Origin of the sequence: Taylorella asinigenitalis ATCC 700933 (assembly GCF_000687755.1) — a bacterium.
Lineage (GTDB): Bacteria > Pseudomonadota > Gammaproteobacteria > Burkholderiales > Burkholderiaceae_B > Taylorella > Taylorella asinigenitalis.
The window spans coordinates 230,687-288,357 of sequence record NZ_JHXN01000001.1 but is presented as its reverse complement, the minus strand read 5'-3'; the positions used below and the strand labels follow the sequence as shown (position 1 = coordinate 288,357).

Sequence of the window (57,671 nt, the reverse complement as noted above, 5' to 3'; positions counted from 1 at the left end):
TTAGTGAGTAATTTTGTAAAAACTTCATTTGAATTGTGGCTTAATTCAAATGTTGATGAGGGCAAAAAATTATCTGAATTCACAATCAAGCAAGCTCAAGCACGTTCGAAATCGGCTCAGAAAATCGAGAAGAGAAAAAGTTCTGGTGTTGCGGTATTGCCAGGTAAGCTTACAGATTGCGAGTCCAACGACGCAACTAGGACTGAAGTATTTTTAGTTGAGGGTGATTCTGCAGGAGGTTCTGCTAAAAAAGGTCGAGATAAGGAATATCAAGCAGTACTGCCACTTCGCGGTAAGGTTTTAAATTCTTGGGAGGTAGATCGTGATCAACTTTTTTCAAATAAAGAAATTCATGATATCTCTGTAGCGATAGGTGTAGATCCACACGGTCCTAATGATAGGCCAGATTTATCCAATATTCGATACCGTAGAATTTGCATTCTTTCTGATGCTGACGTAGATGGTTCACATATTCAAGTGTTGCTTTTGACTTTATTTTTTAAGCATTTTCCAAGTTTGGTTGAAAATGGTTTTGTTTTTATATCTCAACCTCCTCTATTTAGAATTGATGTTCCAGCTCAAGGTAAGAGACCAGCTAGGAAGTTTTATTGTCTCGATTCTGAAGAACTACAAAGCATTAAAGATAAGTTAATAAATAAAGAAAATATTAAGGAATCTTCTTTAACTATAAGTCGCTTTAAAGGTTTAGGTGAGATGAGTGCAGAGCAGCTTTGGGAAACAACGATGAATCCAGACACTCGCCGACTAATGCAAGTGACTTATGGATCTAGTTCCATAGAAGAAATCAATAAAATTTTCGATACCCTAATGGGTAAAAGTGAATCATCAGCCCGGAGAGCATTAATTGAAGATAAGGGTAATCTAGCAGAATTGGATGTGTGATGGAAGATACAGAATTAGAATTAGATTTCGGAAATAACGATCAGGAACGAGTTGACTTAGGCTCATATGCAAGTAAAGCATATCTTGATTATGCATTTTCAGTAGTGAAGGGAAGGGCATTGCCAGATGTAGGTGATGGTCAAAAACCAGTGCAAAGACGCATTTTATATGCTATGGACCGGATGGGTCTTAGAGCTGGGGTTAAGCCAGTTAAGTCCGCACGTGTGGTGGGTGATGTTTTAGGTAAATATCACCCTCATGGCGATCAAGCAGCCTATGAAGCTATGGTTCGGATGGCTCAGGAGTTTTCTTTACGCTATCCTCTTATAGACGGACAAGGAAATTTTGGTTCTCGCGACGGAGATGGAGCAGCTGCCATGCGCTACACGGAGGCTAGACTTGCTCCAATTGCTGAGTTGTTACTTGACGAACTAGGCGAAAAAACTGTTGATTTTATTCCTAACTATGATGGTCAGGAATTAGAGCCTGCAATGCTCCCTGCTAGATTGCCTTTTATTTTATTAAATGGTGCTTCGGGTATTGCGGTCGGTATGGCTACAGAGATACCGTCGCATAATTTGATAGAGGTTGCAAACGCATGCATTGCCACCATAAAAAATCCAAAAATAACTACAGATGAATTGTTCGAAATTATTCCAGGACCTGACTATCATTCTGGCGCTCAAATAATCACTCACCAAGATCAATTAAAGCAAATATATGAGACTGGAAAAGGCTCAGTTAAAGTAAGGGCTAGATGGGAATTTGAGGAACTTGCTCGTGGTCAATGGCAGCTAGTCGTAACAGAGCTTCCACCAAATACCTCATGCCAAAAGGTTCTTGAAGAAATCGAAGAGCTTACAAATCCAAAAGTTAAGCAAGGCAAAAAATCTTTAAACGCTGAGCAGCAGAATACAAAATCGCTAATGCTTGGATTGCTTGATACTGTAAGAGATGAATCAGGTCGTGAGGATTCCGTAAGATTAGTGTTTGAGCCTAAGACTTCTCGGATTGACAGAGATGAATTTGTAAACGCTTTGTTATCGCATACCAGTATGGAGAGCAATTCATCCATAAATTTGGTGTGTATTGGTATTGACGGAAAACCTCGTCAACGCAATTTAAAAGAGGTATTAAGTGAGTGGGTTGAGTTTAGAACCCAAACTGTTTTATCACGCACTAAATATAGACTAGATCGCGTGATTGATAGAATTCATGTACTTGAAGGGCGAGAGCTTGTACTGCTTAATATTGATGAGGTTATAAGCACAATTCGAAATTCGGATGAACCAAAACCTGCACTAATGCAAAAATTTGAACTCAGTGAGCGTCAAGCGGAAGATATATTGGAGATGAAGCTTCGCCAATTAGCTAAGCTTGAAGCCATAAAAATCGAGCAGGAGTTGGCAGATAAAAGAGCCGAACAGAAAAAACTTGAATCACTTTTAAACAGTAATAGTTCTCTTAAAAAACAAATAATAAAAGAGATTGAAGCGGATGCTAAAAAATACGGAGACGAAAGAAGAACTCTAATTAAAGAGGCTGAAAAAGCGGCGATTGAAATTAAGGTAGTTGATGAACCAGTAACTATCATAGTTTCAAACAAAGGTTGGGTGAGAGCCCGCCAAGGGCATGGTGTAGAGGCGTCATCCCTTAACTTTAAGTCAGGGGACTCTTTATATGCCACTTATGAGGCACGTACTGTCGATAATCTTGTGGGCATTGGCTCTAATGGAAGAGTATATACGGTGCCAGTGTCGTCATTGCCATCTGCAAGAAGAGATGGTCAGCCATTTACTGCGATGATTGACCTTGAATCTAAAACGCAAATTACTCACTATATAAATGGAAAAGATGATTCTGAATGGCTGCTTCTTCAAAATAACGGAGTCGGCTTTATAACGCATTTCAAAGATATGATTTCGCGAATTAAAGCTGGTAAATCCTTTGTTAGTATGGATGAGGGAAGCGAACTTCTTAGACCAATTCCGATAACTAATAACACAAAATTTATCGGCTTTTTGTCTAAAAATGATAGATTTTTAATCATATCTTTAGATGAAATTAAAAAGCTATCATCTGGTGGACGCGGTACTATTTTGATGGGTCTTGATCCTAAAGACTCTATATCTCAGGTCGTTGCTGTTTCGGAGTCAGGTATTCAAGCAACTGGAATATATCGTAATAAAGAAGTTGAACAATTAATTGCTTTGGGGGACTTACATGAATATATCGGTAAAAGAGCCCGCAAAGGCAAAACTTTAAAATTAAAATTGAAGCAAGCAACATTATTGCCACTGGATTGAGGAGCGTATGGCACACAAAGTCGTAATTGAATCTACTGGAGATGAATTTTTAGTTAATGAGGGTAATAATATTATCGATGCTGCTCTCGAAAATAAGATAGTTATGCCCTATAGCTGTAGAACTGGGTCATGTGGTACTTGTAAGGGTCGAGTGGTATCAGGAAACTATAAACTTGCTGACTCTGCTGAGGATTTAATTACTGACGAAGAAGCGACACAAGGCTATGCTTTACTATGTTCCGTTATACCATTATCTGACATGGTCATTCACCCAACAGACGTTAAAAAAGCAGGTGATATCGAAATAAAAAATGTACCAGTACGTGTAGCTGAATTAAACAAGCTAGCAGATGATGTTATGCAAATTAAATTGCAGACACCTGCTACGGAACCATTTCGATACTTGCCTGGTCAATATATAGATATTCTTTTGAAAAATAATGTGAGACGCTCTTATTCATTGGCATCAAAAGAACCTATGGATTCAAAAATAGAACTTCATATACGTCATATGAGTGGAGGGCTTTTTACAGATCATGTTTTTGCTGAAGACGGAACTGGAATGAAGGTTCGAGAAATCCTTAGAATAGAGGGACCCCTCGGAACTTTCTATTTACGCAAGGATTCAAATAAACCCATAGTCTTTATTGCAACGGGTACTGGCTTTGCACCAATCAAGGCTATTATTGAAGATATGATTGAATCAGGAATTCAAAGAGAGGCAACCCTATATTGGGGCGGAAGAAGGCCACATGATATTTATATGATGGACTTTTGCAATGATATTGCCTCTAAGCATGAGTGGCTAAAATTTATTCCTGTAGTATCTCAACCTGAAAGTTCCGACGGTTGGACTGGAAGAACAGGAAATGTTAGTGATGCAGTTTTAGAAGATTTTTCGGACCTAAGTGGATTTGAGGTATATGCTTGTGGTTCGCCATTTGTTCTAGAAATTACACGAGATGCACTTGTAGAGAAAACTAATCTTCCCGAAAGCAAATTCTTTGCTGATTTATTTATTTCTCAAGCTGATACTGAAGATAAGGATGGATAAAAATATCCGTAAGTCTCTTTACGGATTTTAAAATACAGTTAAATTTCGCATTATATAGACTCTTTTATTTGAGCTATATAGTTATGAAATTGATTCCGAGTTTTTTTGTTTGTGCCTTAACTTTATCATTAGCAGCGTGTGGTAGCCAACCTAGTTGGCTTATGAAGAAAAGGTTTTTCCCAGGTTGGCAGCATTCACCTAGATTTGTGAATTCATATGATTTTGATTGGCATATGAAAGGCACTCAACATATTCTTCCTAAACAAGTTTTTAGTACAGAGAATGAAGTTTGGTTTGAATTTCCAGATTTGAACGTAATTGATGGGCTACCTATGATTTTTTCTCTAGACCCATATAGAGGTAAAGAGAAAATTATGAAAATTTATCAAAATCCTCCATATTTAGTCATCAAGGGTAGGCATTCACAAATAAGAATTAGACATAAAAATGCTGATGCAGTTGTTTGGAGAGAGTTAAAGTAAGCTAAAATAAAAAGTTTTAATTCCTTAGCATTTGTTTACATGAAAGCTTCTGAAATTCGCCATAAATTTCTTAAATTTTTTGAATCTAAAAATCATACGATTGTCACTTCATCGCCTTTAATACCAGCTAACGATCCAACACTTTTATTTACAAATGCTGGTATGGTTCAGTTTAAGGATGTTTTTTTAGGTAAAGAGAAAAGAGCCTATAAACGAGCTACGACTTCTCAAAAGTGTGTACGTGCGGGTGGTAAACATAATGATCTAGAAAATGTTGGATACACAGCAAGACATCACACTTTTTTTGAGATGCTTGGAAACTTTAGTTTTGGTGATTATTTCAAAGAAGATGCTATTACTTTTGCTTGGGAACTTTTGACTACAGTATTTAATTTGCCTAAAGAAAAACTAATAGTCACTGTTTATGCTGAGGATGATGAGGCATTTTCAATTTGGAAGGACAAGGTTGGAGTTCCAGAGGAAAAAATTATTCGCATAGGGGATAACAAAGGCTCTCGTTATGCATCGGATAATTTCTGGCAGATGGGTGACACAGGTCCTTGTGGTCCATGTACAGAAATATTTTATGACCATGGTCCAGAAATTTGGGGTGGACCTCCTGGTTCTCCTGAAGAAGATGGTGATAGATTTATTGAGATTTGGAATCTAGTATTTATGCAGTTTGACAGGGATAGCGACGGAGTTTTGCATCCATTGCCAAAACCCTGCGTAGATACAGGTATGGGCTTAGAGCGTATAGCTGCAGTTCTTCAAGGCGTTCATTCAAATTATGAGATAGATTTATTTCAAAATTTAATCAAAGCAGCTGCTGAAGCTACAAACACAAAAGACTTAAATAATAATTCACTTAAAGTTATTGCTGATCATATTAGGGCCTGTAGTTTTCTAATTACTGACGGAGTTATCCCTGGTAATGAAGGTCGTGGTTATGTATTACGTAGAATCATAAGAAGAGCTCTTAGACATGGACATAAGCTTGGTCAGGACAAAGCATTTTTCTATACATTGGTTCCAGCTTTAGCAAAAGAGATGGGTGAAGCATTTCCTGAATTAATTGAGTGGAATGACAGAATAAGCTCTATTCTTAGGCAGGAAGAGGAACGATTCCAAGAAACATTAGATCATGGCATGAAAATTTTGGAGTCTAGTCTTTCGTCTCTTAAAGAAGGGGAGAACCTTGACGGTCAAACTCTCTTTACACTTTATGATACTTATGGTTTTCCAGTTGATTTAACTGCTGATATTGCTAGGGAAAAAGGTGTAACTGTTGATCTTGATGGCTTTAATAAAGCTATGGACAAACAGAAAGAAACAGCTCGTGCCAGCGGAAAATTTAAGGTTCTCGAGAATATTTCCTATTCGGGTGGGGACACTCAATTCACAGGATACGATTTAAGTAGAGAGATAGATTCTGAAGTTCAAGCTATTTATGTTGAAGGAACATCGGTCGATCAGGCTGTTGCTGGAGAGGAAGTGTGTATAGTTTTAGATAAAACACCTTTTTATGCAGAATCTGGTGGACAGGTCGGGGATATTGGTGTTTTGTTAAATGCAAATACTAATCTAAATATCAATATTACTGACACTAGAAAAATAACTCCAACCGTATATGGTCATTATGGCTTAGTAGAGAAAGGTATTATTAAAGTTGGGGAAAAAGTAGAAGCTTTTGTTAATCCTGAACATAGAGTTCTTGTGACGGCTCATCATTCAGTGACTCATTTACTTCATATGGCCTTGCGTGAAGTACTTGGAGATCATGTTCAGCAAAAAGGGTCATTAGTAGATTCTGAAAAAACTAGATTCGATTTTTCTCATACTGGTCCTATGACAGCTGAGGAAATCAAAAAGGTTGAGTTGATTGTAAATTCACAGATTTTGAGTGGTAGAAAAACTCAATCAGAAATTATGAATTATGAGGATGCCCTTAAATCTGGTGCAATTGGGCTTTTCGGTGAAAAATACGGTGATGTAGTTAGAGTTATGCAAATCGGTGATTCTAGAGAGTTATGTGGCGGTACGCACGTAGACAACACTGGTGAGATCGGATTATTTAAGATAGTTAGTGAAACGGGTGTTGCTTCTGGAATTAGAAGGATAGAGGCCATTGCGGGTTATAGATCTGTAGAGTGGGCACAAAATTCTTCAAGTAATCTTGCAGAAATTGCCTTTTTACTTAAAACTAATCCTTTTGATTTGGCTCAGAAAGTAAAAGCTCAGCTTGATCAGATGAGCCTATTAGAAAAAGAAATTTCTCATCTAAAACAAAAACTAGTGTCATTATCTAGTGGAGACCTCTTAAGTCATATGCAGGAGATTTCTGGTGTAAAAGTTTTGGCTTGTGAAGTGCATGATGTAGAAAGTAAAGCCTTAAGAGATTTAGTCGACCAATTAAAAGGAAAAATTGGATCTGGTGTTGTTGCAATTTTCTTAAAAAATGAAGAAAAGGTGTCCATTGCCACAGGAGTGAGTAAGGATTTAACAGATAGATTTAAGGCTGGTGAACTAGTTTCACACTTATCTCAGATTTTAGGAGGAAAAGGTGGTGGCCGCCCTGATATGGCTATGGGTGGTGGTACAGACGTATCCTCCTTAGCTAAAGCCTTAGAAGAAGTTAAGACATGGGTTGAATCTAAAGTTTAAATATGGAATACGATAGTTTTTTGGATGCTTCAGGTTTGTTATGTCCATTGCCTTTACTTAAAACCAAAAAAGGACTTGCTGAACTTAATTCTGGTCAAATTCTATGTATAAAAACAACCGATCCGCATGCATCACAGGATTTTGAATTGTTTTGTAAACAGACTGGAAATCATCTGCTTAAGCAAGAAGTTGGACAAGAGTTCACTTTGCATTGGATTTCCAGAAAGTAGTATTCTATTTTTGCTACATAATAGATTCAAAGGCTTGATAAATATTAAGATTCTTACTATAATAATTAGCTTTACTAAATTTAATTTAATAATAGAGAGGATAATTTCCTATGGTCGTGATTAGACTATCACGTGGTGGCTCTAAAAAGCGCCCTTTTTATAATATTGTTGCAGCTGATTCACGCAATCGTCGTGATGGTCGCTTTATTGAGCGTTTAGGTTTTTATAATCCAGTAGGTAACCCTGAAGTTGAAAATCTTCGCATCAACTACGATCGTATTGACTATTGGGTTTCAGTTGGTGCTCAGGTTTCTGATGCTGTAAAACGTATCATTAAGGATAGCAAAAGCGATAAAGCTGAAGCTTCAAATGAAGACATTAAAGCTAAAGAGGCTTCTAAAGCTACAAAAGCAAAAAAATCTGATGAAGCTCCTAAAGAAGAACCTAGGACTGAAGATGCTCCTAAGGTTGAAGAACCAAAAACAGAGGAAGCACCTAAAGTAGAAGAGCCTAAAACGGAAGAGTAATTTTAAGGAATTTCCTCTATCAAACCGCCTAATTGAGTGGCGGTTTTTGCATTTTATGAATATTAAAAATACTAAGTTCGATTCAAATGAAAAACTGATACCACAAGATTTGGTTATCGTTGGACGTATTTCCGATGCAAATGGTGTTAGAGGAAAAGTAAAAATATTTCCGCATTCTAAAGAGAATACTCAGCTTGTAAAAATCAAAAACTGGTATCTTCAGAAATTTGACGAAGATGAACATCCTATAACGCCAATTAAGCCTATCAATGTTTTGCAAAAAACTTTAATAGGCAGCCATATTGTGGCTAGTTTTGAAGGAATTACCGATAGGGATCAGGCATTGCTATTAAAAGGATATTCAATTCTTGCATCTAGATCTGAATTTCCTTTGCCTGACTCAGATGAGTTTTATTGGATTGATTTGATTGGATGCTTTGTTTATTCAAATAATTCAAGTGAACCAAGTCTTATCGGCATTGTGAAGAATCTTTCAGAAAGTGGGGCACACACACTTTTACATATTTATCAGATTCATTCTGAAGACGATTTATCGCCTAGACTCAATTCTAAGGGTAGACCAATCGAAATCTTAATTCCATTTGTAAAAGATATAGTGCCAGTGGTTGACATAAAAAATAAAAAAATCTTAGCTAATTGGTCTATGGAGTAGACATTGCGTATTGACGTAATCACTCTGTTTCCTGAGATTATTGAATTTGTCTCTAAGCTTGGTGTGACAGGTCGAGCTTTAAATAAGGACATATGGCAAATAAAAACTTGGAACCCCAGAGATTACACTAACGATATTCACCATACAGTTGATGATCGCCCATATGGTGGAGGTCCAGGTATGGTCATGATGGCTGAACCCTTAAAATTGGCTTTAGAGGCAGTTAGAGAAGATAGAGCGAAAGATACTGAATGTGAAGTTCCTAAAGTAGTTTATCTTTCTCCATCTGGAGTTAAATTTAATCAATCTTTAGCTAATTCGTATGCAAGTTCGTCTGGCTTTATATTAATTTGTGGACGTTATGAAGGAGTTGATCAAAGATTTATTGATAAGTATGTAGATCAACAAATTTCAATTGGTGATTATGTGATGTCAGGTGGAGAGCTACCAGCTTTAGTTATGATAGATTGTATAGTTAGGCTCATCCCTGGAGTTCTTAACTCATCTGAATCTCATTCTATGGATTCATTTCAAAAATCCCTTGATGGATTATTAGATCACCCTCATTACACAAGACCAGAAGTTTTCGAAGGAATGGAAGTTCCTAAGATTTTATTGTCGGGTAATCACAAGGAAATTGAGTCCTGGCGTCTAAAAGAATCTAAAAGAATTACAGCTTTGTATAGGCCTGACTTAATTTCCGACGAATAATACTTGATTTATAAAGGAATTTCATTCAAACTTACGGTTATGAAAACGAGTGTACTTTTTGTCTGTATGGGAAATATATGCCGCTCACCTAGTGCTGAGGGCATTTTACGCAATCTTGTTAAAGAGGCTGGCTTACAAGATAGCATATCAATTGATTCTGTTGCGACCCATGATTATCATATTGGTGAGCCCCCTGATGGTAGGGCTCAGTACGTATGTAGAAAACGAGGAATTGATATTTCTAATATTAGAGCTAGGAAAGTTACCCTAGATGATATTAGAAATAACGATTTGGTTTTAGCCATGGATTGGGAGTGCCTCACATTCCTTCAACAACTATCACCTAAAAGTCAACACTATAAACTAATGCTTCTTATGCGTTACGCTAACGACTATGAGGAAGCAACTGTTCCTGATCCATTTTACGGTGGTATCGACTCTTTTAATAAAATGATGGATTACTTAGACGATGCCTGTTTAGGTGTCTTTGAGGTAGTGAGTAAAAGAGTAGGTCTCTATCAGTCCTCTGAATTCTAATTCGTATTAATATCCTAGTAATTTAGTAGGATATTTAGTATAATTACATATATACATAAATTACGGATTGGATATGAGATTAACTACCAAGGGGCGATTTGCAGTTACAGCCATGATTGATCTTGGATTAAGAAGTCACTCTGGCCCAGTAACTCTTTCAGCTATTAGTGCACGTCAAAATATTTCCCTCTCTTATTTAGAACAATTATTTAGCAAATTGCGTCGTCATGAGCTCGTTGAGAGTGTTAGAGGTCCGGGAGGAGGGTATATGCTTGCTCGTAATCCCCGAGAAATCACAGTAGCTGATATAGTATTTGCGGTTGATGAGCCCTTAGACGCAACTGGTTGCGGAAATAAAGTACCCTGTACTACAGGTCGGGACGGTCGTGATCATGGTACCTGTATGACTCATGACCTTTGGAGTAGCCTGAATGCTCATATGGTTGACTATTTAGATTCTGTTTCCCTTCAAGATCTAGTGGATCATCAGCGATTGGGTCCTAGCGAAAAATCTAAATTGGAAGAAAGAAATATTCAATTTAGATCCAAGTTTGACTCTAACAGAAATTTAGATACACCATTAATTTTTAAAGGGTTTGGCGGTTAGTATGTCATCACCAAATTTAAAATTCCCAATTTATTTAGATAATTCTTCAACTACCCCAGTAGATCCAAGGGTTGTGGATGCTATGGTTCCTTGGCTCTATGAAAAGTTTGGAAATCCTGCTTCTCGTACTCATGCTTTAGGGTGGGAGGCAGAAGAAGCAGTAGAAAATGCTCGCAAACAAGTAGCCGAATTAGTAGGAGCTGATCCAAGAGAAATTATATGGACCTCGGGAGCTACCGAATCAAACAATCTAGCGATTAAAGGTGCTGCTCATTTTTATAAAGACAAGGGTAAGCATTTAATTACAGTTAAAACTGAGCATAAAGCTGTTCTTGACACTATGCGAGAACTCGAAAGACAAGGTTATGAAGTAACTTATTTAGACGTTCAGGAAAATGGGCTTATTGATCTTGAACAATTAAAGAGTTCTATACGTCCAGATACTATTCTTATCTCTGTTATGTTCGTAAATAATGAAATAGGAGTTATTCAGCCTATAGAACAGATAGGTGAGATTACGAGAGAGAAAGGAATTATTTTCCATGTTGATTCAGCCCAAGCAGCTGGAAAAGTAGATATAGATCTACAGAAACTTAAAGTTGATTTGATGTCTTTCTCCGCTCATAAATGTTATGGACCTAAAGGAGTGGGGGCTCTTTACATACGACGTAAGCCCAGAGTTCGTATTGAAGCTCAGATGCATGGTGGAGGTCATGAAAGAGGATTTAGATCGGGAACATTGCCAACTCATCAAATTGTAGGTATGGGGGAAGCATTTGCGATTATGAAAGCTGAAATGCATGAAGAAATTCCACGAATCAGAGCCATGCGAGATAGGCTTCTTGAAGGTCTAAGTGAGATTCCTGATGTGTATATAAATGGAGATATGCAGTCTAGAATCGCTCATAATTTGAATATTAGTTTTAATTATGTTGAGGGTGAATCTCTAATTATGGCTATAAGAGATGTGGCGGTTTCAAGCGGATCGGCTTGTACATCTGCTAGTTTAGAGCCTTCATATGTACTTCGGGCTCTTGGGCGGGATGATGAATTGGCTCATAGTTCTATTAGGTTTACTTTGGGACGATTTAATACCATTGAAGAGATTGAATATACGATTCAATTAGTGAAATCTAAAATCGATAAATTCCGAGAAATGTCTCCACTTTGGGAGATGGTACAAGAGGGTATTGATCTCTCTACTGTGCAATGGACGGAACATTAATTTAAGGAAATTTAAATGGCTTATAGCGAAAAAGTTTTAGATCATTATGAGAACCCTAGAAACGTGGGGTCTTTTGATAAATCAGATGAATCTGTAGGTACTGGTATGGTAGGTGCTCCAGCTTGTGGTGATGTCATGAAACTTCAAATTAAAGTTAATGATGCAGGTATTATTGAAGATGCTAGATTTAAAACATATGGCTGTGGATCCGCTATTGCTTCTAGCTCCTTAGTGACTGAATGGGTTAAAGGGAAATCCTTAGACCAAGCAATGGATATAAAAAATACTGATATAGCAGAAGAGTTGGCATTGCCACCAGTAAAAATTCACTGCTCAATTTTAGCTGAAGATGCTATTAAAGCTGCTATCAATGACTATCGTCATAAAAAGGAAGGTAAATCTTAAGATGGCTGTTACGCTTACAGAGAGGGCCGCTCAGCATGTCAAAAGCTTTATTGAAAAGCGAGGCAAAGGTTTAGGTTTGAGGGTTGGTGTTAAGACTTCGGGTTGTTCAGGTATGGCCTACAAACTCGAATATGCAGACTCTCAAGATGTTGCCGATAGTGTGTTTGAAAGTTTCGGTGTCCGTGTATTTGTTGACTCTAAAAGTCTTCCATTTATTGATGGAACTGAATTAGATTTTGTAAAAGAGGGGCTTAATGAGGGGTTTAAATTTAAAAACCCAAATGAAAAAGCTTCTTGTGGATGTGGTGAGTCCTTTACGGTATGAATTACTTCGAGCTTTTGAAAGTTCCGCAAAAATTTGAAATCGATGAAGTTGAACTTGAAAATGCATGGAGGGAAGCCACATCAAAAGTTCACCCTGATAGATTTGCAACTGCCTCTGCTTCAGAAAAAAAAGTTGCCCTAAGCTGGGCTTCATTAATAAATGAAGCTTATAGCAAGCTTAAAAATGATGCTACTAGGGGCTTTTACTTGTGCGAACTCAACGATATAAATCTTAATACTCCAGTAAGTGGAGAGTTTCTTGCAACTCAGATGCTTTGGCATGAACAGCTTGAGGAATGCTCAAACGATAAACCTAAGCTAAGAACTCTTGCAAATGAAATAAACGAAAAAAAATCCGATCTTATTGCCTGCATTACAGAGCTTATTGATCATAAAGCTGATTACGAAAAAGCATTTTCTAAACTTCAGCAACTACAATATATTCAAAAGATATTAAGCTTAATTGAATCTAGATTATGACCTTATTTCAGATTTCAGATCCCGATGAAAAACCAATAAAACATGCGGTGGGGATTGACCTAGGCACTACACACTCATTGATTGCAACTGTACTAGATGGCGAAATTTCTGTTATTCCTTCATCGGATGGAAAAAAATTATTTCCATCTGCTGTCCGTTATTTGAAGGATGGTACTGTACACACTGGAAGTGAAGCAGTTAAGGCTAAAAATCGAGATCCTTTTAACACACTTTTATCTACAAAAAGATTACTTGGCCGCTCTTATGATGAGGCGATGGCGGAAGCATTGCCATATAGGCTATCTCAAAATGAAGGCACGGTAAGTGTTATTACTAACCAAGGAGATATTTCTCCTATACAAGTTTCAGCAGAGATTCTAAAAGCTTTGCGCAGTCAAGCTAAGGACTTTCTTGGTCATGATGTGCAGGATGCAGTTATTACTGTTCCAGCTTATTTTGATGATGCTCAAAGGCAAGCCACTCGCGACGCAGCTAGAATTGCGGGATTTAATGTGCTGCGTCTATTAAATGAACCTACAGCAGCAGCTATTGCATATGGTCTGGAGAAAGCCGTTGAGGGCGTTTATGCCGTTTATGATCTAGGCGGTGGGACATTTGACTTTTCCATTTTGCGATTGCAAAAGGGGATATTCGAGGTTATTGCCACAGGTGGTGATACGCAGTTAGGAGGCGATGATTTCGATAAGCTTATTGTTAAGGATGTACTCACTCACCATGATACTGACCAACTTACTGCTCAAGATCATAGACAGCTTCTATCTATAGCTAAAACTGTTCGCGAGCGCCTTACAAAACAGCAGAGGGCTTATTTTCAGGTTAAGCTTTCAGATGGGTTGCATATCGATTTGAATTATCCACGATCGCATTTCGAGAACATTGCCTATGGGCTTGTGAATCGCACGTTGGATAAAGTTAATTTTGTGCTTAAGGATGCGGGGCTAGAGCCTGATGAAATTAGTGGTGTTGTAATGGTAGGTGGGGCTACACGTATGCCTATTGTTCAAAAAATGGTGGGTGATTATTTTCAAATGGAGCCGTTGACGAATATCGATCCCGATCAAGTTGTGGCAATGGGTGCGTCACTTCAAGCTGATAAGCTTGTGGGTAGTCGATCTGGGGATGATTGGTTGTTGCTGGATGTAATTCCTTTGTCTTTGGGGATTGAGACGATGGGTGGTTTAACAGAACGCATTATTCCTAGAAACAGTACGATACCTGTCGCTCGTTCGCAAGAATTTACCACATTTAAAGATGGTCAAACAGCTATGAAAATCCATGTGGTGCAAGGTGAACGCGAGTTAGTTGACGATAATCGCTCCTTGGCTCATTTTGAATTGCGTGGCATTCCTCCTATGGTAGCTGGGGCTGCACGTATTCGCGTTGATTTTCAAGTGGATGCTGATGGACTATTGAGTGTGACAGCCAGAGAAATGAGCTCAGGTGTAGAGCAAAGTATTATCGTGAAGCCAAGTTATGGGTTAAGCGACGAGGTCATTGCCACCATGCTTCAAGATAGTATTCAAAGCTCAACAATCGATGCAAATATAAGGGTAGAGCGTGAAGAGGTTTTGGGAGCTTCTCAACTATTCGAGGCCACTAACTCTGCATTGCAAGCAGACTCCGATCTTCTAAGCGAGGAGGAGAGCATGAAGCTTCAGTCTCTTTTAGCAAAGCTTAAAGGTGGCATAGACTCTTCAAATTTAGAGGCTATTCGTAAGATACAATCCGAAATTGCCCCTCTTTCCGATGATTTCGCTGCTAGACGTATGGATAGGTCGATACGGAAAGCGTTGGCAGGGAAATCTATTGATTCTGTAAGTTAAGTGAAATCTAGTATGGCTAAAATAACAGTTTTACCGCATGAGACTTTATTGCCAGAAGGGCTTGTAATCGAAAATGCTCAAAAGGGTGTTTCGCTATGCAAAAATCTTCTTAATAACGGCGTTGATATCGAACATGCCTGTGAGATGGTCTGTGCATGCACCACTTGTCATGTTTATGTAGTAGAAGGGTTCGATAATTTAAACGAATCAACCGACGACGAGGAAGACATGCTCGATAAAGCATGGGGGCTTAAGCCTAACTCGCGACTATCGTGTCAGGTGGTTGTGGGTGATGAAGATCTAGTGGTAGAGATTCCTAAATACACCATTAATCACGCGAGAGAATAAAATGAGACTTTTATCCGCAATTCTAACTTTAACTTTAGGTACTTTTATGATTTGCGGATCTGTCTCCGCTCAAGCTCAAACATCTGCAGCTGAATCAAATGAGCATGTTAAAAAAATCACCCCAGATTTTAGAAAAGGGCTTGATTTGTTTCTTGGTTACAATGGGCCACAAGATTTTGTGAAAGCACGTGAAATTATGGAGCCCTTCACTCCTAAGCATAATACTACCGCTCAATTATTTGTTGCAGATATTTATTTAGCTGGACTGGGCGTAAATAGAAATGTGAAAAAAGGTTTAGACCTTTTGCTTGCTTCCGCTACAAGATTTAATGATTTAGCATCATATAAATTTACGGAAACTCTCGTATATGGCGTTGGTGTTGAAACGCCTAAGGATTTCTCTCCTTTAGGAGTCATAAGAGATTATCGAAAAGAATTTATAAAATCTCAATTTCCTAAGGGGTATTACATTGGAAAGAAAACCAATGAAAAATTGCCACATACATTTTTAGCTGAAGGTCCTGCAGTTTTTAACTATATGAAAGAAGCTGCTGACTCAGGAAATGCATTTGCTCAAAATATTCTTGGAGATATGTATTATTTAGGTGCTGCTGTTAAAAAAGATTATGCAGCAGCATATAAACTCTACGATGCTTCAGCTGCCCAAGGAAATCCAAATGGCAAGATGAATAAAGCCCATATGCTTATGTGTGGTTATGGTGTAGAACAGAATCGCTCTCAAGCCGTAAAATTAATGTTAGATGTTGCTCAAAACCATACTGTTCCTTATGTCTACTATCAAGTTGGAAATCTATATTTGTATGGTGAAGGCGTAAAACAAAATTATGATGAGGCTAAAGCTTGGTTTAAGAAGGCTGCGGATTTAGGAGATGAGATTGCTGCTCGCGATGTTAGAATGATTGAGAAAATCAATACACCTCAAGTACAAACTGAATTAAAATTAGCTAAAAAATGGAGAGGGGATGATGGGGCTTGCAGACCTAAGTTTCCTCATATCATTAAATAATTTGTATCCAAGAGAGCATAACTTGAGGCATTGTTATCAATTTTTAAAATCAATATTTAGTTTGATCATTTTATGTCTTTTGGTTTTATCCAATACATCTGAAGCAAAACTAAAACCTACTGATCCAGAACTTAATTTAGAACAAATTCATCCTGATTTATTAAAAGGGATGAATTTATTTTTTGGGTTCAATGAAAATCAAGATTTTACTAAGGCTTGGGAATTGCTAATTCCTTACTCTACAGAAAATAATTCTTTTGCTCATATGCTTTTGGCTGATATGTTTCTTTCAGGATTAGGCGTACAAAAGGATTTAAAAAAGGGTGTAATGCTTCTCTATTTATCAAGTTATAGATTAAATAAACTTGCAACTAGCAAACTTCGTTATTTAAGCAGTTTGGTCAGGAGTGAAAATCGAAAATTTTACTTAGAAAATGAAAGGTTTTTTTCTGTAAATGATAGTATTATTGATGATAATCGAACTGCATACTATAAACAGAACAGACATATACCTCATATCTTTGAAGACGAAAAAATTTGGGTAATTGAATATCTAGCTAAGGCATCAAGTAAAGGAAATGCGATTGCCCAAAACATGCTAGGTGATATGTATTTCAATAAAATTATGGGTGTCGATTCATATAAAGAAATTGCTTACGAATTCTATGATTTAGCAGCATCCAAAGGAAACCCCAACGCGATTTTAAATAAAGCTCATATGCTTGTGTGTGGATATGGTGTAAAAAAAGACATTTCTTTAGCGATTAAGCTGACAAACGACATTGCTGAAAAGTACAAGATTCCATACCTATTTTTAGAAATTGCGGATTTGTACAAATATGGGGAAGAGGGTGTTGAGCAAAGCAATGAAGAAGCTTTAGTTTGGCTAAAAAAAGCTGCAGATATGGGCTCAGAGATGGGCCAATACACATATGATTTAGTAAAAAATGCAGATAATCCTCGTAATGCAGGTGAACTAGATCGATCTAAAATGTGGCGTGATCTTGCAAATTCATGTTTATTTATGAAGTATCCTTTGTTTCTTAATTGAGTTTGCATTGATTAAATGAATTTTTCTCTTATCTAAAAGGGAAATATTTTTCTAGAAAGCACAAAAAATATCCCCCCATCCTACAGCGATTTCTAAAATTATTTAAGATTTTTGAGACTTTCGCATGCCTGTTTAAACCCGATATCGCATGACTTTGAGAACATCTCCTTAGCTTTTCCTAAATCTTGCGGCATGCCTTCGCCTCTTTTATACATAATGCCTAAATTATAAAGAGACCCAGGATGGCCTTTAGAAGCAGATTTTTGCATCCATTCAGCTGCTTTCTTAATATCCTGAGGTTTGCCTTGGCCCATTAGATACATAGATCCTAAATCGTGTTGTGCTTTTACATTACCTTGGTTGGCAGATTTTTCGAATAAGTCTCCAGCTTTTTTAAGGTCTTGTTTAACTACATCACCTCTAAAATAAAAACTTGCTAAATTGTACTGAGCTTGATCATCACCCGCCTCTACAGCTTTCTCTGTATACTTCAAACCTTCTTGTATATTTTGATCAACTCCTAATCCTTTGATTAACATGATACCAACATTTGTCTGAGCAACAGTATGGTTTTGATCAGCTGCGGTTTTAAAATATTTAAAAGCCTCTGCATAATTTTTTTGTTCATAAAAAGAGCCACCTTTATCGAACATTTCATCAGGTGAAGGATTTTGAGCTAAAGCAACAGACCCAAATAGAGTAATAGAAGCTAAAAGTGTGGCAATGCTTTTGTTTTTCAGTTTCATATTTGTATCTCCTTAATATAAAACGTTAATTGTATCCATTAATATTCAAATAAATATGAATAGAATTAAATACTTATTTCAATTTAGTTCGTAACTCTAAGTATTGAGAACATCCAGTCTTATCGCCTTTTTCGCAAGATTTCTGTAGTAATTCCATGGCCTTATTAAAGTCTTGTGGTCCACCTTCACCTTTAATATACATAAGTGCTAAATTTGTCTGTGCCAATGCATTATTTTGTTCAGCTGATTTTTCGTACCATTCTCTAGCTTTAACTAAATCAATATGAACACCATGACCGTTGTAATACAAGGTGCCCAGGTTAAATTGAGCAATTGCCAGACCCTTCTTGGCAGCATTTTCATTCCAATATTTTGTTTTGGATAAGTCTTTATCTACACCATCACCAACAAAATATATGGAAGCCAAATACAACATTGCCTCTGTATTACCTTGATTTGCTGCTTTTTCAAACCAATATACGGCCTTATTCATATTTCTAGGGATATCTTTTCCATTGAAATAATTTTTTCCTAGTGCGAACTGTGCATTATCGAATCCTTGATTAGCTAATATCTCGAGATAACTAATTCCCTTTTGAGTATCCCTTGGTATATCTGTTCCTAGCATATAAGCATCGTAGAGAGTCTCCATAGCAGGATAAAAATTTTGTTCGGCTGATTTTGTTAACCATTTAATAGCTTCTTGAGGATTTTTTTCTATATGTTTAATGCCATGTAAATAAAAAATTCCGACAGCAAATTGACCTCTTGGATTGTTATATTTCTCAGCTAATAATTTATAAGCTCTAAAAATATCTTCTAAAGTTTGCTTTCTGCTTACAAATATCAGTAATTCTTTTTCTGATAATGAATTTATATGAGTATCGATATTCTCTGAATTTGTTTGAGCCCAAATAACAGAGCTAGTAAATATAAAAATATTTAGTAAAAGGGCGGTAATCAAGTTTTTCATAAGGCGAAGAAAAGATTAATGTTGTAAATTCAGAATCATCATAAAGAGATTAAATTTACTTCATGTGACAAAAAACAGCTTATGACATAAAAAAGGGTGGAACCTAAGTCCACCCTTATTAAACATTAATCTTCTTTTCTTAAATGAGGGAAAAGTAATACATCCCTGATTGAACTACTATCAGTTAAAAGCATTATTAATCTATCTATACCAATCCCGCATCCCCCAGCATATGGCATGCCATATTCCAAAGCACGAATATAATCTGAGTCGTAGTACATAGCTTCTTCATCGCCCGCATCCTTGGCCTTAACCTGCTCCATAAAGCGTGCCGATTGATCCTCAGGGTCATTTAATTCCGAAAATCCGTTTGCAATCTCGCGACCAGTTATAAATAGCTCAAAACGCTCAGTAATTTCACTATCAGTATCCGATGCACGTGCAAGAGGTGATACTTCTACAGGATAGTCGATAATAAATGTTGGATTCCATAGTTGGCTCTCTGTAGTCTCTTCAAATAAAGCCAATTGCAGGGCCCCTAATTTTAAGCCCTCAGCCGCTGGTGCTTTCAGAGCAATAAGTTCAGAGCGAATAAAATCAGGATCCTTTAATTGTTCTTCTGTATATTGGTGGCAATATTTAAGTATCGCTTCCACCATAGTTAATCTCTCAAAAGGCTCATCAAAATTCAACGGACGGCCTTGATGCATAATTTGAGCTGAACCCAAAGTTCTAACAGCAACTTCACGCAAGATTTTTTCAGTAAAATCCATCATCCATTCATAGTCTGTGTATGCTGCATAAAACTCCATCATTGTGAATTCAGGATTATGACGTGGACTAACTCCCTCGTTTCTGAAATTGCGATTAATCTCAAATACACGTTCGAATCCGCCAACAACCAATCGTTTTAAATAAAGCTCTGGTGCAACGCGTAAATACATATCCATATCTAAAGCATTATGGTGAGTTACGAATGGCTTAGCTGTAGCACCGCCTGGAATAGGGTGGAGCATAGGAGTTTCAACTTCCAAAAAGCCATTTTCAGTCATAATTTGTCTTAGGTGAGACATAGCCTTAGATCTAACAATAAAAGTCTCACGTGTAGATTCGTTCATTATTAAATCTACATATCGCTGTCTATAACGTAATTCTTGATCTGATAGGCCATGAAATTTATCAGGCAATGGGCGTAATGATTTACTAATAAGTTCAACAGATTGAGCATGAACAGAGAGTTCGCCCTTCATTGTTTTAAATACACGTCCTGAAACACCGATAATATCTCCAATATCCCATGATTTAAATTCATCATAAGCTTCGTCGCCTAGATGTTTTTTATCTAAATAAACTTGTATACGTCCGCTAGAATCCTGTAGAGTTGCAAAACTTGCTTTACCCATAACGCGTTTTAACATCATACGTCCAGCAACGATTGCTGGAGTCTCTAAAGGATCAAGCTCTTCTTTGGAGAGTTCATCAAACTTTTTATGTAAATCAGCAGCTTTATCGATTGGTTTAAATTTATTTGGAAATGACCACCCCTTAGTCTCACGTAAACCTTTTAATTTCTCTCGTCTTTCAGCGATTAAACGATTTTCATCTATCGCAACTTCGCTTGATTCATCTGCGTTTTTTACTTTATCTGACATTCCTTAAACTCCCTGTTTGAGGCTGGCTTCAATAAACATATCCAAATCCCCATCTAAAACTTTTTGCGTATTCGAAACTTCGACGTTGGTTCTTAAATCCTTAATTCGACTTTGATCTAATACATAAGAGCGAATTTGATGTCCCCAACCAACATCCGATTTTGATTCCTCTAACTTTTGTTGGTCTGCCATACGCTTTCGTAATTCAAGCTCATATAACTTAGATTTAAGCATAGACATAGCCTCAGCCTTATTTCTGTGCTGAGATCTATCGTTCTGACATTGAACAACAATACCTGTGGGTTCATGCGTTATGCGCACAGCTGAGTCAGTCTTATTAATATGCTGACCACCAGCTCCACTAGCTCGATAAGTATCAATCCTAAGGTCTGCAGGATTAATTTCTACCTCAATCGAATCATCAATTTCAGGATATACATATAAACTTGCAAACGAAGTATGTCTGCCATTAGCCGAATCAAAAGGGCTTTTACGAACAAGTCTATGTACACCGCTCTCAGTACGCAAAAAACCAAAAGCGTAGTCACCTTCAACCTTAAGAGTTGCAGATTTAATGCCCGCAACATCCCCTGCAGATTCTTCAAGCAACTCAGTTTTAAAACCCTTACGCTCGCAGTATCGCAGATACTGTCTCAAAAGCATGGAAGCCCAGTCTTGAGCTTCAGTACCCCCAGCTCCCGATTGAATATCAATAAAACAGTTCAAAGGGTCGGCAGGTTGAGAAAACATACGCCTAAATTCAAGACCTTCGATAGTCTCTAAATATCGCTTAGAATCTTCCTCTATGGCAATGAGTGTGGAATCATCGCTATCTTCCACTGCCAATTCATATAAATCCTTACTATCTCGAATAGATTGCTCTAACTCAGATAAAACAAGAACTACATCTTCAAGAGATTTTTTTTCTTTTGATAAAGATTGAGCCTTTTCTGGGTCATTCCAAATATTTGGATCTTCAAGTTCCAAATTGACTACTTGCAGGCGTTCTGCCTTAGTGTCAAAGTCAAAGATACCCCCTGAGGGATTCCACGCGTGATAAATAATCACTCAGATTATTTGCGATTTGATTACTACGTTCAGCTTCCATTTCTAATTATTCTTGGTGAGGTAAAGGGAATTTTACTATATAAGATGCTCTTGAACCATAAGTTGCAGGTTCTCTAGACCATTGAATTGATTTACATTTAAGGTAAAAATAAGCTCTACTTCCGGTGGCAATGCTTCCGTAAAATTAAAGTAAATTGCTTTAAATTCCACTCCATCTTTTTCTATACGTAGACGAGAATGTTTTTCTTTTAATATGGTTTGATCCAAAACTTTAAAGCTGTCATTAAATAGAGGTTTAGGAAACCCAGCTCCCCAAACTATATTATCGAGTTCTTTTGCTGTATCAAGTTGAGCCCATACAACATCTATCGGTCCATCGGTATCTACTACGCGATTAAATTCAGTGATACCTGAGATATCGACTACAGCTTGATTAAATGCCGGTTTAAACTCCGCAAGATATCGCTCATGCATAGTCAAACCTGCGGCCATTGCATGCCCTCCAAATTTAGTGATAAATTCGGGATATCGCTTTGAAACTAAATCAATCACATCACGTAAATGTACGCCTGGTATTGATCTACCTGAACCTTGAATTAAACCATCTCCAGCACTAGCAAAAACTATAGAGGGCACCCAAAATTTTTCTTTTAATCGAGAAGCAACAATCCCAATAACACCAGGATTCCAATCCTTGTTAAAAGCTACCAAAGACTGTTTCGATATGCTTGTTGAGTCACTTCCATTTAAGGCCTCTAACTTTATTTCATCTTCGATAGATTTTCTTTTTTTATTAAATTCGTCAAGTTCAGTTGCGTAGATATATGCTTCGTTAGGATCGTCAGTTAGCAGGCACTTGATACCTAATGACATATCTGCAAGTCTTCCAGCAGCATTGATTCTTGGACCGATTCTGAAACCTAAGTCAGTACTAATAGCACTTTGTAAAGGAGTAGACGCAACATTAAAGAGGGCCAATATTCCTGCTTTTGTTTTTCCGCTTCTAATTAGCGATAAACCTTTTTCTACAAGCAATCGGTTATTCGAATCTAGCTTTACAACATCTGCCACCGTTCCAACAGCAACTAAATCAACTAATGAAGCCACTAATGGCTCTTGAGATCTATCTGCCCATCTTCCACGTTTTCGAAACTCAGCTCTTAAAGCGATTAACAAATAAAACATCACCCCAACACCTGCCAATGCCTTCGAAGGAAATGAGCATCCTTTTTGATTAGGGTTGATAATGCTCAAGGCTTCTGGTTTTTCATCTCCTGGCAAATGATGGTCGGTAACGATTACATCAATACCAAGCGAATTTGCATAACTTACTCCATCGACGCTTGCTATTCCATTATCCACAGTGATGATCAACTCAGGCTTATGTCTTTGCTTAAGTAGTAAATCAATTAGTTCTGGCGATAGACCATATCCAGTTTCCGCTCTATTTGGCACAAAAAAATCTGCGTCATGTCCAAACATGCGAATACCCCTAATAGCAACAGCACATGCGGTTGCGCCATCGCAGTCATAGTCGGCCACAATCACAATATCTTTTTTCTGCTCAATAGCGTCAGCTAACAATGAAGCCGTCATCTCCATATTAAGCATTAATTTTGGATCGAGCATATGATGCCAGTCTGTAGACATTTGCTCAATATCAGTGACACCTCGTGCCGCCAGAATCCTTGCGATTAATGGGTTATAACCCTGTTCTTCGAGCTTTCTAGCAATGTTCTTATCGAATTCTCTGATTTTTATTTGACTTGCGTCCACACTTTCTTCCAGTTTGGTTTAAACCACTTATCTAAAAATTTCGCTTCTTTTAAATGTAAAATTTTGTCGGTAGAGGTTAAAAATATATTTTTATAATCTGCTATCGATTGATCAATTTCGAGAAGCTGATTAAACCATGATTCCCAATCGTTTTTGATATACGCTTCTCTTAATCCATCTACGAAAACTATATCCTTTTTCTGTGGCAATGCCCCCGCATCCTCCCCGTAAATCCATATCCCGTTTATATATTCATCCTCAGCAATTTGATGCATGGTCATCAATAAATGATTATAGATTTTACGAAAATATTTAGTTTCCTCTGTATCAGGCCACCACTGTGTAATTGATGTCTCTTCTATAAGAGAGGTACTTGGTAATCTACCCAAAGAAATTGGACTTAATAGAATAAATTTATTTTTTTCTATCTTTAAATCTATATCATATTCAGTCAATTCTTTTCGTATTGTTTGAAGAACATTTTTAAATTTATCGCTTAGAAGCAAGTTTTCTGAGGCTTTGTGAAAATTCACTTCATGATTGCTCACAGAGTTATGACCAAAATCTAAAACATAATGAAATTCTTTAATTTCGTTTAAATAACCCGCAGATTTCAAATCTTCGATATTATTATGCATTAAGTACTCATCAGCTGTACATAAATATTTTTCGCATTCGAAGTCATAAAAAGAGATTTTAGAATTTCGAATCAACTTATGAATATTGGGTAGCGATTTTTCAATATATTCCGCAAAATTATTAATTAAAGGTTTAGGCGGGATAAATGAACTAATAATTAAATCCATTATTACGTTATGGGCAGCTGTTAAAATTTCAATTTTAACTGGATATCAATAGTGACATTACCATATGAACTGTGGATCGGTACTCGATACGCAGGACTTACTAAATCCAAAGGCAGAGGATCAAAGAGAGATAAATTTGTCTCTTTTGTAGCTGCAAGTTCAATGGCTGGCATAGCTTTAGGCGTTGCGGCTCTAATTATTGTTTTATCTGTTATGAGTGGCTTTCAAGTGAAAGTGCGAGATCGCATGTTATCGGTGATACCTCATATCCAGGTCTATTCTACAAATGCAACAGCTGTCGAAGGTTTGAAAAATTGGAAGTTCATTCGAGATGAAGTACTCAAATACGATGATGTTACGGGTGCTTCACCATTTGTATCTGCAGGTGGAATGCTAGTTAGAGATCAAGTTCTTAAAGGGGCACAATTTCGAGGGATAATTCCGTCAGAAGAGGGAAATGTATCTAACCTTCCCTCACAAATTGTAGAAGGTTCTTTAGATAATCTAAAGGCTAAGGAGTTTGGTTTGGTTCTTGGTTTAAGAGCCGCTAATCAACTTGGTGTTGGAGTAGGTGACACTCTATTAGTTATGAGCCCTCAAGGCTCAATTAATCCATCAGGTTTCTCCCCAAGAATGCGGCAAGTCACAATTGTTGCTTTATTCGATTCTGGGCATGCAGAATATGACACAAACTTAGCTTTTATGCATGCAGAGGACGCAGCTGTACTCTTTAGAAATACTGCTATATCAGGGGTGCGTGTAAGAGTTAAGGATATGTTAGAGGCACCTGATATCGCTATCAATATGTCAAATACGCTCCCATATGGATATGTAGCTCATGATTGGACATACGATAATAGAACTTGGTTTGCAGCTGTTAAGGTCGAAAAAAGAATGATGTTTATGATTCTAACCTTAATTGTTGCGGTAGCTGCTTTTAATCTACTATCTTCTTTAGTTATGTCCGTAAAAGATAAACAGTCTGACATTGCCATATTAAGAACTTTAGGTGCCAGTCCTAGATCTATTGGTTTGATTTTTCTTATTCAAGGTGCACTGATAGGTATTATCGGAAGTATTCTAGGGGTTGTTTTTGGTTGCTTAATTGCCTATAACATTGAGACTATTATTCCATTTATAGAAAATCTTTTGGGATTGCAATTTATAAATCCAGAAGTTTATTTTATTTCTCAATTACCATCTCAAGTTAATTTAAATGAAGTATTCATAATCGCAGCTACATCAATTATTCTTTCTCTATTAGCAACTATATATCCAAGTTGGAGAGCCTCTAGACTTCAACCTGCGGAGGTTTTAAGGCATGAATAGCTACGCACTTGAAACCCGATCAGTTTTTAAATCATATTCAGACGGAACCTCAACACTTGAGATTCTAAAAGGGATAGATTTAGCGATTCCTAAAGGTGAAATGTTAGCCATAATTGGGGCTTCTGGGTCTGGTAAATCTACTTTATTGCATATTATGGGTTTGCTTGATAAACCAACTAGTGGTGAAATTTTTATTGATGGGGTGGATACTAGCAATCTTTCCGAAGTCCAAAAAAGCAAAGTAAGAAATGAAAAGCTTGGGTTTGTATATCAATTTCACCATTTACTCCCTGAATTTACGGCATTAGATAATGTTGCGATGCCTCTAATTTTAAGAAGACTTAGTTTTGATAGAGCAAGGGATGAAGCTCAAGAATTTATAAGAAAAGTTGGGCTTTCTAATCGAGAACTACATCGTCCAGGTCAGCTCTCAGGAGGAGAGCGTCAACGCGTAGCCTTGGCTAGAGCTTTAGTTACTAAGCCAGTTTTAGTCCTTGCAGATGAACCTACAGGCAATCTTGATACAGAGACTGCATCATCCATGTTTAGCTTACTTAAAGAGATGAACTCTGAACTTAAAACTGCTTTTGCAATCGTTACGCATGATAATAAACTAGCAGCACTAGCAGATAGAAAGCTTAGAATGGAGAAGGGTGTACTGAATCCTACTCAGACTTAGTAAGCATATTTGTAATAAATTTCTTAAATGGCGGTAAGTTATTACTAATTCTAAGAATAGCGGTACGAACTAATTTGGCTGGTTCGCTATCATTAGTGAATATACCAACTACGGTATTAGTTCCATGATATAAGAAGCGAGTTTTAAGCATATGTTTTTGTTCGTAAGCACCGAGCACCGCTTGAGAAGCAAAGTCTTGACCACGTCTTTCTGCTTTTAAAATTTCAGATCCGAGGATTACAGCCGATGAAAGCCCAAGGTTATAACCGTGGGCCGTAACTGGGTGCATACCTACTGCAGCATCTCCAATAACAGCACAAGAAGGACCTATAAATCTTTTCGCATGAACTCCGACAAGTGGGTATGAAACCATTTCACTATCTACAGATACATCGCCCAATTTTCCATCCAAAAGTTTATACACTTCAGCAGCACGTTCGGTTGGAGATTTTTCTAAAATTTCATGTGCACGATTTGAATCTATAGTAAATACCGCACTACTTAAGTGCTCTTCAAGAGGTAGGATAGCCAGAGTTTTTCCATAACGGAAACACTCCATGGCAGTGTGATTATTTGAATTTGTGTGTCTAACTCTAAAAGTTACTACAGTTCGGCCATAATCGTTAGAGTCGGCCCCTATACCCATTTTTCTACGGGTACTTGAGAATCTACTATCTGCAGCAACTAAAAGTCTAGCCGTAAGTTTTGTGCCATCTTCAAGAATAACGCTCGCTTTATCGTAGTCAACTTTAACGTCAGCTACACCTAAACCAAAACGCATCTCTACATTATCTTGCTCTAAGACGGCTTCATAAGAAGCTTTGCGAATATGATGATTAGAAATGAAAAATCCTAGACCTTCATCAGGATTTTTAGAATTATCTTCAGAGAAATGAAGATTATAGTCAGAGTCTCCGTTAAAAACTCTCGCATCGTAAAGAGGATATATATCTTCAGGTTTAACGCGACCCCAAATACCAAGTTTTTTCATTGAATTTCGTGAGGCATGCGTTAGTGCAATTTCACGTGCATCAAATTTTGGGTTGGCAATGTTCTCTTGTGTGTTCTTCTCGATGAGTAGTATTTTTAAGTTACTTGAATTGAGTGATCTACAGAAAGCGAGTCCAGCTGGGCCAGCTCCCACAACAATAATATCTGCATCCAATGGCATAACTTACTCCGCGAGATGAATAATGTTAAATTTAATAGGTTCATCACATTGTAACAAAAGAGCATTTATGTTGATAGACACGCATTGCCATCTTGATGCCCGTGAATTCAAAAAAGATTTGGATGAGGTTGTTGAGCGCGCAAGAAACTCAGACGTAACTAAAATAATTATTCCTGCCATTAACACTAGCAATTATGAGGCTGTCGAGGGAATTGCTAATCGTTTTGAGGGTGGATTTTTTTGTCTAGGGTTGCATCCAATGTATCTTGAAAGTGCTAGTATTGAAGACCTGCAAATACTTGAAAGCATATTGAAAGAGAAGAACAATCCTAAACTTATTGGTGTAGGAGAGATTGGACTAGATTTTTTTGTTGATTCTTTGCAAAGTCCAGAACAAATTGAAAAGCAGGAATATTTTTTTCTGGAACAGTTAAAACTAGCTAAAAAATATGATTTAGCAGTGGTTTTACATGTAAGAAAATCCGTGGATAGAGTCTATAAGTATTTAAATCAAGTCGGCGGTTTGCGTGGCATAGCACATGCATTTAACGGAAGTGAGCAACAAGCTCAAAAGTTTGTAGAGATGGGGTTTTGTCTTGGTTTTGGTGGAAATATTACTTATGACAGAGCCCTACAAATACGAAGATTAGCGAAAACATTGCCACTTCAAAATATTGTTCTTGAAACTGATTCTCCAGATATAGCACCATCATGGATTTATAAGCAAAGAAATGAACCGTACCATTTGAGGAAAATAGCTGAAGTACTTGCAGATATTCGTGATATAACTTTGGAAGAGCTTGCTGAAGCGACTTCCGCGAACGCTGCGAGAGTTTTCAATTGCCCTCAACTACGACACTATGTTCATTAGCTACGATATTTGCCTTTGCGATAGTGCAGCAATTAGGTGCATTGCCACCAAGTAAGTGGTATTTTGTATTAGCCCTAATTCTTATAATTTGGCCACTTAAGGGTAGATATCGCATCATATATTTATGCTTTTATTTAGGTGCTGTATATAGTTCTTATTTTGCGTATGAGAGGCTTAATATTCGCCTTCCAACTTTCTTTGAGAACAAGACCATTGTCACAAAAATTCTAGTAACTAGCATTGCTAGTGAAACAGAATCGACTATTCAGTTTGACGCAAAAATTTTACATGATGGATATTCGCAAATTCCTTCTAAGATTCGTGTATTTTGGAATATTACACGGGGGTTTAATCTTTATAAATATGGACCAAAAGTAGAGCCATTGCCAGATGTGGTTCCAGGGCAAGTATGGGCTGTAAATCTAAAGATTAAGTCGCCTTCTGGACTTATGAATCCTGGCGGATTTGATAGCGAAGCAAATATGTTTCGAAAAGGATATCGACTAATTGGGGCTATAAAGGGGCATCCTCGTTTAGAGAGTGAACATAATTTTGATTTCCCAATTAGAGTTGAATATATAAGGCATAAAGTTAGAGAGCGGCTAAAAGCGTATTTAGAAAATAAAAAATATGGCGGAATAATATTGGCATTGGTTATGGGTGATCAATCGTCCATACCGCAGGAATATTGGGAACTTTTTAATAAAACTGGAATCACGCATTTAGTTTCTATTAGTGGCTCCCATATAACAATGCTCTCTACGATGGCCACATTACTAGTTCTTATTCTTTCACGTCGACTTTTCCGTAAGGGAAAGCTGATGCTTGATTCCTTTAATGCCCATACACTATCGCTTTTTATAGGATTAATCGTTGCTTTTGCATACTGCCAGTTAGCGGGGTGGGGCGTCCCAGCTCAGAGAACATTTTTGATGCTACTGATGATATTTCTAATGAAGCTTCTTAAATTAAAAGCATCATTTCTACAAAACTATTTATTGGTGGCAATATTTATATTAATTCTTGATTCATGGGCAATTTTAAGCGTCGGATTTTATTTGTCCTTTGCTGCTGTAGCCATTCTTCAATATATTTTGCATTTTTATAAGACGCTTGAAGCAAGTGATGTTTCTCGATGGAAAAAGATTCGAATAATGGTTTTAGAATGGGCTAAGTTGCAGTTTGGAATTAGTTTTGCAATAAGCCCATTTTTAATATTATTTTTCAATCAAATCTCTATCGTTTCACCTCTTGTAAATGCATATGCGATCTTTCTAATAGGATCAATAATCACACCAGCATGCCTTTTGTTGGCAATGCTTGAGTTCATAAACCCATACGTTTTCATAAATCAATATTTTGCAGATACCATACATTTTTTATTGTTTAAGACAATGCAGCTTACAGAATATATAGCTCGTATGAGTTGGGCGAGTATTGATATTGCGCACACTAGTACCTTGTTTTTTGCTTTGTCCTTAATTGGGGTTGCAATCGTTATTGTGTTTAAACATAGGTTTATTAAATTACTTGGATTTTTGATTATCGTGCCATCAATGTATGGCACGAGGGCATTGCCACAATATGGGAATTGGGAGCTTATTGCTTTTGATGTTGGGCAAGGAGGAGGTGTTTTAATTAAAACTAAAAACAAGCGTCTTTTATTTGACACTGGCGTTAGAACCTCCCCAAAAAACGATGGATTTAGCAGTGTGTTAGCATCGAGTTTTCGATATTTAGGTGTAGATAAACTTGATTATTTAGTTGTGTCACACGCAGATATTGACCATACGGGTGGTATGGCTGAACTAATTCAAAATATTCATGTCGATATGTTGTATGCTTCATTTAAAGTAGATGAATTTATTGATTTTGAAGAAGAGGCTTCAGGGAAGCACTATAGAAGCAAAAATTCATTGCTTCTATATGATACGTGCAAAGCTGGAACCTCTTTTAGTGCCGACGGTGTCAAATTTACTTTTTTGCATCCAAAGAATAAAAGGGTATGGCCCGTGAAATCTAAAAATGATGAAAGTTGCGTGCTTTTGATAGAGGGCATGCGACATAAAGTCCTTTTAACGGGGGATATACTCAGTGAGCAGGAGGCGGTGATATTGCCACAAGTAAAAGATATTGATTTAGTTTTAGCGGCTCATCATGGATCGAAGTCTTCATCGCAACAAATGTTCGTAAATTCAACTAAGCCTAAAATTGTCATTGCTCAAGCGGGATATATGAATCGTTATGGTCATCCGCATGAAGCCGTGCGTCAGAGATGGACTCAAGCAGGAAGCGAATTTTTGGTGACTTCTGAATTAGGAGCTATATACGTAAGATCCGATATGTATGGATTAAAATGGGAATCATACAGAAAAGAAAAACGAAAGTATTGGCATCGATAATAATTATTAAATGGAGTGATTATGCTAAATGTCGACTTGCATTGCCACTCAACAGCTTCAGATGGTGCTCTAAGCCCCGAAGAGATGGCAACTATAGCGAAAACTAATAATGTAGATATTTGGAGTCTTACAGATCACGATGTGCTATCTGGGCAAGAGGCTGCGATGTCAAAGGCTAAGGAATACGGGATAAATTTTATAACTGGCGTAGAAATTTCTACGGTATGGGGTGGTAGGACTCTGCATATTGTTGGTTTGAATTTTGACCATAATAATGAATTAATTCTTAAAGGTTTAGAGGGCATACGAAAAGGTCGTGCTATAAGGGCAAGAGACATTGCCTCACGGTTTGATTCGATTGGTATCAGTGGAACATTTGAGGGTGCCATGAGATATGCGGATAAAGAAGAGAATCTATCTAGAACTCATTTTGCGAGACATTTAGTTGATACAGGTGTATGTTCGCAGATGCAAGAGGTTTTTGACCGATATTTAACTGTCGGGAAGCCCGCATATGTTGCTGGGAATTGGGCTACTTTGGAAGAAGCTGTTACTTGGATTACAGAATCAGGGGGAATTGCAGTTATTGCTCATCCTGGAAGATATAAATACACAACTGAGGAGTATGTAAATCTTTTTAATGAATTTAAGGATTTAGGTGGCCGAGCAATTGAGGTGGTTACAGGCTCTCATTTTCCTTCTCAATATGAAGAATATGCATTTATAGCTAAGAAATATGGTTTTCTTGCTTCATGTGGGTCTGACTATCATGGTCTTGAAAATAATTCTATGATATTAGGAGAGGTGCCACCATTGCCAAAAGGGCTTGACCCAGTATGGGAGCATTTTTAAATATGAGTAGAGCTTTCGTAAAAGAAGATTCAAACAAGGACGAAGAGCTTGAGCATGAGCCAGATATGCCTAAAGGCTTAAAAAATTACATGACTCTTACTGGCTATCAAACTCTTAGAAAGGAGCTTTCCGATTTAGTGACTGTTGAACGGCCTGAAGTAGTCCAAGTAGTGTCATGGGCGGCTTCAAATGGCGATCGTTCAGAAAATGGGGACTATATCTACGGAAAAAAACGTTTGCGTGAAATTGATCGTCGTATTCGTTTTCTCACAAAGCGATTAGAGATTGCTGAAGTTATAGACCCATCAACTCAGCCTAACAAGGATCAAGTATATTTTGGGGCTACTGTAACCTATCTAAATCCTGAAGATCAAGAAGTGACAGTAACTATCGTGGGAATAGATGAGGCGGACCCACTTAAGGGCAAAATTAGTTGGATTTCACCTGTAGCTAAAGCATTGATTAAAGCTGAAGAGGGACAAGTTGTTATTCTTAAGACTCCGACTGGAAAGCAAGAAATTGAGGTTCTTGAAATTAGATATCCCGATTAAAGATTAGCTGAGTGTTCAACTTTATATGAAGATTCACCCCTAATTCCTAGATGTTCCACTAAAGCGGGCATATTTTCTTTTAATGAATCAATTAGTGTATAAGGCGGATTAATTATAAACATACCACTCCCAAACAATCCATAGCCAGATTTGGGAGCTTTAGAGATAGTAAGTTCAACACTCAGCCACTTGATACTATCCTGAGCTTTTAAGTGCTTAATCATATTGCTCACCTCAAGTCTCTGAACTAAGGGATACCAAACAACATAACATCCAGTACTAAATCTTTTTAAAGATTCCTTAATACAAATAAGTACCGATTTGTAATCTGCTTTATCTTCATATGAGGGGTCGATAAGGACAATAGCACGCTTAGTTGATGGTGGAAGTAGCCCAATCAAACCCTTGAATCCGTCGGAAAAATTGATTTGGATCTGCTTGCTATAGGGCTGGTCCTCGAAGAACATATTTTTTCTGAGCACCTCTATTTCAGTTGGGTGCAATTCAAATAATTTTAATTTGTCGCACTCCCTCATAAATTCAAGGGCTATCCATGGAGACCCTGGGTAAGCTGCGATTGACTCTTCCTCGGAATTAGGCCCAATTTCGTTGAAATCCTTTATATATTGCACGTATTCACATAAATCTTGTGGCAATGTCTTCGTTAACAAAGCCTGTATTCCTCCAACATATTCAGATTTAGTATTCGCCCACTCTCCCATTAAATCATAGACGCCTGCACCTGCATGCGTATCTATAACCCAGTATGGAGCTTCCTTACGGTTGAAGTAATTAATAATATGGATAAGCACAAAATGTTTGAGCACATCTGCATGGTTTCCCGCATGAAATGCATGTCTGTAGCTAAACATTAAAGATCCCTCATGTATAAAATGACTATTATAAATCTGTTAAAATTTCCCCCTTATTTAATTTAAACGTTTAGAGTTGTAGTATGTTGGAGTTTTTACGCAAACATTCGAAGTGGGTATTATTTTTCATTATTCTGCTTATAGTGCCTTCATTCGTGTTTTTTGGGTTGTCTGATTACTCGGGTATGAATGTAAATGAAAAACCCTTAGTGCAAGTAAACGACGACAAAATTACTGAAAGTCAATTCAATCAGTCATGGACAGAACGTTTGAATTCCTTACGCAATCAATTAGGTTCAAATTTTAAAGTATCTGAAGTTGATACTCCTGAATATCGTAAATTATGGTTAGAAAACCTTGTGGATAATTTAGTTATTACGAATACTGCAAGGGATAATAAATTTTATGGTTCGGACTCTATGGTTAGATACTCTATTGCTCAGGACCCTAGATTTATGACTGACGGTAAGTTTTCTATGGAAAACTACAATGCTTTCTTAACTAGTGTCTCTACTAATTCCCAAGAATATGAGAACTTTCTAAGAGCTACTTTAGGAGTGAATGTTGTGGTAGACCCAGTTATCAACAGCACTATTGTGCCAGAATCCACCATAGAAGAGCTTAAAAAATATGTCACTAAAACTCGTCAAGTTCAAACAAAAGTATTTGCAAACGAAGATTTTGTGAAATCAGTGAATATTGATATGAAAGAGCTTGAAGAGTGGTTTCATAAAAATGCCGAATCAAAATTTCGTATTCCTGAATATTTAAATGCTGAGTACATTATTCTGAATGAAAAAACAGCTGTCGAACAAGTTCCTGAGCCTAATGAGGATGCACTTAGGAGTTATTTCGAAAACAATAAAAATAGATTCTCAACTGAGGAAAGAAGATTTGTTCGTCATATCCAAGTTGAAACTGAAGAAAAAGCCAATAATTTACTTGAGCAACTTAAAGCTGACCCTTCAAAGTTTGAAGAACTAGTTTTGAGCGAATCTAAAGACTTAGGTACCAAAAATAATAAAGGTGAACTTGGTTATCTTAAAAAACAAGATATACCAGGTCTGGAAAATACTGTATTTGCACTTGAAAATCCTGGATTGACAGGTCCAGTTAAGTTAGGTGAAAACTTCCATATATTTGATGTAGTTAATATTGAAAAATCTCAATCTAAATCTTTTGAAGAGTTAAAGCCTACATTAGTTAATGAAGTGAAATTACAAATTGCTTCTGAAAAATTTGCAGAATTAGCTACTAATTTGACTAACTTAACTCATGAGAGAAGGGATGATTTAAAAACTATAGCTGATGATTTAATGCTTCCTGTTGGTCAAGTTCACGGTATTACCAAATCTGGAATAATAAGTGATATTCCAGACAAAGTTATTCTTAACGAGGATATTAAAGCTATATTTAATACACCTCGTGTTATAGATATTGCTTTTAACAATGAAGTTTACAAACAGGGACAAAATTCTGGTGTAGTTGAAATTTCGCCTTCTGAATTTTTAGTTTTTAAATTAACAGATAAAAAAGAGTCAGCAGTGCCTTCATTTAAATCAGTTAAAACTAAAGCTGCACGTGAGTTTCAATTAGAAAAAGCTTCTGAATTAGCTCAAAAGGCAGGAGAAGACTTTATTCATACCCATAGTGCTTCTGCTTCTGTTGAACCTAAATCAGAAGATGGATCATCTCTATTGAGAGAAGGGGTAGATGTTAGCTTATTTGCGGGTAATCTTCCTGATGCTCTAATGGCTGATGTTATGGCTATCCCTAGCGATAAGCTTCCTGCATATGTTGGAAGCAAGACAAATGATGGTTATGTTGTTGCAAGAGTAGTAAAAGATTCAGTTCCTGATGAACGCATGGTTAGAGTCTTTGAGCAACAATTTCCTTTGATTGTAAAAAACGGGACATCTGCACAAATCGGCGATTCTTATAAATTTAGTCTACGCGATTTTCATAAAGTCCAATATACAGATGTTGTTCAAAAGACTATAGAAAATAAAGAAAATTAAAAAAAAGTGTAGACTTTTTAATAACTTATTTATAAAATATACGTTTTTTAAAAATAAAACTTTCAATAAAAAATAATACAGATTAAGGGTTTTATAGAAGACACTAATTTTAGTGGCACCCGTATCTATAAAGGTAAAAATATGCCAAAAATGAAAACCAAAAAAAGTGCATCTAAGCGCTTTAAAGTCCGCGGTAGCGGCTCTATTAAGCGTGGTCAAGCTTTCAAGCGCCACATTCTAACTAAAAAAACAACCAAAAATAAACGTCAACTTCGCGGTTCTACTCAAGTTCATGAGTCTGATGTTGCATCAGTTCGCGCGATGATGCCATTTGCTTAATAGGAGAAATATATGCCACGCGTTAAACGCGGTGTAACCGCACGTGCTCGTCACAAAAAAATAATTAAATTAGCTAAAGGTTATCGTGGTCGTCGCGGAAATGTATTCCGTGTAGCTAAGCAAGCTGTAATGCGTGCTGGCCAATATGCATACCGTGACCGTCGTAATAAAAAACGTACCTTCCGCTCTCTTTGGATTGCTAGAATTAATGCGGCGGTTCGTGAGCAAGGTATGACTTATAGTGCCTTTATTGCTGGTTTGAAAAAAGCTGCTATTTCTCTAGATAGGAAAGTTCTTGCGGACATGGCAGTTAACGACAAACCAGGGTTTGCAGTCATCGTAAATCAAGCTAAAGTTGCACTAGGCTCTTAGACTTAGTCTTAGTTACTAATTGCTTTAATTCATACGGGGCTCGCATATCGGGCTCCGTTTGTATTTAAACTTCTCGAAAAATCTCATGTCTATAAATTTAGAAGAACTTATTCAAAAAGCTTCTCAAGACTTTAGAGAAGCTAAAACTCCAGCTGCTCTTGAAGATGAAAAAGCGAAATATATCGGAAAGAACGGCACTATAACTCAACTTATGAAGGGGTTGGGAGCATTACCACCTGAACAAAAAAAGACTGAAGGGGCAAGATTTTCTAAAGCAAAAAACGAAGTTGAGAGGCTTCTAAATCTTAGAAGAGAGGAATTTGCTAATCAAGCATTACTAGAGAAGTTATCTGCAGAAAAAATTGATGTAACTCTTCCTGGAAGAGGTGGTCAAAGGGGTGGTCTCCATCCTGTTATAAAAACATGGAGAAGGGTTGAAGCCATATTTAAGTCTATTGGTTTTGATGTGGCAGATGGTCCTGAAATCGAGGATGATTGGACAAACTTTACTTCTCTAAATAACCCAGAAAATCATCCTGCTAGATCTATGCAGGATACCTTTTATATCGACAAAAAAGACTCTAATGGACTTCCATATTTACTAAGAACTCACACAAGTCCTATGCAAGTAAGATATGCTCGCTCGCATAAACCACCAATTAAAGTGATTGCTCCAGGAAGGACTTATAGAGTTGATTCAGATGCTACGCATTCTCCTATGTTTCATCAAGTTGAAGGTTTATGGATAGCGGAGAACATATCTTTTGCTCATTTAAAAGGTGTGTATACTAATTTTCTTCAAGAGTTTTTTGAAACTCATGATTTAACTGTAAGATTTCGTCCTTCATTTTTCCCATTTACTGAACCGTCGGCTGAGGTCGATATGATGTTTACTTCAGGACCTAACAAAGGTAAATGGTTAGAAATTAGTGGTTCAGGTCAAGTACATCCTACAGTAGTTAGAAATTTCGGACTTGACCCTGAAAAATATATTGGATTTGCATTCGGATCTGGTCTTGAAAGATTAACTATGCTTAGGTATGGAGTCGATGATTTGAGGCTCTTTTACGAAGGGGATCTTAGATTCCTTAAACAATTTCAAGTTTAAGAGGGTTGAATATGCTAGTTTTAGACTCATGGTTACGCGAATTCGTCAATCCTCCTGTAGAACCTAATGTTCTTGCTGAAGCTTTGACTATGGCAGGGCTGGAAGTTGAAGAAATCAAAAAAGTTTCTCCAGAGTTTACTGGAGTTGTGGTTGGAAAAATAGTAAGTATAAGCAAACACCCACAAGCTGATAAATTAAAAATTTGTACGGTTGATGCTGGATTAGAAGAAAATCTTCAAATTGTGTGTGGTGCTCCTAATGCAACTGAAGGGATTAAAGTGCCTCTTGCTACTGTTGGTGCTAGATTGCCGAATGGCTTAACAATCTCTGTAGGAAAACTAAGAGGAGTCGATTCTTTTGGTATGCTTTGTTCGGCTTCGGAATTAGGAATTAGTTCTGATACAAGCGGCTTACTTATCCTTGATGACAAGTTAGAGGTAGGCTCAAATTTATCAGATTTATTTTGTTCCGATGATGCAACTTATGAGATTAAGCTTACACCTAATCGTGCGGATTGTTTGTCGGTTTATGGAGTAGCACGTGAAGTAGCAGCATTATTTAAATTGCCGCTAAAAGAAGGGCCGATAGTAGGAAGCATTGCCACAGAAGAAAATATTGTATCTCCAAAAGTAAATGTGTTGGCTCCAGATTTGTGCGGAAGATTTACCTCTAGAGTTATTAGAGGTGTGGATGCTTCTGTATCTACACCACAGTGGATAGTTGACCGACTAGAAAAATCTGGTCAGAGGAGTGTTTCTGTACTTGTAGATATCTCAAATTACGTGATGTTAGAATATGGTAGACCAACCCATGTTTTCGATTTAGATAAAGTCAAGGGCGATTTAACTATTGATTGGGGTAAATCGGGAGAGCAATTAAAACTTCTTAATGAGGAGCTTATTGAACTAAGTTCTGAGTATGGTGTAATTTCATCAGATGCTGGCCCAGAGTGCTTGGCTGGGATTATGGGTGGCTTCGAAACCTCTGTTACTAAAGAAACAAAAAATATTTTTATCGAGGCTGCATTTTGGTATCCAAGTGCAATTGCTGGCCGTGCACGAAAACTAAAACTTTCATCTGAAGCTAGTCATAGGTTTGAAAGAGGGGTCGATTTCAAAACTAATGTAGAACATATCGACTATATAACCAAACTTATCTTGGATATTTGCGGCGGCGAGGCTAGTGAGGTTTGTGATCAAATCATAAATTTACCTAGTCAGAATAAAGTTTCAATGCGTCTTAGTAGGTGTCAGAAGATTATAGGTATTCCTGTAAGTGCAACAGAAGTGGAACAGATATTTAATGGTCTTGGCTTTGAATATGAAATATCAAAGAGCACCGAAGATACTATTTTTGAAGTGATATCCCCGTCTTACAGATTTGACATTGAGATTGAAGAAGATTTGATTGAGGAAGTTGCACGAATTTACGGATTCGATAATATCCCAGCCATTCCTCCTATTACTGAGAACATTATGGATAATCTCAGTGAACTTAAACTCACTGCTCATGATATTCGTGACATTATGGTAGGTGAGGGGTATCAGGAGGTTATAAACTACAGTTTTGTTGACTCCAAATGGGAAGACTACATAGGAAATTCCAATTCAATTAAATTACTTAATCCTATTGCCTCTAATCTTTCTGTAATGCGGAGCAGTCTTGTATTAAGTTTGGTTAATAATATTTTCCAAAATTCAAAGAGAAAACAAGCTCATATTCAAATTTTTGAGATTGCAAGGGCATTTGAATACGACAATTCTGTACAAAATTCAGAACTTGAGGTGCATGGAGTTTCTCAAACTTCAAAATTAGCTGCCGCTGCATGGGGTACGGCTCACCCTCAACAGTGGGGTGAAAAATCACGTCTTACTGATTTTTATGACGTAAAAAAGGTTGTAGAAAACTTATTTTCCAATACTAACGAATTGTCATTCAAAGTATTTAATGAGAATACACAAAATCCATTGTTGCATCCTGGCAGAAGTGCTTTGATTCAGTTAAATAGTAAAGATATAGGTTTTATTGGTGAATTACATCCCAAAATTGCTCAGGATTTTTCACTAAATCAATCACCAATTGTGTTTGAAATTGATCTTGATGCTTTAATTAATAGATCTTTACCTGAATATAAAGCCATATCTAAAAAGCAATTCCTCGAGAGGGATTTAGCAATTTGGGTTTCTAAAGATTTGGAATATTCAGAAATCAAAAATGCAATTGAGAATATGATGATTTCAAATTCTCAAACAAGTTTGGTTAAAAGTTTTAACATTTTTGATGTTTGGTCTGATGCACAAAATGATAAAGAGAAGAGCATTGCCATCAAATTTACTCTTCAGGAAGATCAATTACCATTAGACGATAAAACTGTAGAGGCTATTATGAGCGAAATTTTAAATGAACTAAGTTCTAAATTTAAGGCTCGTTTACGGTAAGAGGACAAAAATGAATAATAATAACTTAGATTTACAAGATGCTGACCTTAAAAGCAAAACTCTAACTAAAGCAGAGTTAGCTGAGATGCTATTTGAATCTGTTGGATTAAATAAAAGAGAAGCAAAAGAGGTGGTTGACCAGTTTTTCAACCAAATTCGAGATGCACTTGCAAACGGAGAGCCTGTAAAACTCTCTGGATTTGGGAATTTTCAGGTTAGAGATAAAGCTGCACGACCAGGAAGAAACCCAAAAACAGGAGAGGTTATCCCTATTGATGCGAGAAGGGTTGTAACATTTCATGCTAGCCAAAAGCTTAAATCTGTGGTCAGTGAAGCACATAACTAAATTAGTGTAAAATTGCTTTTATTTGTCTTAAATTTGACATTGACACCTGTTAGCGGAACTCACGATGATACAGACAGAAATTTTACCTACAAGCTCATTGCCAGCTATACCAGCTAAGCGATATTTTGGTATAGGTGAAGTCTCTGAATTATGCAATGTTAAGCCCCACGTTATTCGCTATTGGGAAAAGGAATTTACACAGTTAAATCCCGTTAAACGAAGGGGAAATCGAAGATATTATCAGCACCACGAGGTTTTACTAATTCGTAGAATCCGTGAGCTGCTATATGACCAGGGGTTTACGATTAGCGGGGCACGTAATCGCCTAGCTGAAGGTAGAGATAATTCATTGATTCCTGGTTCCGATGCTGCAGTTCGCTTCAGTGCAAAGGAAATAGCGAATCTTAAATCTTCCTTAAAACAAATAATCAAAGATATTGATAAACTCCTGAAATAAGGTGCTGTATGGAAAATCTCAAAAAATTAGTTAAGCCTATCGCAGTTTTTGATGCGGGTATTGGAAGTTATGCATGGGCTAGGGCTATTAGAGAGAAGTTTCCTAAACAAGATATTATCTATTTCGCCGACAGAGCTAATTTTCCTTATGCTTGGAAAACTAAAGAAGAGTTAAAAGCTTGTATTAAAGGGGCGATTGAGCGTCTTGCTGAGATGGGAGCGTCTTTAGTTGTAGTTACATCAAATGCTCCTTCAATCACAGTAGTTAGTGAAATCAAGGATGAGTGTTCTGTACCTGTAGTCGGAAGTATCCCTCCTATAGCTTCAGGTGTAGCTGCTTCTAAATCAGGGGAAATCATAAATCTAGGCGTTAAGATTTTATCTTCACTTCCTGAATTTAGATTTTTCGTTGAATCTATTTCTGATGGTACTCAAATTCATCTCGTAAATGCAGAGGACTTAGTCACTACTGTGGAGAGTGGACAGTTCATTACAGAGCCAGAAAAAACAGCTGAGCAAGTTAAAAAGTTTATGGATGATGTGCGTTCCAAATATCCAAATGCGGACGTATGTACACTTTCCTCTACCCATTTAACATGGATTGTGGATATATTCCAAAAAGTAGCACCTGATATGCTTTTTATAAATCCAGTTGATCGTACACTTAAAAAAATAGAGCCCTACACATCTGAGGGCTCTGGTATGACTTTAAGCTATGCTACTGCAAGTGAAGAATATCCGCTTATTGGCCTTCAACTTATGTTCGATAAGCTTGGTATTCCAATTAAGCTTGTCGAAATTTCTGCCGTTTAAGCTAATTTCATATCTTCAGTGATATATAAAATATCGCTTGAAGCTTGCGATAAATCCGTAATACCGCAAAATCCCATAGTCACGCTTAGCTCTTTTTGCATGATATCGAGCGCTTTGCTTACTCCATCCTTACCGTATGCACCTAATCCGTAGATATATGGTCGACCAATCATAACTCCGTCGGCTCCCATGGCATATGCCCGCAAGATATCTTGACCAGATCTGAAACCGCCATCTATCCAAACTTCGGTTGTATTTCCTATGCGATCTACCGCTTCTAATATAGGTGGCAATGCTTTTATAGTCGATAATGCTCCGTCTAATTGACGGCCTCCGTGATTTGATACAACAAATGCATCGGCCCCAGAATTACATGCCTCGATTGCATCACCTGAATCCATTATTCCTTTGAGAATAATTTTTCCGCCCCATTGATTTGCAATCCAATCCAAATCCTTCCAATTTAATGTCGCATCAAATTGACGGGCAGTCCATTCAGATAAAGCCGTAACATTGTCCATGCCTTTTACATGACCAACCAAATTTCCATAAAACCGTCTTTTAGTATGTAGCATTCTCCAGCACCAATCTGGTTTAGTAGCTAAATTTAAAAGATTTGGTAGTGTTGGTTTCGGCGGCACAGTCATGCCATTTTTAACCTCATTATGTCTCTGTCCTAGTACTTGTAAATCAAGAGTCACCACAAGGGCAGAGCAAGCTTGTTTTGCTCTTTGAATCAAATCAGCCATAAACCCGCGATCTTTCATCATATAAAGCTGAAACCAAAATGGTTTTTTTGTATTCGCTGCCACATCCTCAATTGATGCACAACTTACTGTTGAGAGTGTAAAAGGAACACCAAATTCTTCCGCAGCCTGAGCACTTAAAATTTCCCCGTCAGCTCTTTGCATACCACATATACCTACAGGAGCAAGAGCTACTGGCATAGCATATTCCTCACCTAGTAATGAAGCTTTAGTAGATCGGTTGGCAATGTTCACGGCTACTTTCTGTCTGAACTTTATGCTACTTAAATCGCTTTCATTCGCTCGGTATGTTGATTCTGTGTAGGAGCCGTGGTCGGCATACTCAAAGAACATTTTTGGTACTTTTGTGGCTGCAATTTTCCGCAAATCTTCGATGCTAGTTATTTTTTTTAGATATTCCATTTCTAAATAATTTAATAATCGTAAGTTATAAATATATTATTGAAATTACAACTGTAAATGTTGTAGAGTTTTACATTAAACTTTTTATTTTTATACTGAGAGAACTTAATGTCAAGATATTTCGAAGATAATTCCCTTTCTATCGGGAATACACCGCTTATTAGGCTAAATCGTATTCTTAATGGTGCTCAAGCTGAAGTTTTAGTTAAAGTTGAAGGTCGAAATCCAGGCTATTCTGTTAAAGACAGAATTGCTTATTCTATGGTGAATGCAGCTATTAAAGATGGTTCATTAGGAAAAAAAGGGTTCTATAAGGAAATACTTGAACCTACAAGCGGTAATACAGGTATTGGTTTAGCGTTTGTAGCTGCATCTAAGGGCATAAAACTCACACTTGTTATGCCTGACACTATGAGTATAGAGCGTAGAAAACTTTTGGTAGCATATGGTGCAAAACTTGTACTGACCGAAGGCTCTAAAGGTATGAAAGGGGCGATTGCTAAAGCTCAAGAAATAGTTGACTCTAATCCAGATCAATATATTATGCTTCAGCAATTTGAAAACCCAGCAAATCCTGCTATTCATGAGCTAACTACAGGTCCTGAAATTTGGGATGCAACAAATGGAGAGATTGATATTTTTGTGGCTGGCGTAGGTACTGGTGGAACTATTACTGGTGTTAGTCGGTTTATAAAGAAATCTAAAGGAAAAGCAATTCTATCTGTAGCAGTTGAGCCATCATCAAGTCCTGTTATTACCCAAACTCTGACTGGTGCAGAAATTCAAACAGCTCCTCACAAAATTCAAGGTATTGGACCTGGCTTTATTCCTAAAAACTTAGACCTAAGCATTATTGATAGTGTTGCTCAAGTTTCAAATGAAGAGGCTATAGAATATGCTAGAAAATTAGCTAAAGAGGAAGGTATTCTTACTGGTATATCAGGTGGTGCAGCTGCAGCCGCTGCAGTAGCTTTAGCTTTTGACCCTAATAATAAAGGCAAAACAATCGTGGCTATACTTCCTGATTCAGGCGAAAGATATTTAAGCACAGTTTTATTTGAGGGATTATTCGATGAACAAGGATTGGCTATAGAAAAATAATTTTTATAGCAAAATATTTATTAATGAGAGAGCCTATACACTTTGTATAGGCCTTTTTGTTATTTAACTATAGTTGATGATGCTTCTGATATAGGTGCAGCTGACGAGGGTCTGTTAGTAGTAGGAATAGGGGTCATATGAGAGTTTGCACAAGTAAATGTCATAAAGTAGCCATCATCCGCTGAGCCATTTCCTATAGGGTTAAGTTGCTTAACATTAATGACTTGAGCTGGTGCACATATACGTTTAGCACTAACCATACATCCCTCCCAGTTTGGAGTCGATTTTGGTCCAGCAGAACATTTCAAACCGTAGTTGTCTTTATTGGTTAAATCAATCCCAGTACCAGTCTGGCATGCAGACAATAAACCAACAAATCCTAATATCCAAAAAATTCTCATAAGAATCCCCATATTGAAAGCCCAGTTACCCTATTATAAGTGACATATTTGTCCACCCCACTATAAAACCTTTCATTTTGTGTTCACAATTACCTTAAACGGAGTATTCGATGAACATAAAAGACCTTAAATCTAAACTTACAAAAAAACAGTATGAAGCGGCAAGTACTTCTTCGCAAAATATGCTTTTGTTAGCAGGTGCTGGCACTGGCAAAACAAGCACAATTATCGGTAGAGTTATATATTTATGCGAATATTTAAAAGTCCCAGCAAGTGAAATTTTAATGCTTGCATTCGGTAAAGATGCCGCTTTAGAAATGCAAGAACGCTTATCGCAAATCGAATCTTTGCAGGATATTGAAGTTCGTACATTTCATAGCCTAGGATTAGGCATAGTAAGTTCCGTTGAGGGTTCGATGCCTAAGTTGACATCCCTAAGTGAAGACAAAAATCTCGAGAACTTTATTTCAAATCAAGTATTTTGTGACAATGATCGCCTTATCGAATATTTCAATTTTTATGAGTATGATTTCAGTGAGTATGATTTTAAGAATGCAAAAAAAATTTGGCGTTCTTTAAATGATGACTTTTTCGATGACCCAGTCAGACTAATAGTCGCTAATATCCTTTATCTGAGGGGAATACGATATATTTCCAATTGCTTGTTTGAAAAAGATAAATATTTAAACAAAAAATACAATCCTTATGAAATTGCGTTTTTTCTTCCTGATTTAAATACATATTTGGGATATCAGGACAGTCCACAAGAAAAACAATTGCATAACATATATGGCACTCATTACATAGATTTAGATTTTTGTGGCAATGCTTCCTCCCCTTACCATTTAGCCTATGAAATCAAAAATCTTTGCAAAAATAATGGTTGGGGAGAAGAAGAAAAATTTCGAATTAACAGTATTGGTCGAGTTAAAACTTTGTCCAAATTACTTATCGATGTATTTTTATTTGTTAAGTCTAATCCTAATGAGAGCTTTGAAAACTGGGGAGCTAAGAAAAAATTTCTTGGACTTTGGGCTAAAGAAATATACAAAAAATATCTATATCTACTTGAAAGTTCCAATGAAATTGACTTTGACAAGATGATTGTAAAATCAAGCGAGTATGTAAAAAGCAAAAAGTATGTGCACAGTTGGAAGTACATTCTTGTCGATGAATTTCAAGATATATCAAAATCAAGATTTAATCTTTTAAAAGGCTTAATCGATCAAGATAAAGATATAAGTTTATTTTGCGTAGGTGATGATTGGCAAACTATATATCAGTTTGCTGGCAGTGAACTTAAATATATCCGAAATTTGGATCAATATTTGTCTAATTTAAATATTCTTGCCTTGGATAGAACTTTTCGTTTTCACACAGCATTAGCAAATTTAAGCTCTAAATTCGTTCAGCAAAATCCTAATCAATATAAAAAGAATATTGAGAGTCACAAATCATTTAACGGACATTGTGTAACATTGTTGGAATATGACATAGACCTTTGGATTTTATTGAATCATATTAATAGGAATGCAACTAGTTCTAAAACATGCTTAATACTAAGTAGATTTAATTATCAGTTACCATTGCCACCTAAAATTGAGTACTTAAATAATCAATTTGATAAGTTAATAATAAAGACGGCAACTATTCATAAATCGAAGGGAAGGGAAGCCGATTATGTGATTTTGCTTAATGTAGAAAGTGGAGAGATGGGTTTGCCATCGGAAAAGGAAAGTGAAATCGAATTATATTGTTCCGATGAGAAATACCCGCATGCACAGGAGCGTAGAGTATTCTATGTTGCCATAACGAGGGCTAAAGAACATGTGTTTATCTATTACTCAAATGAAAAAAAATCTCCATTTATAGAGGAGATTTTAAAAGAGGAGCAGTATGTGAAGTTATGGAATAAAATAGAAACGTCACAAAATTTTATTGCATCTGTAAATGATTAGGTGGAGGAAGATCTTTTGGAACAGCAGGTCTTTCGTCTTTCATAGCACATGCGGCAATTCCTAGTATTAAAACTAATAGACTAATTTTTTTAAGCATAAATCACCCTTGATTTAACTTATCTTTAATAATGCCTGAAACTTTAGACATGTCTGCACGACCAGCTAATTTAGGTTTAATTAAACCCATAGCTTTACCCATAGCAGGGTTACCTGTTACCCCTTCAGACTTTAATTGTTCTATAGCATCAGTAACTATTTGATTAATCTCTTCATCAGAAGCTTGCTCAGGCAAGAATTCCATCAGAACTTCAAGCTCAGCTTTTTCAGCAGCTGCCGAATCTGCACGCCCCGCCTGTTCAAAAGCAGCAATAGATTCTCGTCTTTGCTTAATTTGCTTCTCGATAATAGCGACAATTGCTTCATCTGAAAGCTCAACTCTCTCATCGACTTCTTTTTGTTTAATAGCAGCAGAAAGAAAGCGCAATGTAGATAGTCTTTCAGATTGTTTTGATAGCATAGCCTCCTTAATACTGCTGGAGATGCGTGATTTTAGGGACATGATTTTGACCTAATATGTGAGTAAAATAGTATTTTATCAAAAACAAAATTTCCGATGTTTCCTCACAAAAACCTCACTCAAAACCCTAATCAAGCTTCTGACTCATCTCAATTATTTATTCTTTGTTTTCCAAGTCTAGATAATCTAAGAATGCTTGATGTAGTATCAAAAGCATATCAGGACATATTTCCAATGGCGAATATCTATGGCATTGCCATAGAAAGTGAAGAGCAGATAGAGGAACCAGAAAAAATTGAGGAGTTTGTTGGAATAAATAAGATTAAGTTAATTGAAACGATTCGACATATCCAAAAGAATACATTTAGTAGTGCGGAATATACAGCTTTAGTAGGGAGTGGTCCGATTGGATCTGCGATACTTTCTCTCTTAGGTTTAAGTACGGCAATTGCAGGGCGTGTGATTACATTTAACTCATTTATACCGTTATTATCAATTGGAACGGAAGTAAGTTTAGATTACACTACGCACCTAATTTATACGCAAACAGAATGCGATTTTGCTGATACTAGAATACGAGACGATTTTGAGGCGATAAAAACTATAGGTGCAGATATAACATTAGATATCTTGGGGGCACATCAAGACCCTATAGATGTCTCTATAAATCGTTTAAAAACGTGTATTCCACTAAAGATAATTAAACAAATTCAGCAGTAACTAAAAGATTGACGGGAAGTCATTCTGAACAATATGCTTAATTCTTATAGCGTCTGAAAACCTAGTTACACCGCCATTTGCGTTCATAAGAACAACAGCCATATCTTTTCCGTTCATCTTAGTAATCATTACTATGCAACGGCCAGCTTCTTTAATATAGCCAGTTTTGGATACATGAATATCCCATTTGTCATTACGAATTAGACGATTAGAGTTTTTATAATTTTGAATTTTTCCGCCATTGGTAGTTACAGTATATCCATCACTTGTAGAAAATTGATGAATAAGCGGTTCTCTATATACGACAGCAAGAAGTTTAGCAAGGTCTTGAGCTGAAGCTACATTTTGAGGTGAAAGTCCCGTAGGCTCAACAAAACGAGTGCGAGTCATTCCAATTTGACGTGCAGTTGCATTCATCTGTTTTACAAATGCTTCTAAACCACCAGGATAATGTCTTCCAAGAGCATTAGCCGCTCTATTTTCTGAGGACATTAATGCAAGAAGAAGAGCTTCACGTCTAGTTAGTTGAGTACCATATGTAAGTCTAGATCCTGTTCCTTTCAAACGGTCCATATCCTCTTCTGATATGGTAATAATTTCATCTAAAGATTGACCACCTTTAATAACTACATAAGCCGTCATAAGCTTAGTAATAGAGGCTATAGGCTGCACAGTATCGATATTTTTTTGATAATGAATCTGCCTGTCATCTAATGACATAACAAAAGCGATTTCAGAATTAATTACATCGCCGTTATCCGCAAAACCTACAATATTCACGTCAGTAAATGAGTTTTTAATATCTTCGCTATCATTCGCTAATCCAGCAGAGGAAGAGATTAAATTTGATTTTGTTTTTACAATCGATGATTTAGATTTAAGTTTACGTGCAGTTTTAGGTTTTACTTTTTTACTGGCAATGACTTTGCTTTTTTTCTTATTTTTGGATGATTTTGCCTTGCTAGTAGTTTTTTTAGATTTAGATTTAGAGGAAATCTTAGTCTTAACCCTAGTCTTTGCTTTAGATGTAGTTTTAGAAGTTTTTTGTTTTGTAGCAGCATAAACCTCTTGATTAAAAGAGGTAGAGACAAAAAATATCAATGAAATACTAATTATTGCTGACTTTAATAACCTAAACACTATAACACCCGACTCGTTATTGTTTTAATAATTATACAAGAAAATTAATGAGTTACACGATTTTTGAATAAATAGCTTTAACTATTTCTTGGAGCATCTTTTAACATTACAAATTCTATAAATTATTTGAATTTAAAACTTGTAAAATATATGTTTTTAAGCCAAAACGTGGATTAAAGAAGTGTCAATTCATTACTACTTTCAAGGTGCATTAGCACTATCCCAGTTCCAATCAGAAAAAATTTTAGAAAAATTAAAAAAATCAAATGTACCAGTTTCTTCAGTCCAAGGACAGTATGAACATTTTGTTTACTGTCATTCTGAATTAAATCCCGAAGAAATTTTTAAACTTAAGTCATTGCTAAGCTATGGGAAAGAATTTCCTGAAAATATTGCTGACAGTGCGACATTAATATTGCATGTTGTCCCTAGGATTGGGACTATTTCTCCGTGGGCCTCAAAGAGTACGGACATTGCCACTAATTGTGGTCTATCGAAGATATTTAGGATAGAGAGGGGCATTAAGTATTATTTTGAGTCTGAACGTGGTTTGCTCGGATCAAAAAAATTAAATGAGCAGCAATTGGCCACCTTAGCTAGTGCTATTCATGATCGCATGACTGAAGAAGTTCTTCCAGATGAATTTGATCCCAAACTTTTAATTAATGAATTAAGCACTAAAGATCTCACTTATATTGATGTGTTAGGTAAAGGCGAGATGGCTTTATATGAAGCGAATCAAAACTTGGGCCTTGCATTAAGTAGTGTTGAAATTGATTATCTACTTAATTCATATAAAAAACTTGAGCGAAATCCCACTGATGTTGAGCTTATGATGTTCGCACAGGCTAATAGTGAACACTGCAGACATAAGATATTTAATGCTTTTTGGACTATTGACGGGGTACCACAAGAAAAATCCCTTTTTGGTATGATTAGGGACACATATAATGCTCATCCAGAAGGTTGCGTTGTTGCTTATTCGGATAATGCAGCTATTTTTTCAGGAAGGGAAATTTCTAGGTTTTATCCTTTGTCAGATTCTGAGTTTCAGTACAAATCAACTCAAAGGCTTACACATACATTAATAAAAGTTGAGACACATAATCATCCAACTGCGATTGCACCTTTTCAAGGGGCTTCCACTGGTGCAGGTGGAGAAATAAGAGATGAAGGGGCAACTGGTCGAGGAGGTAAGCCTAAGGCAGGTCTTACGGGATTTACAGTTTCTAATCTACATCTACCTGAGTTAACCGAAAAATGGGAAGAAAATGACTCACATATTATGCCCGAGCGCATTGCCACTCCAAGAGAAATAATGACTCAAGGGCCAATTGGGGCTGCAAATTTTAATAACGAGTTTGGTCGTCCAAATCTATCGGGATACTTTAGAGTCTATGAACAAACTGTCGACGGAGTTAGATGGGGCTATCACAAGCCAATTATGATTGCAGGTGGCTTGGGCTCAATTGACGATGCATTAACAGAAAAAAATGCCCTTAAGGATGGAACGCTTTTAATTCAACTGGGGGGGCCAGGCTTTAGAATCGGTATGGGCGGCGGAGCTGCTTCTAGTATGGCCGTGGGCTCTAATGCAGAAAGTCTTGATTTTGATTCTGTTCAACGAGGCAATCCAGAGATTCAAAGGCGTGCTCAAGAGGTTTTGGATACGTGCTGGAGAATGTTAGAGAAAAATCCAATTCTCTCTTTGCATGATGTAGGTGCAGGGGGTCTATCTAACGCATTTCCAGAGATGGTGCAAGATGCGGATATGGGGGCAGTGTTTGATTTAAATAAAGTTAATCTTGAAGAATCTGGTATGTCACCAGCTGAGATTTGGTGCAATGAATCTCAAGAGAGATATGTGCTTGCTATCGATCCTGAGAGTTTGCCTTTATTTGAGGAAATTTGTGCTCGAGAGAGATGTCCGTTTAGTGTCGTGGGCATTGCCAAAGAAGAGAAAATGCTGGTCGTTAAAAATGAGCCTAAAGAAGATGCAGTGAATCTGCCTATGGATGTTATTTTAGGATCATTGCCAAAGCTTAAAAAGGATATACAAACGCAAAATTTCTCGTCTGAGAAACTTGATTTTGTCGAAGCGGATTTAAGCGATATTGCTCTTAAAGTTATTCGTCATCCTACTGTGGCGAGCAAGTCTTTCCTAGTGACTATTGGTGATCGCAGTGTGGGGGCATTGACATCGCGTGATCAAATGGTAGGTCCATGGCAAGTGCCAGTTGCTGATTGTGCTGTTACGCTTGATGATTATGAGGGGTACACTGGTCAAGCCATGTCTATGGGAGAGCGTTCTCCTATTGCTATCGCAAATCCAGCTGCTGCTTCGAGAATGGCTATTGCAGAGGCTATAACGAATATTGCCAGTGCAGATATTGCGAGCATAAGAGATCTAAAATTATCGGCAAATTGGATGGCTTCTTCTGGCTCTGAGGGTCAAGACGGTGCACTATATGAGGCGGTTAAATCATGTAGTGAATTTTGTATAGACCTTGGTATCTCTATTCCTGTAGGTAAAGATTCTCTTTCAATGAAAACAAAAGCTCAGGAAGAAGATGAGGAGCAGACTATTATTTCACCTGTTTCCTTGATTGTAAGTGCATTTTCAAATGTTAAGGATATAAGAAAATCATTGACTCCGCAGCTTGTGCACGATACGGATGAGTCATCAGTTCTTATTTTGATTGACTTAGGTGAAGGCAAGCAAAGGCTTGCAGGCTCTGTGCTATCACATGTTTTAAATCAGTATGGCAGTAAAACTCCTGATATGGAGAATGCTGATCTTCTTAAATCCTTTTTTGGTGCGATTCGTTCTCTTTCAGATAAGGGTCAAATCCTTAGCTATCACGATAGATCGGACGGTGGATTATTTGCTACTGTTGCAGAAATGGCTTTTGCTGGGCATATTGGTGTTTCTATAAATGTTGACATGCTTGTTTTTGATGAACAAAATAGTGATTTTGGTGATTTCAAAATTAAGCCAGATCAGGTTGAAAACCTTAGAAATGAAAGCACTATCAGAGCTTTATTTAATGAGGAAGCTGGTGCGGTGATTCAGGTTCGTAGATCTGATAGAGATGCTGTACTGCACACTCTTAGTGAAGCAGGTTTGTCTAAAGTCTCTCATGTTATTGGGTCATTAAATAAAACAGACTCTATCGATATATTGCGAGACGCAAAAGTTGTAGCTTCATTTCCACGCTCAGAACTAGGAAAAGAGTGGACAAAGGTTAGCTATAACATTTCTAAAAACAGAGATAATCCAAAAACATCTCTCGCAGAATTTAAACGTTGGGACGATATTTCTGACCCTGGCATGCAGGCAAAAGTTCATTTCAATCCACAAGAAAATTTAATTGCTCCATTTATTGGAAAAGGCTCCAAACCTCGCATAGCAATTTTGCGTGAGCAAGGATGTAATAGTCAATTAGAGATGGCTTGGGCTTTTGATAAAGCGGGTTTCCAAGCGTACGATGTGCATATGACAGACTTGCTTTCTGGTCGCAAGAAATTATTGGACTTTCAAGCCCTTGTAGCAGTTGGGGGCTTTAGTTATGGTGACGTTTTAGGTGCAGGTCAGGGATGGGCTAAGACCATTTTGTTTAATGAAATTTTAAGCACGCAATTTACTGAATTCTTTGATCGAGAAGATACTCTCGCGCTAGGTGTTTGTAATGGGTGTCAAATGATGGCTCATTTGGCTGGATCTGGAATGATTAAAGGGGCACAGGATTGGCCCGCATTTACATCAAACGTTTCTTCAAAATATGAAGCTCGATTATGCATGGTAGAAATTATGGATTCACCTTCTATTTTCTTCAAAGGCATGCAGGGGATGCAAGCTCCAATAGTCGTGTCACATGGTGAAGGGTACGCAAACTTTAGTGTTCAGGGCAACAAAGGCCAAGTACACAGGGCTTTACGTTATGTAAATAATGTCGGTCAGCCTACTGAATCCTATCCATTTAATCCGAATGGTAGCTTAGATGGTATTACGGGAGTTACAAGTACTGATGGGAGGTATATGATTATGATGCCGCATCCAGAACGTGTTACTAGAAATGCCATGCTCTCATGGTCTCCTAAACTTTGGGGGCAGAATGATAGTGGGGGAGATTTTTCACCTTGGATGCGTATGTTTATGAACGCACGTGTATTTTTTAATTAAAAATTTTATAATCTATCTTTGTGTAGGAGTAATTCATGCGATTAACCAAAAAAGCACTCACTTTTGATGATGTACTATTGGTGCCTGCTTATTCAAATATCCTTCCCAAGGATACTAGTCTTAAAACAAAATTAACTCGTAATATAAATCTAAATATTCCAATTGTCTCTGCGGCTATGGATACCGTAACAGAATCAAGCCTAGCCATTGCTATGGCTCAAGAGGGTGGTATCGGTATTATTCATAAAAATATGTCCGCAGATAAACAAGCTCAGGAAGTCTCACGCGTTAAACGTCACGAATTCGGTATTGTTATTGATCCTGTTACTGTATCACCGCAAACTACTGTTCGTGAAGCAATTGCGCTTCAGAAGTCCCATGGGTTTTCAGGATTGCCAGTAGTTGAAAATGGAAAACTAGTCGGCATTGTGACGAACCGCGATTTGCGTTTTGAAGAAAGATATTCAGAACTAATTGCAAATGTAATGACTCCAAAAGAGCGTCTAGTCACTATGAAGGAGACGCAAACTTTGGACGATGCACAAGCTTTGATGCATAAACATAGATTGGAACGCGTCCTTATCGTTAACGATAATTTTGAGTTACGTGGACTAGCTACAGTTAAAGATATTCTTAAAAATCATGAACACCCAGTCGCAAATAAAGACTCTAAAGGACAGTTACGCGTAGGTGCGGCTGTTGGTGTCGGTGAAGGTACAGAAGACCGTATCGAGAAATTAGTAGCCGCTGGAGTGGATGTTGTAGTAGTAGATACGGCTCACGGGCATTCTCAAGGGGTGATCAACCGTGTGAAATGGGTTAAGCAAAATTTTCCGCAAGTGGATGTAATAGGCGGGAACATTGCCACCGCAGCAGCAGCTTTAGCTTTAGTTGAAGCGGGTGCAGATGGTGTGAAAGTAGGGATTGGGCCAGGGTCTATTTGTACCACTCGCATTGTGGCAGGCGTTGGTGTTCCACAAATCACAGCAATCCACGATGTTTCAACAGCACTTGAGGGTACGGGTGTGCCTATGATTGCGGATGGCGGGATCCGTTATTCCGGAGATCTCTCGAAAGCGTTGGCAGCAGGGGCTCATTCATGCATGATGGGTAGTATGTTTGCGGGAACTGAGGAAGCACCGGGTGAGGTGATTTTATTTCAAGGGCGCTCATATAAGTCATATCGCGGCATGGGTTCGCTTGGTGCTATGGAGAAAGGCTCTGCGGATAGGTACTTCCAAGAAACTGGTTCTGCTACAGACAAACTGGTGCCTGAAGGTATCGAGGGGCGCGTACCTTATAAAGGCAGTGTGCTTGCGATTATCTACCAACTTATTGGAGGCGTGCGTGCATCTATGGGATACTGCGGTTGTCCGACGATTGAGGATATGCGTACTAAGGCTGAGTTCGTAGAGATTACATCAGCAGGTATGCGTGAGTCTCATGTACATGATGTACAAATTACGAAGGAATCTCCTAATTATCGTCAGGGATAAATAAGAAATAGGGGTGGAGTGCGGGAGCATTGCCACCCTTATTTTTTGGAGCGAAATCTATCGGCACGTGGCTTAATTAAAAGAGGCGTGAAGCGATATAAAAAGAGACCAAAAGCAATAATCCAAAATAGAGCGGCCGCATGCCAAAAGGCCAAGATAATATTGCTCGGATAGAGGCCAGACATGCGAATAACAAAAGCGATAAGCAAAGAAATATACATCCACACCATCCATCTATCGGCTTTAAGTGGCTGCCCAGTATGCCCTAATGACGTGCGTGTAAGCATTCCAATAATCATGACTGCAAAGCCGCCCATCCCAATAACATGAAGATGGAATGCGGGTCTTGATAGCATAAACGCCAGATTGTTTTGCGTACCCCAAGCTTCTACAAGAGCCGCATATGAAGGCGAGAGCAGAAAATATACGCCCGAAAAAATAAGCCCGAGACCTAAGAAAAAATACGAAATATAAAGCACCCAAAGCAGAGGTATGCGTACGACTTTGTGAGGTTTCCATTGCGATAGCTGAAAAATAGAAATAAGCCCTGTGGCAATAACCCCGCCTGCAGCCACTAAATGTAATCCCAACACTGATGCTGCGAATGTAGCCACCATAAGAGATAACTGTAAGGAGCCTGAGTTTTGGTGATTTGGGATTTCGATATTAGCTCCACGCGATGCAAAAAATGGCAATACTCTCCTAGCGATCATCAATGCGATATAGGCCATGCCGATAAAACCAAAGTCCAGATAACGCGAAACGCCAATATAATCTCCATTTAGAACGGAGTACAGATAGCCAAGATCAAGAAAAGCGAGCACTAAAAGGACAAAGGGCAGAATATAATTGCGTTTATTTTTTGTACTCCAGACAACCGCCCAAAGTCTATAAGCTGACGAAGCAAAGAATGAGAATTCAGTGACCATTCCGATTTTAAAGGCAATGTCATTTGGAATTAGCAGCAGAAATCGAGAAACCCACCATAGCAAAACAATGATCATCAAAGTGCGGCCCTGAGCAGGATTGCGACCTGTCCATGTGGCACTAGCTGTCAGAAGAAAGGCCACGGCAATAGTAATTACAACCCCCCACAACATCTCGTGAGCGTGCCAATAGCTAGCTGTCATCGGCCCTTTAAGTGAAGCAGGAACATAAATCCAAAGAATGATGGAGATAATAGACCATAACGCAGCCGATAGATAAAGCGGACGAAAGCCTAAAGAGAAAAGGGCTTTTAAGCTAGGCTTATTCGATTGAGGTTCATTGGAGTTTTGAATATTTACTAACATATGCTGTAAGGTAACGTAAAGCAAGGCTATAGGGTGGCAATAATAATTATTCTCAATAATATCAAAGCTTAATTTGAAACCAAGCAAAAACATTAAATTATGAGAGGTTAAATCTGCATGCTTACCGCATGCATACTCAGTAATCTCTTATAATTTTGAAATATTTAATACTTAGGTTTTTTAAATGCATCAGAAAATACTTATTCTTGATTTTGGCTCTCAAGTAACGCAATTAATTGCAAGACGAGTCCGTGAGACTGGCGTCTATTGTGAAATTCACTCAGGTGATGTGAGTGAGGAATTTCTACGCGAAGAGCAAGCAAAGGGTTTGAAAGGCGTTATTCTGTCGGGCAGTCACTCATCTGTATATGGTGAGGAATCGGATAAAGTTAGCAATGCCGTATTCGATTTAGGAGTTCCAGTTTTAGGTATTTGCTATGGCATGCAGCTTATGGCAATGCAACTGGGTGGTCGCGTTACATGGGCTAATCATCGAGAGTTTGGACATGCTGAAATTGAATTGCATGGTGACTCGAAATGGTTCAATGGCTTAAAAGATGGTGTTGTTGCAGGAGATGAATCTCGTCCTACCTTGCATGTCTGGATGAGTCATGGAGATCAAGTAGAAATCATGCCGGATGGATTCGTGTGCATTGCCTCCACAGGAAGTTGTCCGATAGCTGCTATGGCTGACGAGGGACGTGAATTTTATGCAGTGCAATTTCATCCAGAAGTAACTCACACAAAGCAAGGGGCTGAGCTACTGCGTCGCTTTGTTCGCGATATTTGCGGATGTGAAGGTGACTGGAATATGCCCGATTATATCGATGAGGCTGTGGCTTATATTAAAGATATTGTCGGCGAAGATGAAGTGCTTTTAGGCCTCTCAGGCGGGGTGGATTCTTCTGTTGCGGCAGCTTTAATTCATCGCGCAATAGGCGATAAGTTGACATGTGTGTTTGTGGATCATGGATTGCTTCGAGAAAATGAAGGCGATCAAGTTATGCAGGCTTTAAGCACAAATTTAGGCGTAAAAATTATCCGAGTAAATGCAGCTGATCAATTTTTAGGAAAGCTTGCAGGTGTGTCCGACCCAGAGCAAAAACGCAAAATCATAGGACGCGAATTTGTTGAAGTTTTCCAAGAGGAAGCCGCCAAGCTTCCTAATGCGAAATGGCTTGCTCAAGGAACAATTTATCCAGATGTGATTGAATCTGCAGGATCAAAAACTGGTAAGGCGGTAACCATTAAATCGCATCATAATGTGGGCGGATTGCCAGAAACACTGAATTTAAAATTGCTTGAACCATTGCGAGAGTTGTTTAAGGATGAGGTGCGTAAACTTGGATTGGCCCTAGGTATTCCACAATCATTGATTTTTAGACATCCGTTCCCTGGACCAGGGCTTGGAGTGCGGATATTGGGCGAAATTAAACCTGAATATGTTAGCTTGCTCCAAAAAGCCGATACTATTTTTATAGAAGAGCTTCATAATTTTATTGATGAAGAGACGGGCAAATCTTGGTATGACCTTACATCGCAGGCTTTTACTGTGTTTTTGCCAGTTAAAAGCGTAGGAGTGATGGGCGATGGCCGCACATATGACTACGTAGTTGCATTGCGTGCCGTGCAGACGTCAGACTTTATGACGGCGGATTGGGCACCATTGCCATATTCTTTGTTGGCAAGGGTTTCGTCGCGCATCATAAATGAAGTTCGTGGCATTAATCGTGTGACCTATGACATTAGCTCTAAACCTCCTTCTACGATAGAGTGGGAGTAGGTGGGCTTCGTTTGTCTTCGGGACTGAAAATGTCCCTTCGCCTCACTCCGCTAGAGTACCAAGTGGTTACGGTGTTGGTGAGTAATCGTAAGGGTTTTAAGTTCAACTGGGGAGATTTCGGTGTGGGTAGTTCTCCGGTAGGGGTGTGGTTAAGCGGAGGCTTCGTTCGTCTTCGGGACTGACAATGTCCCTTCGCCTCACTTCGCTAGAGTACCAAGTGGTTACGATGTTGGTGAGTAAACGGAAGGGTTCTTAGTTCATCTGGGGAGGTCTCGGTGTGGGTTATTCGCCGGTGGTGGTGTGGTTAAGCGGGGGCTTCGTTCGTCTTCGGGACTGACAATGTCCCTTCGCCTCACTTCGCTAGAGTACCAAGTGGTTACGATGTTGGTGAGTAATCATAAGGGTTCTTAGTTCAGCTGGGGAAGTCTCGGTGTGGGTGGTTATCTGGTGGGGTGTGTTTAGGTGCTTAGTTAAAAGCTCGTATATTCATAATTAAGTTTACTTAATGCTACAAAAGGGACAAGTAACGTTATCCACATCATAAGATACTAAGAAATAATAATACTGCAAACTACACAAAAAGAATTAATTTTTCACCTAATTACATAGGTTACTTTTTAAAATCATTTAATTTATCAATGTATTCTTTGAATATCTTTTGAAGAAAATATTTTGAAAGCCAGAATGAGTGGTTAGAAACTCTACAATCATTAGGTAGTGCATTGGTAACACTTTTATTATTTATATATTTACCCTTTCCATAAATGGATTTCTTTCCATAAATGGATTCATTAGGCAACTCATAAACTGATTGGCTTGAATGAATTTTATAGAAAATGACATTACACTCTATAGCCTTGGGAAATTTATGTTCA

General features: G+C 37.7%; 52 protein-coding genes and 1 pseudogene (2 of these 53 running past the window's edge). 39 read left to right on the top strand and 14 right to left on the bottom strand.

The features are described 5' to 3' along the window. The 19 genes and pseudogenes from parE to T432_RS0101300 all read left to right on the top strand — a co-directional run. Positions 1 to 903, top strand: partial view of a DNA topoisomerase IV subunit B gene (gene parE / locus T432_RS0101390; RefSeq protein ID WP_028883875.1) — the 3' portion only. It extends 1,074 nt beyond the left edge of the window; the window shows 903 of its 1,977 coding nt (coding positions 1,075–1,977); the start codon falls outside the window, past its left edge; its stop codon occupies positions 901 to 903. After that, positions 903 to 3,209 (top strand): DNA topoisomerase IV subunit A, encoded by a 2,307-nt coding sequence (parC, locus tag T432_RS0101385; protein WP_028883874.1) that lies wholly within the window; start codon positions 903 to 905, stop codon positions 3,207 to 3,209. The genes parE and parC overlap by 1 nt, the downstream gene beginning before the upstream one ends. Before the next feature lie 7 nt (positions 3,210 to 3,216). Beyond that, the gene (locus T432_RS0101380) at positions 3,217 to 4,263 is read left to right on the top strand and encodes a CDP-6-deoxy-delta-3,4-glucoseen reductase (RefSeq protein WP_028883873.1); all 1,047 of its coding nucleotides are present in this window, start codon (positions 3,217 to 3,219) and stop codon (positions 4,261 to 4,263) included. Between the two features lie 83 nt (positions 4,264 to 4,346). Beyond that, complete coding sequence (locus tag T432_RS0101375; protein ID WP_028883872.1) at positions 4,347 to 4,745, top strand: TrbG/VirB9 family P-type conjugative transfer protein; 399 nt, start codon at positions 4,347 to 4,349, stop codon at positions 4,743 to 4,745. Positions 4,746 to 4,784: 39 nt separating this feature from the next. Further along, entirely contained in the window at positions 4,785 to 7,409 is a 2,625-nt protein-coding gene (alaS, locus tag T432_RS0101370) for an alanine--tRNA ligase (protein ID WP_028883871.1), read from the top strand. 2 nt (positions 7,410 to 7,411) lie between these two features. Then, positions 7,412 to 7,639: a sulfurtransferase TusA family protein gene (locus tag T432_RS0101365; protein ID WP_014111341.1), complete on the top strand. Its 228-nt coding sequence runs from the start codon at positions 7,412 to 7,414 to the stop codon at positions 7,637 to 7,639. A 110-nt stretch (positions 7,640 to 7,749) separates the two neighbouring features. Beyond that, a pseudogene (gene rpsP, locus T432_RS08635) lies at positions 7,750 to 8,007 on the top strand (30S ribosomal protein S16); the annotation flags it as partial. Between the two features lie 214 nt (positions 8,008 to 8,221). Continuing rightward, on the top strand, positions 8,222 to 8,839 hold the full coding sequence (gene rimM / locus T432_RS0101355; RefSeq protein ID WP_028883869.1) for a ribosome maturation factor RimM: 618 nt from the start codon (positions 8,222 to 8,224) through the stop codon (positions 8,837 to 8,839). 3 nt (positions 8,840 to 8,842) lie between these two features. Continuing rightward, complete coding sequence (gene trmD, locus T432_RS0101350) at positions 8,843 to 9,550, top strand: tRNA (guanosine(37)-N1)-methyltransferase TrmD (RefSeq protein ID WP_028883868.1); 708 nt, start codon at positions 8,843 to 8,845, stop codon at positions 9,548 to 9,550. 39 nt (positions 9,551 to 9,589) lie between these two features. Beyond that, positions 9,590 to 10,087 carry a low molecular weight protein-tyrosine-phosphatase gene (locus tag T432_RS0101345; protein WP_028883867.1) on the top strand — a complete coding sequence of 166 codons (498 nt, stop codon included), beginning with the start codon at positions 9,590 to 9,592 and terminating at the stop codon, positions 10,085 to 10,087. Positions 10,088 to 10,160: 73 nt separating this feature from the next. Beyond that, positions 10,161 to 10,694 carry an Rrf2 family transcriptional regulator gene (locus tag T432_RS0101340; RefSeq protein ID WP_015551736.1) on the top strand — a complete coding sequence of 178 codons (534 nt, stop codon included), beginning with the start codon at positions 10,161 to 10,163 and terminating at the stop codon, positions 10,692 to 10,694. A gap of 1 nt (position 10,695) precedes the next feature. Continuing rightward, entirely contained in the window at positions 10,696 to 11,919 is a 1,224-nt protein-coding gene (locus T432_RS0101335) for an IscS subfamily cysteine desulfurase (protein ID WP_028883866.1), read from the top strand. Positions 11,920 to 11,934: 15 nt separating this feature from the next. Then, positions 11,935 to 12,324, top strand: a complete 390-nt coding sequence (gene iscU, locus T432_RS0101330) for a Fe-S cluster assembly scaffold IscU (RefSeq protein WP_014111348.1) — start codon at positions 11,935 to 11,937, stop codon at positions 12,322 to 12,324. Between the two features lies 1 nt (position 12,325). Next, entirely contained in the window at positions 12,326 to 12,649 is a 324-nt protein-coding gene (gene iscA, locus T432_RS0101325) for an iron-sulfur cluster assembly protein IscA (protein WP_015551734.1), read from the top strand. Further along, entirely contained in the window at positions 12,646 to 13,128 is a 483-nt protein-coding gene (hscB, locus tag T432_RS0101320) for a Fe-S protein assembly co-chaperone HscB (protein ID WP_028883865.1), read from the top strand. Before iscA ends, hscB begins: the two co-directional genes overlap by 4 nt. Then, a complete protein-coding gene (gene hscA, locus T432_RS0101315; protein WP_028883864.1) occupies positions 13,125 to 14,972 on the top strand; it encodes a Fe-S protein assembly chaperone HscA in 1,848 nt (615 codons plus the stop codon). Before hscB ends, hscA begins: the two co-directional genes overlap by 4 nt. Positions 14,973 to 14,984: 12 nt before the next feature. Further along, entirely contained in the window at positions 14,985 to 15,320 is a 336-nt protein-coding gene (gene fdx / locus T432_RS0101310) for an ISC system 2Fe-2S type ferredoxin (protein ID WP_014111352.1), read from the top strand. 1 nt (position 15,321) lies between these two features. Next, a complete protein-coding gene (locus T432_RS0101305) occupies positions 15,322 to 16,347 on the top strand; it encodes a tetratricopeptide repeat protein (RefSeq protein ID WP_028883863.1) in 1,026 nt (341 codons plus the stop codon). Beyond that, the gene (locus T432_RS0101300; RefSeq protein WP_248646251.1) at positions 16,304 to 17,398 is read left to right on the top strand and encodes a tetratricopeptide repeat protein; all 1,095 of its coding nucleotides are present in this window, start codon (positions 16,304 to 16,306) and stop codon (positions 17,396 to 17,398) included. Before T432_RS0101305 ends, T432_RS0101300 begins: the two co-directional genes overlap by 44 nt. 98 nt (positions 17,399 to 17,496) lie before the next feature. Here T432_RS0101300 and T432_RS0101295 read toward each other — a convergent pair whose 3' ends face one another. The 6 genes from T432_RS0101295 to T432_RS0101270 form a co-directional block, all read right to left on the bottom strand. Further along, positions 17,497 to 18,144: a tetratricopeptide repeat protein gene (locus T432_RS0101295; protein ID WP_028883861.1), complete on the bottom strand. Its 648-nt coding sequence runs from the start codon at positions 18,142 to 18,144 to the stop codon at positions 17,497 to 17,499. A gap of 73 nt (positions 18,145 to 18,217) precedes the next feature. Then, entirely contained in the window at positions 18,218 to 19,117 is a 900-nt protein-coding gene (locus T432_RS0101290) for a tetratricopeptide repeat protein (RefSeq protein WP_028883860.1), read from the bottom strand. Between the two features lie 125 nt (positions 19,118 to 19,242). Continuing rightward, a complete protein-coding gene (gene lysS / locus T432_RS0101285; RefSeq protein WP_028883859.1) occupies positions 19,243 to 20,769 on the bottom strand; it encodes a lysine--tRNA ligase in 1,527 nt (508 codons plus the stop codon). 3 nt (positions 20,770 to 20,772) lie between these two features. Continuing rightward, a protein-coding gene (gene prfB / locus T432_RS0101280; protein ID WP_156026326.1) for a peptide chain release factor 2 occupies positions 20,773 to 21,877 on the bottom strand; the annotation gives its coding sequence in 2 pieces (ribosomal slippage) (positions 20,773 to 21,795 and positions 21,797 to 21,877; 1,104 coding nt in all). Between the two features lie 35 nt (positions 21,878 to 21,912). Further along, entirely contained in the window at positions 21,913 to 23,613 is a 1,701-nt protein-coding gene (gene recJ / locus T432_RS0101275) for a single-stranded-DNA-specific exonuclease RecJ (RefSeq protein WP_044970995.1), read from the bottom strand. Then, on the bottom strand, positions 23,595 to 24,419 hold the full coding sequence (locus T432_RS0101270; RefSeq protein ID WP_028883856.1) for a hypothetical protein: 825 nt from the start codon (positions 24,417 to 24,419) through the stop codon (positions 23,595 to 23,597). The genes recJ and T432_RS0101270 overlap by 19 nt, the downstream gene beginning before the upstream one ends. A gap of 48 nt (positions 24,420 to 24,467) precedes the next feature. On the opposite strand from T432_RS0101270, the gene T432_RS0101265 reads away from it, so the two are divergent. Beyond that, on the top strand, positions 24,468 to 25,748 hold the full coding sequence (locus T432_RS0101265) for a lipoprotein-releasing ABC transporter permease subunit (RefSeq protein WP_028883855.1): 1,281 nt from the start codon (positions 24,468 to 24,470) through the stop codon (positions 25,746 to 25,748). Beyond that, on the top strand, positions 25,741 to 26,427 hold the full coding sequence (locus T432_RS0101260; RefSeq protein ID WP_028883854.1) for an ABC transporter ATP-binding protein: 687 nt from the start codon (positions 25,741 to 25,743) through the stop codon (positions 26,425 to 26,427). Before T432_RS0101265 ends, T432_RS0101260 begins: the two co-directional genes overlap by 8 nt. On the opposite strand, the gene ubiM is transcribed toward T432_RS0101260, so the two are convergent. Next, positions 26,414 to 27,598: a 5-demethoxyubiquinol-8 5-hydroxylase UbiM gene (gene ubiM / locus T432_RS0101255; RefSeq protein ID WP_028883853.1), complete on the bottom strand. Its 1,185-nt coding sequence runs from the start codon at positions 27,596 to 27,598 to the stop codon at positions 26,414 to 26,416. The two genes, T432_RS0101260 and ubiM, sit on opposite strands and share 14 nt — an antisense overlap. Positions 27,599 to 27,665: 67 nt before the next feature. On the opposite strand from ubiM, the gene T432_RS0101250 reads away from it, so the two are divergent. Genes T432_RS0101250 through greB form a run of 4 tightly spaced genes read left to right on the top strand, consistent with a single transcriptional unit; the run spans position 27,666 to position 32,274 of the window. Continuing rightward, entirely contained in the window at positions 27,666 to 28,469 is an 804-nt protein-coding gene (locus T432_RS0101250; protein WP_028883852.1) for a TatD family hydrolase, read from the top strand. Further along, positions 28,439 to 30,871 carry a DNA internalization-related competence protein ComEC/Rec2 gene (locus tag T432_RS0101245; RefSeq protein ID WP_028883851.1) on the top strand — a complete coding sequence of 811 codons (2,433 nt, stop codon included), beginning with the start codon at positions 28,439 to 28,441 and terminating at the stop codon, positions 30,869 to 30,871. Before T432_RS0101250 ends, T432_RS0101245 begins: the two co-directional genes overlap by 31 nt. Positions 30,872 to 30,892: 21 nt before the next feature. Then, complete coding sequence (locus tag T432_RS0101240) at positions 30,893 to 31,723, top strand: PHP domain-containing protein (protein ID WP_028883850.1); 831 nt, start codon at positions 30,893 to 30,895, stop codon at positions 31,721 to 31,723. A gap of 2 nt (positions 31,724 to 31,725) precedes the next feature. Then, positions 31,726 to 32,274, top strand: coding sequence for a transcription elongation factor GreB (gene greB / locus T432_RS0101235; RefSeq protein WP_028883849.1), 549 nt, complete (start codon positions 31,726 to 31,728; stop codon positions 32,272 to 32,274). Here greB and T432_RS0101230 read toward each other — a convergent pair. Further along, positions 32,271 to 33,146 (bottom strand): 23S rRNA (adenine(2030)-N(6))-methyltransferase RlmJ, encoded by an 876-nt coding sequence (locus T432_RS0101230; RefSeq protein WP_028883848.1) that lies wholly within the window; start codon positions 33,144 to 33,146, stop codon positions 32,271 to 32,273. The two genes, greB and T432_RS0101230, sit on opposite strands and share 4 nt — an antisense overlap. A gap of 83 nt (positions 33,147 to 33,229) precedes the next feature. On the opposite strand from T432_RS0101230, the gene T432_RS0101225 reads away from it, so the two are divergent. From T432_RS0101225 to T432_RS0101190, 8 genes are all read left to right on the top strand, one after another. Next, entirely contained in the window at positions 33,230 to 35,164 is a 1,935-nt protein-coding gene (locus T432_RS0101225; RefSeq protein WP_028883847.1) for a SurA N-terminal domain-containing protein, read from the top strand. 141 nt (positions 35,165 to 35,305) lie between these two features. Beyond that, positions 35,306 to 35,503 (top strand): 50S ribosomal protein L35, encoded by a 198-nt coding sequence (gene rpmI, locus T432_RS0101220; RefSeq protein ID WP_014111370.1) that lies wholly within the window; start codon positions 35,306 to 35,308, stop codon positions 35,501 to 35,503. Between the two features lie 12 nt (positions 35,504 to 35,515). Continuing rightward, positions 35,516 to 35,875: a 50S ribosomal protein L20 gene (rplT, locus tag T432_RS0101215; RefSeq protein WP_014111371.1), complete on the top strand. Its 360-nt coding sequence runs from the start codon at positions 35,516 to 35,518 to the stop codon at positions 35,873 to 35,875. Positions 35,876 to 35,960: 85 nt separating this feature from the next. Continuing rightward, positions 35,961 to 36,983, top strand: a complete 1,023-nt coding sequence (gene pheS, locus T432_RS0101210) for a phenylalanine--tRNA ligase subunit alpha (RefSeq protein ID WP_028883846.1) — start codon at positions 35,961 to 35,963, stop codon at positions 36,981 to 36,983. 11 nt (positions 36,984 to 36,994) lie between these two features. Further along, positions 36,995 to 39,421 carry a phenylalanine--tRNA ligase subunit beta gene (gene pheT, locus T432_RS0101205; RefSeq protein WP_028883845.1) on the top strand — a complete coding sequence of 809 codons (2,427 nt, stop codon included), beginning with the start codon at positions 36,995 to 36,997 and terminating at the stop codon, positions 39,419 to 39,421. 10 nt (positions 39,422 to 39,431) lie between these two features. After that, a complete protein-coding gene (locus T432_RS0101200) occupies positions 39,432 to 39,767 on the top strand; it encodes an integration host factor subunit alpha (protein ID WP_028883844.1) in 336 nt (111 codons plus the stop codon). Between the two features lie 64 nt (positions 39,768 to 39,831). Beyond that, entirely contained in the window at positions 39,832 to 40,224 is a 393-nt protein-coding gene (locus T432_RS0101195) for a MerR family transcriptional regulator (RefSeq protein ID WP_014111375.1), read from the top strand. A gap of 8 nt (positions 40,225 to 40,232) precedes the next feature. Beyond that, complete coding sequence (locus T432_RS0101190) at positions 40,233 to 41,036, top strand: glutamate racemase (protein ID WP_028883843.1); 804 nt, start codon at positions 40,233 to 40,235, stop codon at positions 41,034 to 41,036. Here T432_RS0101190 and T432_RS0101185 read toward each other — a convergent pair. Then, entirely contained in the window at positions 41,033 to 42,205 is a 1,173-nt protein-coding gene (locus T432_RS0101185) for an alpha-hydroxy acid oxidase (RefSeq protein WP_028883842.1), read from the bottom strand. The two genes, T432_RS0101190 and T432_RS0101185, sit on opposite strands and share 4 nt — an antisense overlap. A 108-nt stretch (positions 42,206 to 42,313) precedes the next feature. Here T432_RS0101185 and cysK point away from each other — a divergent pair, with 108 nt between their 5' ends. After that, positions 42,314 to 43,306, top strand: a complete 993-nt coding sequence (cysK, locus tag T432_RS0101180) for a cysteine synthase A (RefSeq protein WP_028883841.1) — start codon at positions 42,314 to 42,316, stop codon at positions 43,304 to 43,306. Between the two features lie 59 nt (positions 43,307 to 43,365). On the opposite strand, the gene T432_RS0101175 is transcribed toward cysK, so the two are convergent. After that, positions 43,366 to 43,707: a hypothetical protein gene (locus T432_RS0101175; RefSeq protein ID WP_028883840.1), complete on the bottom strand. Its 342-nt coding sequence runs from the start codon at positions 43,705 to 43,707 to the stop codon at positions 43,366 to 43,368. A 110-nt stretch (positions 43,708 to 43,817) separates the two neighbouring features. Here T432_RS0101175 and T432_RS0101170 point away from each other — a divergent pair, with 110 nt between their 5' ends. After that, positions 43,818 to 45,665: a UvrD-helicase domain-containing protein gene (locus T432_RS0101170; RefSeq protein WP_028883839.1), complete on the top strand. Its 1,848-nt coding sequence runs from the start codon at positions 43,818 to 43,820 to the stop codon at positions 45,663 to 45,665. Positions 45,666 to 45,765: 100 nt separating this feature from the next. On the opposite strand, the gene T432_RS0101160 is transcribed toward T432_RS0101170, so the two are convergent. Continuing rightward, the gene (locus tag T432_RS0101160; protein WP_028883838.1) at positions 45,766 to 46,224 is read right to left on the bottom strand and encodes a GatB/YqeY domain-containing protein; all 459 of its coding nucleotides are present in this window, start codon (positions 46,222 to 46,224) and stop codon (positions 45,766 to 45,768) included. A 54-nt stretch (positions 46,225 to 46,278) separates the two neighbouring features. On the opposite strand from T432_RS0101160, the gene T432_RS0101155 reads away from it, so the two are divergent. Further along, complete coding sequence (locus T432_RS0101155) at positions 46,279 to 46,902, top strand: alpha/beta hydrolase family protein (RefSeq protein ID WP_028883837.1); 624 nt, start codon at positions 46,279 to 46,281, stop codon at positions 46,900 to 46,902. Here T432_RS0101155 and T432_RS0101150 read toward each other — a convergent pair whose 3' ends face one another. Next, positions 46,903 to 48,042 carry a serine hydrolase gene (locus T432_RS0101150; RefSeq protein ID WP_028883836.1) on the bottom strand — a complete coding sequence of 380 codons (1,140 nt, stop codon included), beginning with the start codon at positions 48,040 to 48,042 and terminating at the stop codon, positions 46,903 to 46,905. 181 nt (positions 48,043 to 48,223) lie between these two features. Between T432_RS0101150 and purL the strand changes: the two genes are divergently transcribed. After that, complete coding sequence (gene purL / locus T432_RS0101145) at positions 48,224 to 52,225, top strand: phosphoribosylformylglycinamidine synthase (protein WP_028883835.1); 4,002 nt, start codon at positions 48,224 to 48,226, stop codon at positions 52,223 to 52,225. Between the two features lie 35 nt (positions 52,226 to 52,260). Then, the gene (gene guaB, locus T432_RS0101140) at positions 52,261 to 53,721 is read left to right on the top strand and encodes an IMP dehydrogenase (RefSeq protein ID WP_028883834.1); all 1,461 of its coding nucleotides are present in this window, start codon (positions 52,261 to 52,263) and stop codon (positions 53,719 to 53,721) included. 38 nt (positions 53,722 to 53,759) lie between these two features. Here guaB and T432_RS0101135 read toward each other — a convergent pair whose 3' ends face one another. After that, positions 53,760 to 55,013: an NnrS family protein gene (locus T432_RS0101135; protein WP_028883833.1), complete on the bottom strand. Its 1,254-nt coding sequence runs from the start codon at positions 55,011 to 55,013 to the stop codon at positions 53,760 to 53,762. 184 nt (positions 55,014 to 55,197) lie between these two features. On the opposite strand from T432_RS0101135, the gene guaA reads away from it, so the two are divergent. Then, complete coding sequence (gene guaA / locus T432_RS0101130; RefSeq protein WP_028883832.1) at positions 55,198 to 56,796, top strand: glutamine-hydrolyzing GMP synthase; 1,599 nt, start codon at positions 55,198 to 55,200, stop codon at positions 56,794 to 56,796. Between the two features lie 610 nt (positions 56,797 to 57,406). Here guaA and T432_RS0101125 read toward each other — a convergent pair. Then, positions 57,407 to 57,671: the 3' portion of a Sau3AI family type II restriction endonuclease gene (locus T432_RS0101125; RefSeq protein ID WP_028883831.1), read on the bottom strand. The gene runs 1,418 nt beyond the window's last position; 265 of the gene's 1,683 nt are visible here — the last part of the coding sequence; the start codon falls outside the window, past its right edge; its stop codon occupies positions 57,407 to 57,409.

Coding starts and splice junctions, on each gene's coding strand:
- parC (WP_028883874.1), top strand. CDS start 903: ATGGAAGATACAGAATTAGAATTAGATTTCGGAAATAACGATCAGGAA.
- T432_RS0101380 (WP_028883873.1), top strand. CDS start 3,217: ATGGCACACAAAGTCGTAATTGAATCTACTGGAGATGAATTTTTAGTT.
- T432_RS0101375 (WP_028883872.1), top strand. CDS start 4,347: ATGAAATTGATTCCGAGTTTTTTTGTTTGTGCCTTAACTTTATCATTA.
- alaS (WP_028883871.1), top strand. CDS start 4,785: ATGAAAGCTTCTGAAATTCGCCATAAATTTCTTAAATTTTTTGAATCT.
- T432_RS0101365 (WP_014111341.1), top strand. CDS start 7,412: ATGGAATACGATAGTTTTTTGGATGCTTCAGGTTTGTTATGTCCATTG.
- rimM (WP_028883869.1), top strand. CDS start 8,222: ATGAATATTAAAAATACTAAGTTCGATTCAAATGAAAAACTGATACCA.
- T432_RS0101345 (WP_028883867.1), top strand. CDS start 9,590: ATGAAAACGAGTGTACTTTTTGTCTGTATGGGAAATATATGCCGCTCA.
- T432_RS0101340 (WP_015551736.1), top strand. CDS start 10,161: ATGAGATTAACTACCAAGGGGCGATTTGCAGTTACAGCCATGATTGAT.
- T432_RS0101335 (WP_028883866.1), top strand. CDS start 10,696: ATGTCATCACCAAATTTAAAATTCCCAATTTATTTAGATAATTCTTCA.
- iscU (WP_014111348.1), top strand. CDS start 11,935: ATGGCTTATAGCGAAAAAGTTTTAGATCATTATGAGAACCCTAGAAAC.
- iscA (WP_015551734.1), top strand. CDS start 12,326: ATGGCTGTTACGCTTACAGAGAGGGCCGCTCAGCATGTCAAAAGCTTT.
- hscB (WP_028883865.1), top strand. CDS start 12,646: ATGAATTACTTCGAGCTTTTGAAAGTTCCGCAAAAATTTGAAATCGAT.
- hscA (WP_028883864.1), top strand. CDS start 13,125: ATGACCTTATTTCAGATTTCAGATCCCGATGAAAAACCAATAAAACAT.
- fdx (WP_014111352.1), top strand. CDS start 14,985: ATGGCTAAAATAACAGTTTTACCGCATGAGACTTTATTGCCAGAAGGG.
- T432_RS0101305 (WP_028883863.1), top strand. CDS start 15,322: ATGAGACTTTTATCCGCAATTCTAACTTTAACTTTAGGTACTTTTATG.
- T432_RS0101300 (WP_248646251.1), top strand. CDS start 16,304: ATGATGGGGCTTGCAGACCTAAGTTTCCTCATATCATTAAATAATTTG.
- T432_RS0101295 (WP_028883861.1), bottom strand. CDS start 18,144: ATGAAACTGAAAAACAAAAGCATTGCCACACTTTTAGCTTCTATTACT.
- T432_RS0101290 (WP_028883860.1), bottom strand. CDS start 19,117: ATGAAAAACTTGATTACCGCCCTTTTACTAAATATTTTTATATTTACT.
- lysS (WP_028883859.1), bottom strand. CDS start 20,769: ATGTCAGATAAAGTAAAAAACGCAGATGAATCAAGCGAAGTTGCGATA.
- T432_RS0101270 (WP_028883856.1), bottom strand. CDS start 24,419: ATGGATTTAATTATTAGTTCATTTATCCCGCCTAAACCTTTAATTAAT.
- T432_RS0101260 (WP_028883854.1), top strand. CDS start 25,741: ATGAATAGCTACGCACTTGAAACCCGATCAGTTTTTAAATCATATTCA.
- ubiM (WP_028883853.1), bottom strand. CDS start 27,598: ATGCCATTGGATGCAGATATTATTGTTGTGGGAGCTGGCCCAGCTGGA.
- T432_RS0101250 (WP_028883852.1), top strand. CDS start 27,666: ATGTTGATAGACACGCATTGCCATCTTGATGCCCGTGAATTCAAAAAA.
- T432_RS0101240 (WP_028883850.1), top strand. CDS start 30,893: ATGCTAAATGTCGACTTGCATTGCCACTCAACAGCTTCAGATGGTGCT.
- greB (WP_028883849.1), top strand. CDS start 31,726: ATGAGTAGAGCTTTCGTAAAAGAAGATTCAAACAAGGACGAAGAGCTT.
- T432_RS0101230 (WP_028883848.1), bottom strand. CDS start 33,146: ATGTTTAGCTACAGACATGCATTTCATGCGGGAAACCATGCAGATGTG.
- T432_RS0101225 (WP_028883847.1), top strand. CDS start 33,230: ATGTTGGAGTTTTTACGCAAACATTCGAAGTGGGTATTATTTTTCATT.
- rpmI (WP_014111370.1), top strand. CDS start 35,306: ATGCCAAAAATGAAAACCAAAAAAAGTGCATCTAAGCGCTTTAAAGTC.
- rplT (WP_014111371.1), top strand. CDS start 35,516: ATGCCACGCGTTAAACGCGGTGTAACCGCACGTGCTCGTCACAAAAAA.
- pheS (WP_028883846.1), top strand. CDS start 35,961: ATGTCTATAAATTTAGAAGAACTTATTCAAAAAGCTTCTCAAGACTTT.
- pheT (WP_028883845.1), top strand. CDS start 36,995: ATGCTAGTTTTAGACTCATGGTTACGCGAATTCGTCAATCCTCCTGTA.
- T432_RS0101200 (WP_028883844.1), top strand. CDS start 39,432: ATGAATAATAATAACTTAGATTTACAAGATGCTGACCTTAAAAGCAAA.
- T432_RS0101195 (WP_014111375.1), top strand. CDS start 39,832: ATGATACAGACAGAAATTTTACCTACAAGCTCATTGCCAGCTATACCA.
- T432_RS0101190 (WP_028883843.1), top strand. CDS start 40,233: ATGGAAAATCTCAAAAAATTAGTTAAGCCTATCGCAGTTTTTGATGCG.
- T432_RS0101185 (WP_028883842.1), bottom strand. CDS start 42,205: ATGGAATATCTAAAAAAAATAACTAGCATCGAAGATTTGCGGAAAATT.
- cysK (WP_028883841.1), top strand. CDS start 42,314: ATGTCAAGATATTTCGAAGATAATTCCCTTTCTATCGGGAATACACCG.
- T432_RS0101175 (WP_028883840.1), bottom strand. CDS start 43,707: ATGAGAATTTTTTGGATATTAGGATTTGTTGGTTTATTGTCTGCATGC.
- T432_RS0101170 (WP_028883839.1), top strand. CDS start 43,818: ATGAACATAAAAGACCTTAAATCTAAACTTACAAAAAAACAGTATGAA.
- T432_RS0101160 (WP_028883838.1), bottom strand. CDS start 46,224: ATGTCCCTAAAATCACGCATCTCCAGCAGTATTAAGGAGGCTATGCTA.
- T432_RS0101155 (WP_028883837.1), top strand. CDS start 46,279: ATGTTTCCTCACAAAAACCTCACTCAAAACCCTAATCAAGCTTCTGAC.
- guaB (WP_028883834.1), top strand. CDS start 52,261: ATGCGATTAACCAAAAAAGCACTCACTTTTGATGATGTACTATTGGTG.
- T432_RS0101135 (WP_028883833.1), bottom strand. CDS start 55,013: ATGTTAGTAAATATTCAAAACTCCAATGAACCTCAATCGAATAAGCCT.
- guaA (WP_028883832.1), top strand. CDS start 55,198: ATGCATCAGAAAATACTTATTCTTGATTTTGGCTCTCAAGTAACGCAA.